This is a genomic window from Streptomyces sp. IBSBF 2435 (genome assembly GCF_036815005.1).
In the GTDB taxonomy this organism is placed as follows: domain Bacteria; phylum Actinomycetota; class Actinomycetes; order Streptomycetales; family Streptomycetaceae; genus Actinacidiphila.
Window position 1 is genome coordinate 1 of the sequence record NZ_JAJSYW010000100.1, and the last position, 49,416, is coordinate 49,416.

General features: G+C 72.7%; 45 protein-coding genes, 1 pseudogene and 1 riboswitch. Of the genes and pseudogenes, 25 read left to right on the plus strand and 21 right to left on the minus strand.

Annotated elements, in window-relative coordinates; all coding sequences use genetic code 11:
* Positions 1-327: 327 nt before the first annotated feature.
* Positions 328-1,530, minus strand: coding sequence for a bifunctional adenosylcobinamide kinase/adenosylcobinamide-phosphate guanylyltransferase (locus V7E46_RS19920; RefSeq protein ID WP_333769671.1), 1,203 nt, complete (start codon positions 1,528-1,530; stop codon positions 328-330).
* 160 nt (positions 1,531-1,690) lie between these two features.
* On the opposite strand from V7E46_RS19920, the gene V7E46_RS19925 reads away from it, so the two are divergent.
* Complete coding sequence (locus tag V7E46_RS19925) at positions 1,691-1,897, plus strand: hypothetical protein (RefSeq protein ID WP_329179647.1); 207 nt, start codon at positions 1,691-1,693, stop codon at positions 1,895-1,897.
* A gap of 40 nt (positions 1,898-1,937) precedes the next feature.
* Here the strand turns inward: V7E46_RS19925 and V7E46_RS19930 are convergent, their stop codons facing one another.
* The 3 genes from V7E46_RS19930 to V7E46_RS19940 all read right to left on the minus strand — a co-directional run bounded on the left by V7E46_RS19930 (position 1,938) and on the right by V7E46_RS19940 (position 4,681).
* The gene (locus V7E46_RS19930) at positions 1,938-3,008 is read right to left on the minus strand and encodes a S1C family serine protease (protein ID WP_333769672.1); all 1,071 of its coding nucleotides are present in this window, start codon (positions 3,006-3,008) and stop codon (positions 1,938-1,940) included.
* A 243-nt stretch (positions 3,009-3,251) separates the two neighbouring features.
* A complete protein-coding gene (locus V7E46_RS19935; protein WP_333769701.1) occupies positions 3,252-3,983 on the minus strand; it encodes a class I SAM-dependent methyltransferase in 732 nt (243 codons plus the stop codon).
* A 110-nt stretch (positions 3,984-4,093) separates the two neighbouring features.
* On the minus strand, positions 4,094-4,681 hold the full coding sequence (locus tag V7E46_RS19940) for a DUF3043 domain-containing protein (protein ID WP_333769673.1): 588 nt from the start codon (positions 4,679-4,681) through the stop codon (positions 4,094-4,096).
* Between the two features lie 196 nt (positions 4,682-4,877).
* Here V7E46_RS19940 and V7E46_RS19945 point away from each other — a divergent pair, with 196 nt between their 5' ends.
* The 3 genes from V7E46_RS19945 (at position 4,878) to V7E46_RS19955 (ending at position 7,245) form a co-directional block, all read left to right on the plus strand.
* Entirely contained in the window at positions 4,878-5,669 is a 792-nt protein-coding gene (locus tag V7E46_RS19945) for a PspA/IM30 family protein (RefSeq protein ID WP_329179652.1), read from the plus strand.
* 137 nt (positions 5,670-5,806) lie between these two features.
* Positions 5,807-6,085 carry a PspA-associated protein PspAA gene (gene pspAA, locus V7E46_RS19950; protein WP_333769674.1) on the plus strand — a complete coding sequence of 93 codons (279 nt, stop codon included), beginning with the start codon at positions 5,807-5,809 and terminating at the stop codon, positions 6,083-6,085.
* 65 nt (positions 6,086-6,150) lie between these two features.
* Positions 6,151-7,245, plus strand: a complete 1,095-nt coding sequence (locus V7E46_RS19955; RefSeq protein WP_333769675.1) for a sensor histidine kinase — start codon at positions 6,151-6,153, stop codon at positions 7,243-7,245.
* A gap of 100 nt (positions 7,246-7,345) precedes the next feature.
* Here the strand turns inward: V7E46_RS19955 and V7E46_RS19960 are convergent, their stop codons facing one another.
* Positions 7,346-8,215 (minus strand): GNAT family N-acetyltransferase, encoded by an 870-nt coding sequence (locus tag V7E46_RS19960; RefSeq protein ID WP_333769676.1) that lies wholly within the window; start codon positions 8,213-8,215, stop codon positions 7,346-7,348.
* 41 nt (positions 8,216-8,256) lie between these two features.
* Positions 8,257-9,432 carry a quinolinate synthase NadA gene (gene nadA / locus V7E46_RS19965; protein WP_333769677.1) on the minus strand — a complete coding sequence of 392 codons (1,176 nt, stop codon included), beginning with the start codon at positions 9,430-9,432 and terminating at the stop codon, positions 8,257-8,259.
* A 271-nt stretch (positions 9,433-9,703) separates the two neighbouring features.
* On the opposite strand from nadA, the gene V7E46_RS19970 reads away from it, so the two are divergent.
* The gene (locus V7E46_RS19970; RefSeq protein WP_033176230.1) at positions 9,704-10,057 is read left to right on the plus strand and encodes a HesB/IscA family protein; all 354 of its coding nucleotides are present in this window, start codon (positions 9,704-9,706) and stop codon (positions 10,055-10,057) included.
* A 247-nt stretch (positions 10,058-10,304) separates the two neighbouring features.
* On the opposite strand, the gene V7E46_RS19975 is transcribed toward V7E46_RS19970, so the two are convergent.
* Together V7E46_RS19975 and V7E46_RS19980 are read right to left on the minus strand one after the other, a co-directional pair.
* Positions 10,305-11,915 (minus strand): hypothetical protein, encoded by a 1,611-nt coding sequence (locus V7E46_RS19975; protein WP_333769678.1) that lies wholly within the window; start codon positions 11,913-11,915, stop codon positions 10,305-10,307.
* A gap of 88 nt (positions 11,916-12,003) precedes the next feature.
* A complete protein-coding gene (locus V7E46_RS19980) occupies positions 12,004-12,231 on the minus strand; it encodes a hypothetical protein (RefSeq protein WP_333769679.1) in 228 nt (75 codons plus the stop codon).
* Positions 12,232-12,432: 201 nt separating this feature from the next.
* Here V7E46_RS19980 and V7E46_RS19985 point away from each other — a divergent pair, with 201 nt between their 5' ends.
* Positions 12,433-13,410 (plus strand): carbohydrate kinase family protein, encoded by a 978-nt coding sequence (locus tag V7E46_RS19985; protein WP_329179665.1) that lies wholly within the window; start codon positions 12,433-12,435, stop codon positions 13,408-13,410.
* Between the two features lie 38 nt (positions 13,411-13,448).
* Here V7E46_RS19985 and V7E46_RS19990 read toward each other — a convergent pair whose 3' ends face one another.
* A complete protein-coding gene (locus V7E46_RS19990) occupies positions 13,449-14,837 on the minus strand; it encodes a cysteine desulfurase/sulfurtransferase TusA family protein (protein WP_333769680.1) in 1,389 nt (462 codons plus the stop codon).
* A 250-nt stretch (positions 14,838-15,087) separates the two neighbouring features.
* On the opposite strand from V7E46_RS19990, the gene ctaC reads away from it, so the two are divergent.
* From ctaC to V7E46_RS20010, 4 genes and pseudogenes are all read left to right on the plus strand, one after another.
* Positions 15,088-16,086, plus strand: a complete 999-nt coding sequence (gene ctaC, locus V7E46_RS19995; RefSeq protein ID WP_333769681.1) for an aa3-type cytochrome oxidase subunit II — start codon at positions 15,088-15,090, stop codon at positions 16,084-16,086.
* Positions 16,083-17,957 (plus strand): annotated as a pseudogene (locus V7E46_RS20000) (cytochrome c oxidase subunit I); the annotation flags it as partial. The gene ctaC and the pseudogene V7E46_RS20000, both read left to right, overlap by 4 nt.
* Positions 17,958-18,101: 144 nt before the next feature.
* The gene (locus tag V7E46_RS20005; RefSeq protein WP_329179672.1) at positions 18,102-18,500 is read left to right on the plus strand and encodes a cytochrome c oxidase subunit 4; all 399 of its coding nucleotides are present in this window, start codon (positions 18,102-18,104) and stop codon (positions 18,498-18,500) included.
* Positions 18,501-18,759: 259 nt separating this feature from the next.
* Positions 18,760-20,043, plus strand: coding sequence for a L,D-transpeptidase (locus V7E46_RS20010; protein ID WP_333769682.1), 1,284 nt, complete (start codon positions 18,760-18,762; stop codon positions 20,041-20,043).
* Positions 20,044-20,102: 59 nt separating this feature from the next.
* Here V7E46_RS20010 and V7E46_RS20015 read toward each other — a convergent pair whose 3' ends face one another.
* On the minus strand, positions 20,103-20,522 hold the full coding sequence (locus V7E46_RS20015) for a hypothetical protein (protein ID WP_333769683.1): 420 nt from the start codon (positions 20,520-20,522) through the stop codon (positions 20,103-20,105).
* A gap of 247 nt (positions 20,523-20,769) precedes the next feature.
* On the opposite strand from V7E46_RS20015, the gene ctaE reads away from it, so the two are divergent.
* From ctaE to V7E46_RS20045, 6 genes are all read left to right on the plus strand, one after another.
* Entirely contained in the window at positions 20,770-21,390 is a 621-nt protein-coding gene (ctaE, locus tag V7E46_RS20020; protein ID WP_073497404.1) for an aa3-type cytochrome oxidase subunit III, read from the plus strand.
* A gap of 80 nt (positions 21,391-21,470) precedes the next feature.
* The gene (gene qcrC / locus V7E46_RS20025; protein ID WP_329179678.1) at positions 21,471-22,280 is read left to right on the plus strand and encodes a cytochrome bc1 complex diheme cytochrome c subunit; all 810 of its coding nucleotides are present in this window, start codon (positions 21,471-21,473) and stop codon (positions 22,278-22,280) included.
* A 23-nt stretch (positions 22,281-22,303) separates the two neighbouring features.
* The gene (qcrA, locus tag V7E46_RS20030) at positions 22,304-23,347 is read left to right on the plus strand and encodes a cytochrome bc1 complex Rieske iron-sulfur subunit (protein ID WP_333769684.1); all 1,044 of its coding nucleotides are present in this window, start codon (positions 22,304-22,306) and stop codon (positions 23,345-23,347) included.
* A complete protein-coding gene (gene qcrB / locus V7E46_RS20035; protein WP_329179680.1) occupies positions 23,344-24,984 on the plus strand; it encodes a cytochrome bc1 complex cytochrome b subunit in 1,641 nt (546 codons plus the stop codon). Before qcrA ends, qcrB begins: the two co-directional genes overlap by 4 nt.
* A gap of 610 nt (positions 24,985-25,594) precedes the next feature.
* Positions 25,595-26,659, plus strand: coding sequence for an anthranilate phosphoribosyltransferase (gene trpD / locus V7E46_RS20040; protein ID WP_329179683.1), 1,065 nt, complete (start codon positions 25,595-25,597; stop codon positions 26,657-26,659).
* A gap of 84 nt (positions 26,660-26,743) precedes the next feature.
* Positions 26,744-26,860: riboswitch (SAM riboswitch) on the plus strand.
* Between the two features lie 168 nt (positions 26,861-27,028).
* Positions 27,029-28,435 carry an aminotransferase class V-fold PLP-dependent enzyme gene (locus tag V7E46_RS20045; RefSeq protein ID WP_333769685.1) on the plus strand — a complete coding sequence of 469 codons (1,407 nt, stop codon included), beginning with the start codon at positions 27,029-27,031 and terminating at the stop codon, positions 28,433-28,435.
* Between the two features lie 222 nt (positions 28,436-28,657).
* Here V7E46_RS20045 and V7E46_RS20050 read toward each other — a convergent pair whose 3' ends face one another.
* Together V7E46_RS20050 and V7E46_RS20055 are read right to left on the minus strand one after the other, a co-directional pair.
* The gene (locus tag V7E46_RS20050) at positions 28,658-28,939 is read right to left on the minus strand and encodes an Lrp/AsnC family transcriptional regulator (RefSeq protein ID WP_329179686.1); all 282 of its coding nucleotides are present in this window, start codon (positions 28,937-28,939) and stop codon (positions 28,658-28,660) included.
* Positions 28,936-29,718, minus strand: coding sequence for a rhomboid family intramembrane serine protease (locus tag V7E46_RS20055; RefSeq protein ID WP_333769686.1), 783 nt, complete (start codon positions 29,716-29,718; stop codon positions 28,936-28,938). Before V7E46_RS20055 ends, V7E46_RS20050 begins: the two co-directional genes overlap by 4 nt.
* 128 nt (positions 29,719-29,846) lie before the next feature.
* Between V7E46_RS20055 and V7E46_RS20060 the strand changes: the two genes are divergently transcribed.
* From V7E46_RS20060 to V7E46_RS20085, 6 genes are all read left to right on the plus strand, one after another.
* Complete coding sequence (locus V7E46_RS20060; protein WP_333769687.1) at positions 29,847-30,137, plus strand: hypothetical protein; 291 nt, start codon at positions 29,847-29,849, stop codon at positions 30,135-30,137.
* Between the two features lie 237 nt (positions 30,138-30,374).
* Entirely contained in the window at positions 30,375-31,685 is a 1,311-nt protein-coding gene (locus V7E46_RS20065) for an NYN domain-containing protein (RefSeq protein ID WP_333769702.1), read from the plus strand.
* A 352-nt stretch (positions 31,686-32,037) separates the two neighbouring features.
* Positions 32,038-33,078, plus strand: a complete 1,041-nt coding sequence (locus V7E46_RS20070) for a C40 family peptidase (RefSeq protein WP_333769688.1) — start codon at positions 32,038-32,040, stop codon at positions 33,076-33,078.
* Between the two features lie 157 nt (positions 33,079-33,235).
* Positions 33,236-34,288 carry a C40 family peptidase gene (locus V7E46_RS20075; RefSeq protein WP_333769689.1) on the plus strand — a complete coding sequence of 351 codons (1,053 nt, stop codon included), beginning with the start codon at positions 33,236-33,238 and terminating at the stop codon, positions 34,286-34,288.
* A gap of 106 nt (positions 34,289-34,394) precedes the next feature.
* Positions 34,395-35,660, plus strand: coding sequence for a hypothetical protein (locus V7E46_RS20080; protein WP_333769690.1), 1,266 nt, complete (start codon positions 34,395-34,397; stop codon positions 35,658-35,660).
* Positions 35,657-36,901, plus strand: a complete 1,245-nt coding sequence (locus V7E46_RS20085; RefSeq protein WP_333769691.1) for a M48 family metalloprotease — start codon at positions 35,657-35,659, stop codon at positions 36,899-36,901. The genes V7E46_RS20080 and V7E46_RS20085 overlap by 4 nt, the downstream gene beginning before the upstream one ends.
* A gap of 595 nt (positions 36,902-37,496) precedes the next feature.
* On the opposite strand, the gene V7E46_RS20090 is transcribed toward V7E46_RS20085, so the two are convergent.
* Positions 37,497-38,762, minus strand: a complete 1,266-nt coding sequence (locus V7E46_RS20090) for a glycosyltransferase 87 family protein (protein ID WP_443054259.1) — start codon at positions 38,760-38,762, stop codon at positions 37,497-37,499.
* Between the two features lie 75 nt (positions 38,763-38,837).
* On the opposite strand from V7E46_RS20090, the gene V7E46_RS20095 reads away from it, so the two are divergent.
* Positions 38,838-39,968, plus strand: a complete 1,131-nt coding sequence (locus tag V7E46_RS20095) for a glycosyltransferase family 4 protein (RefSeq protein ID WP_333769693.1) — start codon at positions 38,838-38,840, stop codon at positions 39,966-39,968.
* 76 nt (positions 39,969-40,044) lie between these two features.
* Here the strand turns inward: V7E46_RS20095 and V7E46_RS20100 are convergent, their stop codons facing one another.
* From V7E46_RS20100 to V7E46_RS20125, 6 genes are all read right to left on the minus strand, one after another.
* Positions 40,045-40,791, minus strand: coding sequence for an endonuclease/exonuclease/phosphatase family protein (locus V7E46_RS20100; RefSeq protein ID WP_333769694.1), 747 nt, complete (start codon positions 40,789-40,791; stop codon positions 40,045-40,047).
* Positions 40,792-40,794: 3 nt separating this feature from the next.
* On the minus strand, positions 40,795-41,736 hold the full coding sequence (locus tag V7E46_RS20105) for an ROK family glucokinase (protein ID WP_329179703.1): 942 nt from the start codon (positions 41,734-41,736) through the stop codon (positions 40,795-40,797).
* Positions 41,737-41,790: 54 nt separating this feature from the next.
* Positions 41,791-42,189: a DUF5304 family protein gene (locus V7E46_RS20110; protein WP_329179704.1), complete on the minus strand. Its 399-nt coding sequence runs from the start codon at positions 42,187-42,189 to the stop codon at positions 41,791-41,793.
* A 79-nt stretch (positions 42,190-42,268) separates the two neighbouring features.
* Positions 42,269-43,426, minus strand: a complete 1,158-nt coding sequence (locus V7E46_RS20115; protein WP_333769695.1) for an ArsA family ATPase — start codon at positions 43,424-43,426, stop codon at positions 42,269-42,271.
* On the minus strand, positions 43,426-43,908 hold the full coding sequence (locus tag V7E46_RS20120) for an SRPBCC family protein (protein ID WP_329179708.1): 483 nt from the start codon (positions 43,906-43,908) through the stop codon (positions 43,426-43,428). Before V7E46_RS20120 ends, V7E46_RS20115 begins: the two co-directional genes overlap by 1 nt.
* 111 nt (positions 43,909-44,019) lie before the next feature.
* Entirely contained in the window at positions 44,020-44,781 is a 762-nt protein-coding gene (locus V7E46_RS20125) for a metallophosphoesterase family protein (protein WP_333769696.1), read from the minus strand.
* 230 nt (positions 44,782-45,011) lie between these two features.
* On the opposite strand from V7E46_RS20125, the gene V7E46_RS20130 reads away from it, so the two are divergent.
* The gene (locus tag V7E46_RS20130) at positions 45,012-46,808 is read left to right on the plus strand and encodes an AMP-dependent synthetase/ligase (protein ID WP_333769697.1); all 1,797 of its coding nucleotides are present in this window, start codon (positions 45,012-45,014) and stop codon (positions 46,806-46,808) included.
* Between the two features lie 76 nt (positions 46,809-46,884).
* On the opposite strand, the gene V7E46_RS20135 is transcribed toward V7E46_RS20130, so the two are convergent.
* Together V7E46_RS20135 and V7E46_RS20140 are read right to left on the minus strand one after the other, a co-directional pair.
* Complete coding sequence (locus V7E46_RS20135) at positions 46,885-47,424, minus strand: hypothetical protein (RefSeq protein ID WP_333769698.1); 540 nt, start codon at positions 47,422-47,424, stop codon at positions 46,885-46,887.
* The gene (locus V7E46_RS20140; protein ID WP_333769699.1) at positions 47,417-48,211 is read right to left on the minus strand and encodes an alpha/beta hydrolase; all 795 of its coding nucleotides are present in this window, start codon (positions 48,209-48,211) and stop codon (positions 47,417-47,419) included. The genes V7E46_RS20135 and V7E46_RS20140 overlap by 8 nt, the downstream gene beginning before the upstream one ends.
* Before the next feature lie 170 nt (positions 48,212-48,381).
* Between V7E46_RS20140 and V7E46_RS20145 the strand changes: the two genes are divergently transcribed.
* A complete protein-coding gene (locus V7E46_RS20145) occupies positions 48,382-49,092 on the plus strand; it encodes a lysophospholipid acyltransferase family protein (protein ID WP_333769700.1) in 711 nt (236 codons plus the stop codon).
* The last annotated feature ends 324 nt before the right edge of the window (positions 49,093-49,416 follow it).

A 49,416-nucleotide genomic window follows, 5' to 3' on the forward strand; every position in this document is an offset into this window, starting at 1 on the left:
GTCTGGCAGTTCCCCTGCGGCGGGGGGTGCCTACCGGGGGCGCGGGGAGCTGCGCGCGCAACCGGGCCACCGGGCGGTGGTCCTGGGCGGACCGAAGAGAGCCTGTGGGTCGGTGACGACCCGCGCCGGTGGGGCTGGTCGCGCGGTTCCCCGCGCCCCTGGGATGGTGCGGTCCGTTCGTACGTGACGGTCGTGGTGGGTTCCTCGCGCCGTTCCTCGCGCCCCCTGCGGGGCACGTCCCGCCGGGCGGACAGCGCGCCGGCGTCGTGGCCGGGCGCGCGGTTCCTCGCGCCCCTGCGGGGACGCGGCCGCGCACGGGCGGACGGGCTAGCGCAGGGGGAGGGGGAGGCCGGCCGTGACGAGGAGGACGTGGTCGGACTCCGCCGCCATCGCAGCGTTGAGCCGCCCCAGCTCGTCGCGGAAGCGGCGCCCCGCCGGGGTGGCGGGGACGACTCCCGACCCGACCTCGTTCGAGACGGCCACGGCGGTGCGACGGGTCGCACGCCACGCCGCGGCGAGCTCAGCGGCGCGAGCCCGCACACGTCGCGCACCCCCATTGCGCCAGACATCGTCGTCCCAGGCGTTCGCCGCGTCGAGGACGCCGGTGAGCCACAGCGCGAGGCAGTCGATGAGCACGGGCGGCCCGGAGGCGTCGGCGAGGAGCGGGAGGAGGTCGCGGGTCTCCAGGGTGCGCCAGCCGACCGGGCGGCGCTCACGGTGCAGGGCGACCCGGTCGGCCCAGTCGGCGTCGCCCTCGCGGGTGCCGCCGGTGGCGACGTAGAGGACGTCGGGGAAAGCGGCGAGGCGGCGCTCGGCCTCGGCGGACTTGCCGGAGCGGGCGCCGCCCAGCACAAGGGTGCGCCGCGGTACATCGGGCACGGCGTGATAGTCGCCGACGACCAGCGTCGTCCCGTCGGGCACGGCCCTGGCGCCGTACGCGGCCAGCCGCCGGCCCAGCTCGGGCTGCGGCGGCGCGTCGTGGCCGACATGGACGGCGACGACGTCGGTCGTACGGGTCACCGCGCCCGCCGCCCGCAGCCGGGCGAGCGCGTCGGGCCGCCCGACCGCGTCGAGCAGCACCAGGTGGTAGGGCGGTTCGTCGCTGCCGTCGAGGCCGGCCGGTGAGCAGCCGGGCGGTACGTACAGCAGCCGCAGGCCGTCGGGCGACTCGACGGCGTAGCCCGTGCCGGGCGCGTCCATGGGGACTGCCCGCACCTTGTGGCCGGTGATCAGGGTGAGCCGCTGCCCGTCCGGCACCCGGGTGGGCGCCGGCAGGCCGGCCGGGATCTCGACCGCGGGGCCGTCGTGCGGGTGCGAGAGCAGCACGAGGCGCAGCCCGGCGAGGCCGCGCCCGGCGCGGGCCGCGGCCAGGGCCACGCCCGGCGTCAGGTCGAGCAGCACCACGCCGTCGACCAAAACGGCGCTCGGGGCGCGCCCGCCCGCTCCGACGGCGAGAGCGCAGGCCGCGCACGGGCAGTCCGGGATCGGCAGGCCCTCGGGCCCCGCGGTGCCGAGCAGAGTCGCTTCCACGGCACGATCGTCTCGCGTCGCGGCCCGCGGGGCGCGCGGGGTCCGCCATGTGGCGACGGCCACACCGCCGCCCTGTGCCGTTACGCTGCCTTGGCAGGCCCCCGCAGCACCCTGGACCCTGGACTTCCGGACTTACGGACTCTGTACCGAGGAGACATACATGGCGTGGACGTGGCGGTTCGAGAAGGCCGACGGCACCGAGGTGGAGCCCGCGGTGCAGCCCGAGGAGTTCACCACGCAGGGCGACGCCGAGTCCTGGCTCGGCGAGGTCTGGAAGGACCTGGTCGAAGGCGGCGCGGACCAGGTCGTCCTGTCCGACGGCGACACGAAGATCTACGGCCCGATGAGCCTGCACGCCGACGCCTGACCGGTGACGTCCCCCGCGCCTGCGGGGGACGTACCCCGCCTCACCCCAGCGAGCCCAGCGTCACCTGGGACGTCTTGGCCGCACCGTCCCTGTCGTAGGTCACCGGCACCTTCGTGCCCGGGGTGACGGCGGCCAGCACGGCCGTGAGGGACTGCACGCTGGTGATCTGCGTACTGCCGACCTTGGTGATCACGTCACCGGCCCGCAGCCCCGCCTTGGCGGCGGCGCCGCCCTTGGTGACCGAGACGATCGCGACGCCCGCGGGCTGCTGGTTCTGGTCGACGACACCGCGTACGGTCACGTCGAGCGCGGCCCGGCCGGAGTCGGTGACCCTGCCGTTCTTGATGATCTGGTCGGCGATCCGCTTCACCGTGGACGACGGGATCGCGAAGCCGATGCCGGGCGCGGCCCCGCTGCCGAGCTGCGGGTCGGTCGCGGCGAGCGTGGGGATGCCGATCACCTGGTTGTCGAGGTTGACCAGGGCGCCGCCGCTGTTGCCCGGGTTGATCGCGGCGGACGTCTGCACCATGTCGGGGATCGTCGCCCCGGTGCCGCCGCCCGACCCGCTCTCGCTGACGGTACGGCCGGTCGCCGACACGATGCCCTGCGTGACGCTGCTGGACAGGCCGAGCGGATTGCCCATCGCCAGCACGATCTCGCCGACCCCGACCGTGGCGGAGTCGCCGAAGTCGGCGGGCTTGAGGCCCTTCGGCGGGGACGTCAGCCGGATCACGGCGAGGTCGTTGGCGGGGAAGGACGAGACGAGCTTCGCGCTGAGCGGGCTGCCGCCGGTGGCCAGCGACACCTGGAAGGTCTTCGCATTGCCGATGACGTGGGCGTTCGTGACGATGTCGCCCTTGCTGTCGTAGACGACGCCGGAGCCGAGGTCCTGCTGGGTGGTGATCTGGACGACCGACGGCAGGACGTCCTTGACGGTGTTCTGGTACGCGGTCTGCAGGTCGGTGCCGCCGCTCGCCGCGAGGTCTCTGACGCTGGCCTCGGGGGAGGAGGCCTTTTCGGCTCCGCCGGAACTGCAGGCGGTCGCCGCCAGCGCCAGCAGGGCGCAGGCGGCCGCGCCGGGCAGTAGTGACGTGCTGCGCGATGCACTCATGCGCAAATTGTGGCTTTTCGCCCGCCCCGGCACTCGCCGTCGGCGTCCAATCGGGTCGTTCCCGGGGTGACAGCCGCCCACGGCGGTGCGCCGGAGGGGGCGCGGGCGACCGGCCACTACGGCGTCGCGGAAGTGCCGCGAGGGCGATCACCCAGCGACGGCGGGAACTGCGCGACCGACGCCGCCCCGGGGAAGGTCCGGGGACAGCCTGGCGCGGCCGGGAGGGGTGGAGGGAGCCGAAGCCTAGGCGCGCAGACCGCAGACGTGCAGCAGCGCGCCCACCCCCCGGTAGGGATCGGCGCGGCCCGCCGCCTCCTCGGCGTCGAGGAGCGCCGCCAGGGCGCCCGGGTCCGCGGGGACCACCGCGTGGTCCGGCGCGGTGTCGGTGAAGACCCGCACCCCGTACCACGTGTGCAGCGGCACCCCGATCCCGGCCAGCGTCGCCGTCAGCTGCGCCAGCCGGTCCGCCCGGGTGGCGAGCCCCAGCCGGTTGACGTAGCCGTCGGAGCCGAAGGCGCGCAGCGCGGAGGACCAGTCGCCGAGCAGGCCGGGGCGCATGGCCAGCGCGTCACCGTTGCGTACGACGAGGGACAGCAGGCCCCCCGGTGCCAGCACCCGGGCGAGCGCGGCGAGCATCGGCTCGGGATCGGGCACGTACATGAGCACCCCGTGGCACAGGACCACGTCGAAGCACGCCGGCCCGAAGTGCCGGCCGGTCTCGCGGCCGTCGCCCTGGAGCACGGCGAGCCGGCCGCGTACGTCGTCCGGCTCCGCCGCCACCGCCGCCCGCAGGGCACCCAGCATCGCCGGATCGGCCTCAAGGCCGGTCACGAGGTGCCCGGCGCGGGCGAGCCGCAGTGCCTGCGTGCCCTGGCCGGGGCCGATGTCCAGCACCCGGAGCCGCCGCACGGCGTGGGCGCCGGAGGCGGGCGGGAAGTGTGCGGCGAGCTGTTCGTCCAGCTGCCGCGCGACCAGCTCCTGCCGGACGGTGTTCCGCAGCCCGCCGAGGTCGGCCAGCCAGGTGTCCGCGCCGCCGTGGAATCCGCCCGCGCCCGGGGCGGGGGGTCCGCCGGGGACGTAGGCGTTCAGAGTTTGGCGCCGCGCTGGACCTGCGGCTTGGGCAGCCGCATCCGGCGCATCTGGAGCGTCCGCATCAGGCCGTAGGTGACGGCACGCCTGGTGTTCTGGTCGGGGAAGCGCTTGGCCAGCTGGCGGCGCAGCGCGAAGCCGGTGATCACCGAGTCCACCAGGATCAGCACGATCACCAGCACCCACAGGAACAGCGAGAGCGTCTGCACCGCCGGCATGAGGCTGCCGATCAGGATCAGCACCGCCATGGGCAGGAAGAACTCGGCGACCCGGTAGCGGGAGTCGACGTAGTTGCGGGTGAACCTGCGTACGGGGCCCTGGTGCGCGGCCGGCAGGTTGCGCTCGTCGCCGTTGGCCAGCGCTTCGCGGCGCTTGGCCAGGTCCACCCGGCGGGCCTCGCGCGCCGCCTTGGCGGCGGACTTGCGGTCGGTCGGGGTGCTGGCGGCCTTGCGGCGCTGCTGCTGGGACTCGTTGCGCTTGGGCGTGGGGCGACCCTTGGGAGCCTGCGGGTCGCGGGGCTGGTCCTTGTCGAGCACCGCAGTGGTGGTCGAGGACTGCTCATCTGGGGAACGGCGTCGGAACACGTCTCCCAGGTTACGTGCTTCCGCCGCCCGACCCCAGCCCCCTGCGTACTACCTGGGCATGGGGTCACCGAACCGTGATCGTCCTTGCGGATGAGCGCATCCGGGTCCGAACAGTGCGGTAATGGAACCAAGGCCCGTAGGCTGGGGTCTGTAGAGGTGCTGGAGCAGTTGCCGGAGAAGGGGGCGCGCGAGGCCCATGAGCGGTGTCATGAAGCGGATGGGACTGATCTTCCGCGCGAAGGCCAACAAGGCCCTGGACAGGGCCGAGGACCCGCGCGAGACGCTTGACTACTCGTACCAGAAGCAGCTGGAGCTGCTGCAGAAGGTACGGCGGGGTGTGGCCGATGTCGCCACCTCCCGCAAGCGGCTCGAACTGCAGCTGACCGAGCTGCAGAAGAAGTCGGCGACGTATGAGGACCAGGGCCGCAAGGCGCTCGCGCTCGGGCGCGAGGACCTGGCCCGGGAGGCGCTGTCCCGGCGGGCGGCCCTGCAGCAGCAGGTCACCGACCTGGAGACGCAGCACACCACGCTGCAGGGCGAGGAGGAGAAGCTCACACTCGCCTCCCAGCGCCTGCAGGCCAAGGTGGACGCCTTCCGTACGAAGAAGGAGACCATCAAGGCCACCTACACCGCCGCCCAGGCGCAGACCCAGATCGGCGAGGCCTTCTCCGGCATCTCCGAGGAGATGGGCGACGTCGGCATGGCGATCCAGCGTGCCGAGGACAAGACCGAGCAGCTGCGGGCCCGCGCGGGAGCGCTGGACGAGCTGATCGCCTCCGGCGCCCTGGACGACCCGACCGGTATGGCCAAGGACGACCTCCAGGCCGAGCTGGACCGGATCTCCGGCGGCAGCGACGTCGAGCTGGAGCTGCAGCGGATGAAGGCCGAGCTGGCCGGTGGCAGCCCCCAGCAGGCGATCGAGGGCGGCAAGGGCGGCCGTGACGCGCAGGGCCAGCCGCAGGACACCCCGCGGTTCGACAAGCAGTGAGCGAGCAGTAGGCAAGCAGCAGGGCAGGCCGAGGCGGCCGGCCGGCGGTCGCGCCGGCAGCAGCCACCCGGCACGCGGTCACCGGCAGTGATGCCCGGCCGTAATGCCGTAATGGAGCCGCAACGGAGGAGGCCGTCATGATCGTGCGGATCATGGGGGAGGGCCAGGTGAGGCTGGCGGACGCCGCCCTCACCGAGCTGAACGAGCTGGACAATGAGCTGCTCGCCGCGGTGGAGGCCGGTGACGAGGAGGGTTTCCGGCGGACGCTGGGCGCCCTGCTCGACTCCGTCCGCCGGCTGGGCGAGCCGCTTCCGGATGACGCGCTGGCACCGTCCGAGCTGATCCTCCCCACGGCGGACGCCACCTTGGACGAGGTCAGGGCCATGCTCAAGGACGACGGCCTGATCCCGGGCTAGAGACGCTGCGGACCGGTCTTCCGGTGCGATCGGTGCGGACCGTGCGCCGCAATACAGTGGCTGCCGTGCAGCATCCCAGGGGGGCGTCAGGGCGGCCCGCCCGGTGGTCGGCCGTGCCGCGCCGCAGGGTGCTGTGGGCGGTGCTGCTGCTCGCCGGCGCGCTCTCGACGCTGCTCGTGGTGCGGCACTGGGCCGACGGCTGGGTGATCCCCGTCTTCGCCTGGGCCGGGACCGCCGCGGCGGCGTGCGACGCCGTGCGGAGCCGCCGCGCCTATGCCGCCGCGATCGAGGAGCGGGCGCTGCGGGCCGAGCAGACCCGCGAGGAAGAGGCCAGGCGCCGGGTCGCGGAGGAGCGGTTGCGGATAGCCCGCGAACTGCACGATGTCGTCGCCCACCAGATCGCGCTGGCCAATGTGCAGGCCGGCGTCGCCGCCCACGTCATGGACCGCCGCCCCGACCAGGCCAAGCAGGCGCTGGCGCACGTACGCGAGGCGAGCCGGTCCGCACTGGACGAACTGCGGGCCACCGTAGGGCTGTTGCGGCAGCGGGGGGAGCCGGCGGCGCCGATGGAGCCGGCCCCGGGGCTCGATCTGCTCGACCAGCTGCTCGACGGCTTCCGGCGGGCCGGGCTGCGGGTCACCTTTGAGGAGCGCGCCAACGGCGATCCGGCGCCGCTCCCGCGGGGGCCGCTGCCGGCCAGCGTCGACCTCACCGCCTACCGGGTGATCCAGGAGTCGCTGACCAACGTCCAGAAGCACGCGGGGCCCGGCGCGGGCGCGATCGTGCGGATCAGGCGCGACCCGGGAGCCCTTGAGGTCATGGTGGACGACGACGGGGCGCCGGGGACCGCGGAGTCGCTGCTGCCCGAGCCGAGCCGGCCGCGGCCGGACGCGGCGGGCGACGGCAGCTCGCAGGTGCCCCCCGGCGTCCCCTGCCCCGGCCGCCCCACCGAGCGCGGCAGCGGCGGGCACGGCCTGCTCGGGATGTACGAGCGGGCCAGCGCGCTCGGCGGTGTCTGCCAGGCCGGGGTCCGTCCCGGCGGCGGCTTCCGGGTCTGGGTCCGGCTGCCGCTGTCCGTCCCGCCGCGCACCCACCGCCAGCACCAGGCGGCCCCGGCGGCGGCCCCCGCGTCCGCCCCCGCGGACGGCGCGTGCGGCTGACCGTGGCGCCCGCTCCCGGCGGAACCGCCCGGGGTCAGGAGCGCGGACCCACCGAGGAGCCCCGGGGTCAGGAGCGCGGACCCACCGAGGAGCCCCGGGGTCACAGGAAGAGCTGCGAGGGGATGTACGGATTGGGCGGGCGCATCCCGCGCAGGCACACATAGCCGGCGTTGGAGATCTCCAGGCCCGCCGCGATACCGACGTCCACCGCCCACTCCTGCTCCGCGGTCAGCCCTGCCACCCGCACCGGGCGGCCCTGCGGCATGCTCACCAGGGCCGCGGTCAGCAGCCGGGTGGCCAGCCGCCTGGAGGTCGCCGCCAGCAGTTCGACCCCGCGCTCGTCGGCGTAGCAGTAGCCGCTGCCGGCCAGGTCGTCGACCACGAACAGCCGGAAGTGCCGCGGCAGTTCCTCGTGGTCGGGGCCGTGGGCGCCGCCGCGGGTGCGGCGGTCGACGGAGTCCATCAGGTCGCGGTGCCTGACGGTGCCCTCGTGCACGGCGCCGTCCAGCGGCGCCAGGCCCGCCGGATCGACCACCCCGGTCAGCCGCATCGCCGGGTGCAGCGTGAAGCCGGCCCTGCGGTACGTACGGGCGGCGGCCGGGTGCCGCGAGCCGCAGATGACGCCGCGCAGACAGGCCCGCCCGTGCACCAGCGCCCGCGCCATCAGCGCCTTGCCGACCCCCTTGCCCTGTGCGCCGGGCGTCACCGCGAGCAGTGACAGTCCCCAGGTGCCCTCGCGCCGGGAGGAGAGCACCGCGCCCACCGGGCCCGCCGCCTCGTCCTGGGCGATCCAGCAGCCGCCCGGGTCGGTCCTGGCCAGATGGCGGGTCCTGCCGCGCTCGGCCGCCACGGAGCCGGGGGCGTCCGTCGGGTCGCCCTTGAGTGCGTGTGGGGCGCCGAAGGCGGCGGCGGTGACCTCCCGCACGACTTCGGCGTCCTCCTCGTCGTCACGAACCGGTCGAAGAATCACCGCTCCATCATTGCCCCGTACGGCATCGGCCGGGAGGGGGATTACGGCAGGGCGAGCATCTGTTCAAGGGCCAGCTTGGCGAAGTGCTCGGTCTCGGCGTCGACCTCGATCCGGTTGACCGGCTTGCCGTCGGCCAGCGACTCCAGCGCCCACACCAGGTGCGGCAGGTCGATGCGGTTCATGGTCGAGCAGAAGCAGACGGTCTTGTCGAGGAAGACGATCTGCTTGTCCGGGTGCGCCTTGGCGAGTCGGCGCACCAGGTTCAGCTCGGTGCCGATGGCCCAGGCCGAGCCGGCGGGGGCCGCGTCCAGCATCGCGATGATGTGCTCGGTCGAGCCGACGTGGTCGGCGGCCGTGACGACCTCGTGCTTGCACTCGGGGTGCACCAGCACCTGGACGCCGGGTATGCGGGCGCGGACGTCCTCGACCGACTCCAGCGAGAAGCGGCCGTGCACCGAGCAGTGGCCGCGCCACAGGATCATCTTCGCGTCCCGCAGCTGCTCGGGGGTCAGCCCGCCGCCCGGCTTGTGCGGGTTGTAGACGACGCAGTCCTCCAGCGCGATGCCCAGGTCCCGTACCGCGGTGTTGCGCCCCAGGTGCTGGTCGGGCAGGAAGAGCACCTTCTCGCCCTGGGAGAAGGCCCATTCCAGCGCGCGCCGCGCGTTGGAGGAGGTGCAGACCGTGCCGCCGTGCCGGCCGGTGAAGGCCTTGATGTCGGCCGAGGAGTTCATGTACGACACCGGGACGGTGATGTCGGCGATCCCTGCGTCGGCGAGCACGTCCCAGCACTCGGCGACCTGTTCCGCGCTGGCCATGTCGGCCATCGAGCAGCCGGCCGCCAGGTCGGGCAGGATCACCTGCTGGCGCTCCGAGGTGAGGATGTCGGCGGACTCCGCCATGAAGTGGACCCCGCAGAAGACGATGTACTCCGCCTCCGGCCTGGCCGCCGCGTCCCTGGCCAGCTTGAAGGAGTCACCGGTCACATCGGCGAACTCGATCACCTCGTCGCGCTGGTAGTGGTGTCCGAGGATGAAGACCTTCTCGCCGAGCCGGGCCTTGGCGGCCCTGGCGCGCTCCACCAGGTGCGGATCGGAGGGCGCCGGCAGGTCACCGGGGCAGTCCACGCCGCGCTCGCTGCGCGGGTCGGATTCGCGGCCGAGCAGCAGCAGCGCGAGCGGGGTGGGCTCTACGTCCAGAGGTTCTGTGGTGGTGGTCACGGGCCGGACGCCCTTTCTTTGCGGCTCTCTGCAGCGCAGACCTTTTCGTCTACTTGACGTTATCTATCATAGCCCGTTCGCGTCAGATTGACGATGCCCGGTCCTGTCGATGTGACGCATTCGTCCATCGCCGCCGCGCGCGGGCGGCCGTGTGCGAGCATGGTGGGGACGAAGACACCGCGGACTCGCTCGACCCGGCCGGAATGAATCCGGAAGGGCGCCCGTTAGCAGTCGGTAAGCCAGTAGTCCGTACAACCCGGGAGTGAAGCAGATGACGGTTCAGGACGAGACCACCACCACGGACGGCATCCTCCTGTCCGACGCCGCCGCCGGCAAGGTGAAGAGCCTGCTGGAGCAGGAGGGCCGCGAAGACCTCGCGCTGCGGGTCGCCGTCCAGCCCGGCGGCTGCTCGGGCCTGCGCTACCAGCTCTTCTTCGACGAGCGTTCGCTCGACGGCGACGTGGTCAAGGACTTCGGCGGCGTCAAGGTCGTCACCGACCGGATGAGCGCCCCGTACCTGGGCGGCGCCTCCATCGACTTCGTGGACACCATCGAGAAGCAGGGCTTCACCATCGACAACCCGAATGCCACGGGTTCCTGCGCCTGCGGCGACTCCTTCCACTGAGTCCGTACGGGCCAGGCCCCGGTCCCCAGCGGGCCGGAGCACGAAGCGGGGGGGGGGGGGGGGGGGGGGGGGGGGGGGGGGGGGGGGGGGGGGGGGGGGGGGNGACGCCCGCCGCGTCGACGGCCGTGGCGCGGATCAGGACGCAGCCCCCTGCCGCCCCCCCCGGGGGCCCCCCCCCGGGGGGGGCCCCCCCCGCTTCCTTGTCCCACCGCCGAGCCGACCCCCGTACGGTTCGGCGGCCGGACGCTCAGGACCCCCTGACCGCCGCGCCGCTCGCCGCGTCCACGACCGTACGGCCACCGAGTGGCCGGTCCAGCCGGACCGACACGGTCTGCGCCTTCAGGACCGCTGCACAGGGCGCGCCCGGCGTCTTGTCCCTGCCGGTCACCGAGACCCGCACCTGGCCGCCGGTCTCGGCCGCGGAGGCCGTGTACGTCTGGCAGATCCCGCCCCAGAAGGTCAGTGTCAGCGAGCTGCCCTGCAGCCGGTAGCCGGACACCGTCGCCCGGTGCGCCCCGTCCGCGGCCGGGGGAGTCGCGGGCGGGACCGGCGAGGGTCCGCCCGGCGCCTCGCTGCCGCCGCCGCTGCCCCCGAGGTCCGCCGGGTTCACCGCCTGCTGGGCGATCACCGACCCCTGGGCCGCCCCCTGCGGCACCGCCGTGAAGAGCCAGGCGGGCGTCAGGGCGTCGCCGCCGGGTGCGAACTGCGTGGCCAGGCCGAATTCCGCGCCCGTGATGTCGGTCGGCGGCGCTTGCGGTGCCACGCACGGCAGTGAGTGCGGCAGTGTCTTGTCCTGGCCCGGCACGGTGGGCGGGGCGGCCGAGGACGCGGCATTCCCGCCGGGCTGCCGCGCTGCGCCGCTGCCGGGCATCGGCACCTTGCAGGAGTCCGGACGCATGACCCGGGCCGAGGACAGTTCCTTGAACGCCTGGTCCGCGCTGATCACGGAGTAGCTCTCGCCCTTGGCCAGCGCCGACAGCCGGCCGTGCCCGCCGACGAGCCGCCCGTTCGGGTCGACGTCCAGGCCGGTGTCCCAGCCGTGCGTGGGCAGGCCGCCGACCACCGGGTCCGCGGTCACCGTACGGATCGAGGCCGCCGTCCTGGTCGCGTCGATCCGCGCGTCCGACAGGCCGAGTTCGGCGAGCACGGGCGCCGCCGCCGTTTCCGCCTGCTGCTCGGGAACCGGCGGGGTGCCCGTGCCGGGGGCGGAGCCGGTCGCCTTCTGCGAGGCCGGGCCGCCGTCCGCGGCGCCGCCTGCGGAGGGCGGCGGGACCTTCGGCAGCGCGGGCGGCACCATCGTGGCCGCGCCCGGCACGCCCTGCCCGTTGCGGGCGTACGACCAGGTGCCGGGCGCCGCCTGGCTCGCCAGCAGCGCGGGCCCGGTGCCGTCCGCCGCGCCCACCCGCCAGGAGCCGTGGTCGTCGACCACCGGCCCCGGCAGCCCCAGCAGCGCCGCCAGCCGGCCGACCGCGGCCCGGTCGGCGCCGCTGTCGGGCCGGTAGAGCGGCGCCGACTTCGGGCCGTTCTTCGGCAGGGTGCCGGTCAGCCGGTAGTCGCCGTCGGCCGGCCCCGCGGCGACCTGGCCGGGCGGTGCGGCGGCCGGGCCGGACGAGGAAGGACCTGGCCGGCTGCTCACGGTCTTCCCGCCGCCGTCCGCCGACACCGCCCAGTACGCGCCGCCGCCGGCCGCAGCCAGCACCGCGGCGGCCACCAGCGCCACCGTCAGCCGCCGCCCGCGCGGCGGCCGTTCGTCGTCGTGCCCGTCCGTGGACCCGTCGACGAGGATGCCGTCGTCCGCTCCGGCCGGGTGGTGGCCCGCACCGGTCTCATGGACCTCATGATCGTCGCGATCGCTCACCGCGCACACTCCTCGGTTCCGTCAACCGTCAGCTGCCGATGAGACGTGGCCGGCGGCCAACCGGTTCCCCCGGGGCCTGTCGCGCGGCTCAGTCGCCGAACTCCGCCATGCCGGCCACCACATGGGCCGACGCCGCAGGAACGGTGATGCCGCGCAGGCCGGCCGGGGTGACGGCCCGCTCACCGAGTGCCGGGACGCGCCAGTGCGCGGCCATCCGCCGGGAGTCGCCGATCAGCTGCTCCAGCGAATCCGGCTCCGCGAGCGGAAGCGGGGCGGAGGGGGACGCGGGAGCCGTGGTACGCGGGGTAGACCTCATACCCCCGACCCTAGGCACGGCCCGGCCGGGGAGAAAGCCCTACTATCGGGTAGTTCCGCCGCGTCCCCCGGGTTCACCAGCGGGAACGGCGGGTAATCCTTGGATGTCCCGGCCGGGCCGCGGTTTGCCGGTAGCGTGGACGACTGCCCAGACCGACGCAACCCCCGTGTACGATTCCCCCGCCCTCAGGAGCCTGCCGCCGTGCGTATCGCCGTCACCGGATCCATCGCCACCGACCACCTGATGACCTTCCCCGGCCGGTTCGCCGACCAACTGGTCGCCGATCAGCTGCACACGGTTTCGCTGTCGTTCCTGGTCGACGCCCTCGATGTGCGGCGCGGCGGGGTCGGCGCCAACATCTGCTACGGCATGGGCCTGCTCGGCACCTCGCCGATCCTGGTCGGCGCGGCGGGCAACGACTTCGGCGAATACCGCGCCTGGCTCCAGCGGCACGGCGTGGACACCGCCTCGGTCCGTATCTCCGAGGTGCTGCACACCGCCCGCTTCATCTGCACCACCGACGCCGACCACAACCAGATCGGCTCCTTCTACACCGGCGCGATGAGCGAGGCCCGGCTGATCGAGCTCCAGCACGTCGCCGACCGGGTCGGCGGCCTCGACCTGGTGCTGATCGGCGCGGACGACCCCGAGGCGATGATCCGGCACACCGAGGAGTGCATCACCCGCGGCATCCCCTTCGGCGCGGACTTCTCCCAGCAGATCGCCCGGATGGACGGCGACGACATCCGGACCCTCGTCAACGGCGCCGCGTACCTGTTCAACAACGAGTACGAAAAGGGCCTGATCGAGACCAAGACCGGCTGGAGCGGCGAGGAGATCCTGGACCGGGTCGGCACCCGGGTCACCACGCTCGGCGCGCACGGCGTGCGGATCGACCGCAAGGGCGAGCAGCCGATCGAGGTCGGCTGCGCCGAGGAGCAGGCGAAGATCGACCCGACCGGCGTCGGCGACGGCTTCCGGGCCGGCTTCCTGTCCGGACTGGCGTGGGGCGTCGGCCTGGAGCGTGCGGCGCAGGTCGGCTGCATGGTCGCCACGCTGGTCATCGAGACGCTGGGCACGCAGGAGTACGAGCTGCGGCGCACGCACTTCATGGAGCGCTTCACCAAGGCGTACGGCGAGGACGCCGCCGCCGAGGTCCGCCACCACCTCCCGGCCTGACCCTCGCCCTTGCCGGGCCGCGCCTCCCCGGGGGCGGGTCAGGTGCGGCGGCGGACGAGGTAGGCGGTGCCGCGGGGGGCGGGGCGCGAGCCCAGATAGTCGTGGGCCCGCATGGAGCACCAGGCCGGGATGTCCAGCCCGGCCGCCTCGTCGTCGGACAGCACCGTCACCACGCCCCCGACGGGCACCTCGCCGATCACCCTGGCCAGCTCGATCACCGGGACCGGGCACAGCTTGCCGAGCGAGTCGACCACCAGGCCGTCCGCACCGGTCGGCCCGGCGGTCGGCTCGGCAGCTCCAGCGGCCCCGGCGGTCGGCGCCCCGAGCCGCGCGCGCACCTCCGCGACCACCCCGGGGAGCACGTCGAGGAACCGCCCGACCTCCGCCTCGTCCGTGCCCGGCGGCAGAGACACCCGGACGTTGCCCTCGGACAGCACCCCCATCGCCTTGAGCACATGGCTGGGGGTCAGCGTGCCCGACGTGCAGGACGAGCCGGACGACACCGAGAAGCCGGCCCGGTCCAGCGCGGTCAGCAGCACCTCGCCGTCCACGTAGAGGCAGGAGAAGGTCACCAGGTGCGGCAGCCGCAGTGTGCCGTGCCCGACCACCTCGACGTCCGGCACCAGCTCGGGCACCCGCGCCCTGATCAGGTCCACCAGCGCCGACAGCCGGGCCGCCTCCCGTGCGGCCTCCGCGCGCACCGCGCGCAGCGACGCGGCGGCGGCCACGATCGCCGGCAGGTTCTCGAAGCCGGGGGAGCGGCCCGACTCCCGTTCGTCCGCCGGGTGCTGGGGCGCGAACCTGGTGCCTTTGCGCACCGCGAGCAGCCCGACCCCCGGCGGGCCGCCCCACTTGTGGGCGCTGCCGGCCAGCAGCGACCAGCCGCCGCCGACCGCGCCCCACGCCAGTGACTGCGCCGCGTCCACCAGCAGCGGCACCCCGGCCGCCCGGCACAGGCCGGCGACCTCGGCGACCGGCTGGACCGTGCCCACTTCGTGGTTCGCCGACTGGAGGCACACCAGCGCGGTGTCGGACCGCAGTGCCGCCGCCACGTCCCGCGGCGCGACCCGCCCGGTCCTGTCCACGCCGACCGCCGTGCTGTCGTAGGCGTCCGCGGCGTGCAGTACCGCCGAGTGCTCGACCGCCGGGACGACCACATGCCGGCCGGTCCTGCGCCGTCCGGCCATCGCCCCGGCGACACCGGAGTGCAGCGCGCGGGTGCCCGAAGGAGTGAAGACCAGTTCGTCGGGGCGGCACCCCACGGCCTCCGCCGCCGTCTGCCTGGCCGCGTCGAGCAGCAGCCTGGCCCGGCGCCCCTCGCGGTAGAGCCGGGCCGGGTCCGCCCACCCCTCGTCGAGCGCGGCCAGCAGCGCCTGCCGGGCCACCGGGTGCAGCGGGGCGGCCGAAGCCATATCGAAATAGGACACCTCAGCACGCTACAACCCGGCCGCGGCGAAGAGCCGGGCGCAGTGTCAGAACAGCTCTTGGACGCGGGATTCCACCCCTTCGGGGAGAGCCCCGGCGCGTTGGACCCCCTCCCCGCGCGACCCCAAATAGCGTCCAGTAGGGTTTGGTCCGCATAAACATCCACACCTCATTGCCTGCAGCTCGGGCCGACCGACCAGCACACGGCCGGAACACCCGGACGCGCGGGCGAGACTCTCGGGAAGGCGCTACGTGAGTCCCAACGGCTCCGACCTCCCCCACCGCCCAAAGGGCGTGGGCGGCACCCCCACGTGGCGGCGCGGGTTGCGGCGGAGGCTGCCGCAGGCGCTGGCTGCCGGCCTGGTCCTTGCTACGGCCACCGGCTGCTCGTACAAGGACTATCCCCGCCTCGGCATGCCCAGTCCCGCCACAGAGCAGGCACCACGGATCCTCGCCCTGTGGCAGGGTTCCTGGGCCGCGGCACTGGCCACCGGCGCGCTGGTGTGGGGCCTGATCCTGTGGAGCGTGATCTTCCACCGGCGAAGCCGGACCAAGGTCGAGGTCCCTCCGCAGACCCGTTACAACCTGCCCATCGAGGCGCTGTACACGATCGTCCCGATCGTGGTGATCGCGGTGCTGTTCTACTTCACAGCCCGGGACGAGTCGAAGCTGCTGGACACCTCGGCGAAGCCGCAGCACGTGATCAACGTGGTCGGCTTCCAGTGGAGCTGGGGCTTCAACTACGTCGAGAACGTCGACGGCGATCCGGCCACACCGAAGAACAACAAAGTACCGTCCCAGCTCTCCGAGATCCCGGCGAACAAGCTGCTCTACCCCGCGGGCGCCGAGGGCGTCTACGACGTGGGCACCCCCGCCAGCCGGAACCCGGACACCGGCAACCCCGGTCCCACGCTGTGGCTGCCCAAGGGTGAGACCGTCCGCTTCGTGCTCACCTCGCGCGACGTGATCCACTCGTTCTGGATCGTGCCGTTCCTGATGAAGCAGGACGTCATCCCGGGCCACACCAACGTCTTCGAGGTGACTCCCAGCAAGGAGGGCACCTTCCTGGGCAAGTGCGCCGAGCTGTGCGGTGTCGACCACTCCCGGATGCTGTTCAACGTGAAGGTCGTATCGCCCGAGGCATACCAGCAGCACCTCAAGGACCTCGCCAAGGCGGGTAACACGGGTTACATCCCGTCCGGTATCGCCACCACGGGCAACGCGAAGAACTCGGAGCCCAAGACCACATGAGCATTCTCAACGAACCGCAGGGCGCGGCGCCGGCCGATGACTCCTACGAGGACGAAATCCCGGCCCGCACCAAGAGCCCAGGCTCTGTGGTCATCAAGTGGCTGACCACTACCGACCACAAGACCATCGGCACCCTGTACCTGGTCACGTCGTTCGCGTTCTTCCTGATCGGCGGTGTGCTCGCGCTGCTGATGCGCGCCGAGCTGGCCAGGCCGGGCAACCAGTTCCTGTCGAACGAGCAGTTCAACCAGGCGTTCACGATGCACGGCACCGTGATGCTGCTGATGTTCGCGACACCGCTGTTCGCCGGCTTCACGAACTGGATCATGCCGCTGCAGATCGGCGCGCCGGATGTGGCGTTCCCGCGGCTGAACATGTTCGCCTACTGGCTTTACCTGTTCGGCTCGCTGATCGCGGTCGGCGGCTTCGTCACCCCGCAGGGCGCCGCCGACTTCGGNCCCGCGGCTGAACATGTTCGCCTACTGGCTTTACCTGTTCGGCTCGCTGATCGCGGTCGGCGGCTTCGTCACCCCGCAGGGCGCCGCCGACTTCGGCTGGTTCGCCTACTCGCCGCTGTCCAGCGCGGTCAACTCGCCCGGCGTCGGCGCCGACATGTGGATCATGGGTCTGGCGCTGTCGGGCTTCGGCACGATCCTCGGCGCGGTCAACTTCATCACCACGATCATCTGCATGCGCGCACCGGGCATGACGATGTTCCGCATGCCGATCTTCGTGTGGAACGTGCTGCTGACCGCCGTTCTGGTGCTGCTGGCCTTCCCGGTGCTCGCCGCCGCGCTGCTGGCACTCGAAGCCGACCGAAAATTCGGCGCACATGTCTTCGATTCCGCCAACGGCGGCGCCTTGCTGTGGCAGCACCTCTTCTGGTTCTTCGGCCATCCGGAGGTGTACATCATCGCGCNGTCTTCGATTCCGCCAACGGCGGCGCCTTGCTGTGGCAGCACCTCTTCTGGTTCTTCGGCCATCCGGAGGTGTACATCATCGCGCTGCCGTTCTTCGGCATCATTTCCGAGGTCATCCCGGTCTTCAGCCGCAAGCCCATGTTCGGTTACATCGGCCTGGTCGCGGCGACGATCTCCATCGCGGGCCTGTCGGTGACGGTGTGGGCGCACCACATGTACGTGACCGGCGGTGTGCTGCTGCCGTTCTTCTCGTTCATGACGTTCCTGATCGCGGTGCCGACGGGCGTGAAGTTCTTCAACTGGATCGGCACCATGTGGAAGGGGTCGCTGAGTTTCGAGACCCCGATGCTCTGGTCGGTGGGCTTCCTGATCACCTTCGCGTTCGGTGGTCTGACCGGTGTGATCCTGGCGGCGCCGCCGCTGGACTTCCACGTCTCCGACTCGTACTTCGTGGTGGCGCACTTCCACTACGTGGTCTTCGGCACCGTCGTCTTCGCGATGTTCGCCGGATTCCACTTCTGGTGGCCCAAGATGACCGGCAAGATGCTCGACGAACGGCTCGGGAAGATGACCTTCTGGACGCTTTTCCTCGGCTTCCACGGCACCTTCCTCGTCCAGCACTGGCTGGGCGCCGAGGGCATGCCGCGCCGTTACGCCGACTACCTGGCCGCGGACGGCTTCACCACGCTGAACACGGTGTCCACGATCAGCTCGTTCCTGCTCGGCCTGTCGATCCTGCCGTTCCTCTACAACGTGTGGAAGACGGCGAAGTACGGCAAGAAGGTCGAGGTGGACGACCCGTGGGGCTACGGCCGCTCGCTGGAGTGGGCGACGTCCTGCCCGCCGCCGCGGCACAACTTCACCTCGCTGCCGCGGATCCGCTCCGAATCCCCGGCCTTCGACCTGCACCACCCCGAGATCTCGGCGATCGACGCCCTCGCGGCCCACGGTGCGAGCANTCACCTCGCTGCCGCGGATCCGCTCCGAATCCCCGGCCTTCGACCTGCACCACCCCGAGATCTCGGCGATCGACGCCCTCGCGGCCCACGGTGCGAGCACGGCCATTTCCGGTGCTGAGAGCAAGGGGGCGGGCCAGTGAAGGTCCAAGGTTGGATGTTCGGCGGCTTCGCCGCCTTCATCCTGGCGACGGCCATTGTGTACGGCCTGTGGTCCAAGGAGCCGACCGGTACGACCGCGCTCTTCCTGGCGTTCGCACTGTGCACCATGATCGCGTTCTACCTGGGGTTCACCGCGAACCGGGCCGACGCCGGGGCGATGGACCGCGAGGACGCCGACATCTCCGACGAGGCCGGCGAAGTGGGCTTCTTCAGCCCGCACAGCTGGCAGCCGCTCGCGCTCGCCACCGGCGGCGCGATGGCCTTCCTCGGCGTCGTCTTCGGCTGGTGGCTGCTGTTCTTCTCGCTGCCGGTGGTCCTGATCGGGATCTTCGGCTGGGTGTTCGAGTACTACCGCGGTGAGAACCGCACCCAGTGACCACCCGCTGAACCCGCGCAGCCGCCCGGGGGGGGGGGGGGGGGGGGGGGGGGGGGGGGGGGGGGGGGGGGGGGGGGGGGGGGGGGGGGGGGGGGGGGGGGGGGGGGGGGGGGGGGGGGGGGGGGGGGGGGGNCCCCCCCCCCCCCCCCCCCCCCCCCCCCCCCCCCCCCCCCCCCCCCCCCCCCCCCCCCCCCCCCCCCCCGCCCCTTTTGCACCCCTCCGCCGTGCGGAATCACCGGCCGCTTCTTAGCGTGGGCCCATGAGTCACATTCCTCGACGCCGGATAGCGTTGCGCTGCGCCCTCCTCGTGGCGCCCCTCGCGGTGGGGCTCACCGCCTGCAACGGGGACGGCAACCCGCTCGCCGCCCCGCCCTACGAATCCGCCGCCAAGGTCGCCTACTCGGTCACCGACGGCGGCAAGGCCGACCCAGCCAAGCCGCTCAAGGTCACCGTCAAGGACGACGGCAGCCGGATCACCGATGTCACCGCCACGGACGCCGCAGGGCGCTTCGTACGCGGCAAGCTCAGCGCGGACGGCCTCAGCTGGCAGTCCACCACCGGGCTGGCCGCAGGGGCCCACTACACGGTCAGGGTGAGCACCGAGGACGGCGACGGCCACCCCGGCCGCAAGGTCCTCGGCTTCGACACCACCCCGGCCGACGCGGGCCTGCACGTCGCCTTCGGCCCCGACGCCGGCACCTACGGCGTCGGCCAGCCGATCACCGCCGAGCTGAGCACCCCGGTGAAGACCCCCGCGGCCCGCGCCGCGGTCGAGTCCAACCTGATGGTCAGCAGCACCCCGCAGGCCGCGCCCGGGTCCTGGTACTGGGTCGACGACCGCACCCTGCACTACCGCCCGGGCGACTACTGGCCCGCGCACGCCCAGATCACCGTCCGCAGCACGCTCAACGGCGTCAAGGTGCAGGACAAGCTCTACGGCGGCACCGACAAGCCGCTCACTCTCCACACCGGCGACCGCATCGAGGCGATCACCGACGCCGCGACCGACCAGATGACCTTCAAGGACGACGGCAAGGTGGTCAGGACCATGCCGGTCACCACCGGCAAGCCGGGCTTCGACACCCGCAACGGCATCAAGGTCGTGCTGGCCAAGGAGAGCTTCGTCCAGATGAAGAGCGCCACCGTCGGAATAGCCGCCGGCAGCTCCGACTCGTACGACCTGCCGGTCTACTGGGCCACCCGGGTGACATGGAGCGGTGAATATGTGCACGCCGCGCCCTGGTCCGAGGGCTCGCAGGGCTCCGCCAACGTCAGCCACGGCTGCACGGGCATGAGCACCGACAACGCGCACTGGTTCTTCGACCACGTGCGCCAGGGCGACGTCGTCCAGGTGGTCAACAGCCACGGCCCCACCATGACGCCGTTCGACAACGGCTTCGGCGACTGGAACCTGGACGCGGCCAAGTGGCGGCAGGGCAGCGCGCTGGGCGCCAAGGCCGCGGGCCTGGCCGAGCGGGGCTCTGCGGCGGTGGCGCCGAACCCGGTGTCCAACCCGGCGCGGCTGCGCCCGGAGACCGCCTGAGCCGCCCCCGAGGGGCGGCCGTCCGGCATGTCCCGGGCCGCGCCGCGCGGCCGTACGCGCTAGCGCGTCGCGACCGTCTTCGCCACCGGCTCGACCCTGCGCCGCAGCAGTACGGCGAGCGTGTCGCTGACCGCCACCGGGTCCACCGGGTGCGTCGCCGCCGCGTCCGCGCGGCTCCAGGTGGCCAGCCACGCGTCCTGCGGGCGGCCGATCAGCACCAGCACCGGCGGGCAGTGGAAGATCTCGTCCTTGATCTGCCGGCACACGCCCATACCGCCCGCCGGGGCCGACTCGCCGTCCAGGACGCAGACGTCGATGCCGCCGCGCTCCAGTTCGGTCAGCACCGCGGGCAGCGTCGCGCACTCCACGAACTCCACCGGCGGCAGGTCGGCGGCGGGCCTGCGGCCGACGGCGAGCCGGACCTGCTCCCGGGTGTTCGCGTCGTCGCTGTAGACCAGCACCGTGGTAGTCGCCTGCATCCTGGCTCCTCCTCGTGATCTTCGTGATCCCCGTGCAGCGTGTGCGGCTCGTGAACGGTTTCTCAAGTGTGGGGGATGCTACTCCCGCAGGCGCCGTCCGTGGAGGGTCCGCGGCTTCCCAAGATCTCGCGGACGGGCCGTCATCCCTCGTTCGGGGGACTCCGCCGGCCTCCGATACGGTGCCCGGCGGGAGCTTGACACACCGAAGGGGACCCCCGGAGTGAGCGCCGGATAAGCGACCGACATAATGTCGGACGTGGCGACAGCAACAGCAGTAGAAACCGGGCACGCGCACCCGTCGGTCAACCGGCCGAACCTCACGAGCGTCGGAACCATCATCTGGCTGAGTTCCGAGCTGATGTTCTTCGCGGCCCTCTTCGCGATGTACTTCACCCTTCGGTCGGTCACGGGTGCCGATTTCTGGAAGGAACACGCCCATGCGCTGAATGTTCCGTTCTCCGCGACGAACACCACGATCCTGGTGCTCTCCTCCTTCACGTGCCAGATGGGCGTCTTCGCCGCTGAGCGCGGCGACGTGAAGAAGCTGCGCTCGTGGTTCATCGTGACGTTCGTGATGGGCGCGATCTTCATCGGCGGGCAGATCTTCGAGTACACGAACCTGGTCAAGAAGGACGGGATCTCACTCAGCTCCGACCCTTACGGTTCGGTGTTCTACCTGACGACCGGCTTCCACGGGCTGCATGTGACAGGTGGTCTGATCGCGTTCCTGCTGGTGCTCGGCCGTACGTACGCGGCCAAGCGGTTCACCCACCAGCAGGCCACCGCTGCCATCGTCGTGTCCTACTACTGGCACTTCGTCGATGTCGTCTGGATCGGCCTCTTCGCCACGATCTACCTGATCAAGTAGTCGGTCGCGTACCGCAGCACGGTGCCGGACAGGCACAACCCGAAGCATCGACACAAGAGATCCTGACACCGGGGTAATCCGTGAAAAAGCTCTCCGCACGACGGCGCCACCCGCTGGCGGCGCTTGTCGTCCTACTCTTCGCGCTAGCGGCCACCGGGGGGCTGTACGCCGCGCTCGCGCCGGCACCCAAGGCGCAGGCCGACGACTCGTCCCAGTCCCTCGCGATCACCGAGGGCAAGAAGCTGTTCTCGGTCGGCTGTGCAAGTTGCCACGGCACGCACGGCCAGGGGAGCTCGGACGGTCCCAGCCTGGTCGGCGTCGGCTCGGCCGCGGTGGACTTCCAGGTCGGCACCGGCCGGATGCCCGCGCAGCAGCCCGGCCCGCAGATCCAGAAGAAGAAGGTCCAGTACACCCAGGGCGACATCGACCAGCTGGCCGCGTACATCGCCTCGCTCGGCCCCGGTCCCGCCGCTCCCGACCCGGACCAGTACGACCCGGCGGGCGCCGATGTGGCCAAGGGCGGTGAGCTGTTCCGCACCAACTGCTCGCAGTGCCACAACTTCGTCGGCAAGGGCGGTGCGCTGACCGACGGCAAGTACGCGCCCACCCTCAAGGGCGTGGACCCCAAGCACATCTACGAGGCCATGCAGACCGGCCCGCAGAACATGCCGTCCTTCCCGGACACCACGATGCCGTCGAAGAACAAGGCCGAGATCATCGCGTACCTGAACGCGGTCGACTCCGCGGACAGCCACAACCCGGGCGGCTTCACGCTGGGCAGCCTCGGACCCGTGCCCGAGGGCCTGTTCGCCTACATCTTCGGCCTCGGTGCGCTGATCGCCGTCGCCATTTGGGTCGCGGCCCGTACGTCCAAGGCCAAGAAGTCATGAGCGAAACCGGATCCCACAACGACATGGCAGAGCCAGAGGAACACCTCCCGACCGTCCGCGGTGCCCACGGCACCGACGCCGCGGTCCCCGGCGACCCGTTCGCCAACCCCGGCCACCCGGCGCACGAGTTCCGCCGTCAGGACATCGACGAGAAGGCGGCCGACCACTCCGAGCGGGTCGTCGCCGGGCTGTTCACGCTGTCGATGCTGGGCACCATCGCCTTCATCGCGAGCTTCGTGATCTTCCCGGTCGACAAGTACGTCTACATCTTCCCGGTCGGGCACGTCAGCGCGCTGAACTTCTCGCTCGGCATCTCGCTGGCCGTCGCCCTGCTCGGCATCGGCGCGGGCGCCGTGCACTGGGCCCGCACGCTGATGTCCGACGAGGAGATCCCCGACGACCGCCACCAGGCGGACGCCGACGACGAGCTGCGCGCCAACATCGAGACGCAGTGGAAGCAAGGTGTCAAGGAGAGCGCGTTCGGCCGGCGCAAGCTGGTCCGCAACACCATGCTCGGCGCGCTCACCCTCGTACCGCTGTCAGCGGTCGTGATCCTCCGGGACCTCGGCCCGCTGCCTGAGGACAAGCTCAGGCACACCGCCTGGGCCAAGGGCAAGGCGCTGATCAACCCCAACACCAACAAGCCGTTGCGTCCCGAGGACATCCCGGTCGGCTCGCTCACCTTCGCCCAGCCCGAGGGGCTGAACGAGGAGGACGAGGACTTCCAGCAGCAGATCGCCAAGGCTGCCCTGATGGTCGTCCGGCTCAAGCCGGAAGACATCAAGGACAAGAAGGAACTCGACTGGTCGCACCAGGGCATCGTGGCCTTTTCCAAGATCTGCACGCACGTGGGCTGCCCGGTCAGCCTGTACGAGCAGCAGACACACCACGTACTCTGCCCTTGCCACCAGTCGACGTTCGACCTGTCGGACGGAGCCAGAGTGATCTTCGGTCCCGCGGGTCACCGGCTGCCGCAGCTTCGGATCAGCGTCAATGGTGAGGGCAACCTCGTTGCGATGAGCGACTTCGAGGTTCCCGTCGGTCCGGCCTTCTGGGAGCGCGGATGAGTACTTCGACAGAGACCTCGACGAACACTCGGCGAGGCCCCAAACACCCCGGCCAGCGCGTCGCGGAGTGGACTGACAGCCGAGTCGGCCTGTACAAGCTCGGCAAGTCCAATCTGCGGAAGATCTTCCCCGACCACTGGTCGTTCATGCTCGGCGAGGTCTGCCTCTACAGCTTCACGATCCTCATCCTCACGGGTGTGTATCTGACGCTGTTCTTCCACCCCAGCATGAACGAGGTCGTCTACAACGGTCCGTACGCGCCGCTGCAGGGCGTACGGATGTCGGACGCCTACGCGTCCACGATGCACATCAGCTTCGAGGTGCGCGGTGGTCTGCTGATCCGGCAGATCCACCACTGGTCCGCGCTGATCTTCATCGCGGGCATGATCGTGCACATGATGCGGGTGTTCTTCACCGGAGCGTTCCGCAAGCCGCGCGAGCTGAACTGGCTGTTCGGCTGGACGCTGCTCTTCATCGGCATGTTCGAGGGCTTCACCGGCTACTCGCTGCCCGACGACCTGCTGTCCGGCACCGGCGTCCGCTTCACCGAGGGCGCGGTGCTGTCCACGCCGATCGTCGGCACGTATCTGTCGATGTTCCTGTTCGGCGGCGAGTTCCCCGGCCACAACTTCGTGCCGATCTTCTACTCGGCGCACATCCTGCTGCTGCCGGGCATCATGGCGGCACTGCTGGTCACCCACCTGATCCTGGTCTTCTACCACAAGCACACCCAGTTCCCGGGTGCGGGCAAGACCGAGAAGAACGTCGTCGGTATGCCGTTCTTCCCCGTCTACACCGCCAAGGCGGGCGGCTTCTTCTTCCTGGTCTTCGGTGTCATCTCGGCCATCGCGGCCCTGGTCACCATCAACCCGATCTGGACCATGGGTCCCTACCGGCCGGACCAGGTGTCGACCGGCGCGCAGCCTGACTGGTACATGGGCTTCTCCGAAGGCCTGATCCGGGTGATGCCGGGCTGGGAGATCAACGCCTGGGGCCACACCCTGGTCCTCGGCGTGTTCATCCCACTGATGATCTTCCCGCTGGTGCTGGTCGCCATCGCCGTCTGGCCCTTCCTCGAATCGTGGGTCACCGGCGACAGAGGCGAGCACCATCTGCTGGACCGGCCGCGCAACCGCCCGGTGCGCACGGCCTTCGGCGTCGCCTGGCTGACGCTGTACTTCACGCTGCTGATCGGCGGCGGCAACGACCTGTGGGCCACGCACTTCCACCTGTCGATCGAGACGATCACCTGGTCGGTGCGGGTCGGCTTCTTCGTGGCGCCGGTGGCCGCGTTCTTCATCACCAAGCGGATCTGCCTCGGCCTGCAGCGCCGGGACCGGGACAAGGTGCTGCACGGGCGCGAGACCGGCATCATCAAGCGGCTGCCGCACGGCGAGTTCATCGAGGTGCACGAGCCGCTGCCGCAGGAGCAGCTGCACATCCTCACCGCCCACCCGCAGCCCCAGCCGCTCGACGTCGGCCCCGAGGTCGACGAGAACGGCGTGGAGCGCAAGGTGAACCCGGTCACGAAGGTGCGGGCGCGCCTGTCCCGCAACTTCTACGGTGAGCACAGCCAGATTCCGAAGCCGACGGTTGAGGAGTACGACGAGATCACGAGCGGCCACGGCCACCACTGACTCGCCGTCCGGCGTTGCACGTTGGCCCCCCGGGGGGGGGGGGGGGGGGGGGGGGGGGGGGGGGGGGGGGGGGGGGGGGNCCCCCCCCCCCCCCCCCCCCCCCCCCCCCCCCCCCCCCCCCCCCCCCCCCCCCCCCCCCCCCCCCCCCCCCCCCCCGGGGGGCTTTTTCCTGCGGTCCACCGCGGGAAGGGGGTGCCCCTCCAGGGCGCGGGTCCTAACCGCCCGGAAGGGGCTGTTGCTGTCGTATCCGGACCGCCGGCCGGTGGTGGGCTGCTCGCGCAGTTCCGCTCCCAGGACCTCGCCCGGGGGTACCCCCGGCGCCTCCGTGCGGGGCACGTCCCGCCGTGCGGACAGCGCGCCACCGCCGTGGCCGGGCGCGCAGTTCCCCGCGCCCCCTCCGGTATCCCCTTGCCGGAGGGGCACTCCAAGAACGCCCGCGCCAGCGGGTGGGCACCCCCTTGCCGGAGGGGAGCCGCAGGACCCCCGCGCACGGGGGAGGGGCGCCCTCTGCGGGAGAGGAACCGTGAGAGCGCTCGCGGCCCTTCGGGGCGCTTCGCGCGGATAGGGTGGGCGGGCTGAGGACCGTACTGACCCACCAGGAGCGTGGACCATGAGCGTTGTGAACCCGGCAGGTGACGAGACCGGGGCGCTGCGGACGTGGCCCGACGTGCTGTCCCACCTGATCGCGGGGCGTGACCTGGGGGTCGACGACACGGCGTGGGCGATGGACGCCATCATGCGCGGCACCGCCACCGACGTGCAGATCGCCGGGTTCGCCGTGGCACTGCGGGCCAAGGGCGAGACCGTCGAGGAAGTCACCGGCATGGTGCGGGCGATGTACGCGCACGCCAACACCATCGACGTACCCGGCGCCACCGTGGACATCGTCGGCACCGGCGGCGACCGGGCCAGGACGGTGAACATCTCCACGATGGCGGCGATCGTGGTCGCCGGCACCGGCGCGAAGGTCGTCAAGCACGGCAACCGGGCCGCGTCGTCGGCCAGTGGCGCCAGCGACGTACTCGGGCACCTCGGGGTGAACCTGGACCTGTCCCCGCAGCGGGTCGCCGAGGTCGCGGAAGAGGCCGGCATCACCTTCTGCTTCGCGGTCAGGTTCCACCCGGCGCTGCGTCATGTGGCCACCGCACGCGGGGAACTGGGTGTCGCCACGACCTTCAACTTCCTCGGCCCGCTGACCAACCCGGCCCGGGTGCGCGCGCAGGCCACCGGCGTCGCCGATCTGCGGATGGCGCCGATCATGGCCGGCGTGCTGGCCGAGCGCGGCTCGTCGGCGCTGATCTTCCGCGGTGACGACGGCCTGGACGAGCTGACCACGACGGCCACCTCGCAGGTCTGGGTGGTCGCCGACGGCAAGGTCTCCCAAGTCGCCTTCGACCCGCGGGACATCGGCATCGACCTGGTACCGGTCGAGGCGCTGCGCGGCGGCGACCCGGCCTACAACGCGGACGTCGCACGGCGGCTGCTGGCCGGCGGGACCGGCCCGGTGCGGGACGCAGTCCTGCTCAACTCGGCCGCCGCGCTGGTGGCCCTCGACCCCGGCGCCGGCACCCTCGAAGAGCGGCTGGCCGCAGGGGTGGCCAGGGCGGCGGAGTCCCTGGACTCCGGGGCCGCCGCGGCCGCCCTGGAGCGCTGGGCGGCGGCCACGAACGCCTGATCCGTCCGCAAGGCACCGTCCGTACCGGTCCGTACCGCGGACGGTGTCTTGCGCTCACGGCGTCCTGTGGCAGAATCCCTTGCAGGTCACGAGTGACAGCGCAAAGGCCCCGGCTCGCTGTCCGGCAACCCTCCGTCCGAGGCGGGGTGCCCCGGGTGATGACCGGGCTGTGAGCAGCGAGGCTCGCAGCAAGCCGGACTGGGGAGTTCTTCATGCGCAAGCGAATGCGATAGGGCCTTCGGCCCCGGTTCCGCCGTACCGCGGTGCCGTAGTGCACCGGTCCATCTTCCGTCCGCTGCCGTCCGACATACCGTCGCGCCCCGCACAGGCGCACGGCGCTGTCGTCCGCCTTCGTGCCAGGAGCCTGCCATGACTGTTTCCGCCGCCGTTTCCGCCGCCTGTACGACCGCTCCCGCCGCCGACACCTGCGACATTCCCGCCCCGCCGCTGCCCGTGCTCGGCCGGGACGTCTCCGTCCCGCTGGTCACCGGCGGCGAAGTCACCTACGCCGCCCTCGACTACGCCGCCAGCGCGCCCGCGCTCCAGCGGGTGTGGGACGACGTGGCCGCGTACGCCCCCTACTACGGCAGCGTGCACCGCGGCGCCGGGTACCTGTCGCAGCTGTCCACCGAACTCTTCGAGCAGAGCCGGGCCACCGTCGCCGGGTTCCTCGGCTGCCGGCCCACCGACCAGGTGATCTTCACCCGTTCCACCACCGACTCGCTGAACCTGCTGGCCGCGGCGCTGCCCGAAGGCACCCAGATCTTCGTCTTCGAGACCGAGCACCACGCGGCGCTGCTGCCCTGGCAGCGGGCGAAGGGCGCGCGGGTCACCTGTCTCGACGCGCCCCGTACGCCGGAACAGGCGGTCGCCGCGCTCGACGTGGCGCTGCACGGTGCGCCCAAGGGGCCCAAGCTGGTGTGTGTCACCGGCGCGTCGAACGTGACCGGCGAGGTGTGGCCGGTACGCCGACTGGCCGCCGCCGCGCACCGGCACGGCGCCCGTATCGTGCTGGACGCCGCGCAGTTGGTGCCGCACCGGGCCGTGAACGTCGCCGAACTCGACGTCGACTGGGTCGCCTTCTCCGGTCACAAGCTCTACGCGCCCTTCGGCGCCGGGGTGCTCGCCGGGCGGCCGGACTGGCTGCGCGACGCCGAGCCCTACCTCGCGGGCGGTGGCGCCACCCGTACGGTGGTCCGGCGGGCCGACGGGCAGGTCGACGCCGAGTGGCACAGCGCGCCTGCCGCGCGGCACGAGGCGGGGTCGCCCAACGTCATCGGCGCGTACGCCGTCGCGGCGGCCTGCAAGGCGCTCGCCGAAACCGGTTTCGACCGGCTGGTCGACCACGAGCGCCGGCTGCTCGGCCTGCTGCGGGAGGGCCTTGCCGGGATCCCCGAGGTGCGGGTGCTGTCGCTCTTCGGCGAGGAGTCCGACCGGGTCGGGGTGCTGACCTTCGTCGTCCAGGGCTGGAACAGCTCGCACCTGGCCGCGGCGCTCTCCGCGGAATACGGCATCGGGGTGCGGGACGGGCTCTTCTGCGCGCATCCGCTGGTGCGGCACCTGCTCGGGGGCGAGGCGGAGGACCCGGGCGCCTGTGGCTCCCCCGACTCCGCGCCCGGCCACCCCTCCTTCAACGCGGTCCGCGTCAGCTTCGGCGTGGGCACGCCGGCCGAGCACATCCGCCGCTTCACCCGCGCGGTCGCCACCCTCGTCCGCGACGGCGCCGCCTGGACATACCACACCGAAGCCGGCCGCTGCGTCCCCACCCCGTCCTAGCCCCGAGGCCCCGGACCGCCGGTGCCGACCCGCGCGCGGGTGGGCCCGCCCCTGCCGCAGAGGGAGCGCCCACCAGGAGCGCGGGGAACGCCGCGAGCAACCTGCCACCGGCCGGTGGTCCGGATCGGACCGAAGAGACCCCCTGGGTCGGTGCCGACCCGCGCGCGGGTGGGCCCGCCCCTGCCGCAGGCAGCCCCTGGGGAAAAACCCGCCCCGGAGGGGCTAGGCGTCGAGGCCGATCGCAAACGCCGCCTCAAGGTCGTGCTGCGAATACGTACGGAAGGCCACGTGCGTATCCGTCACCTGGACCCCGGGAATCTTGCTGATCCGGCCCGGAATGATGTCCGCCAGGTCGTCATGCCGGGCCACCCGCACCAGCGCGACCAAGTCGTACGTACCGGTCACCGAGTAGACCTCGCTGACATTGTCGAGCGCGGCGATCGCCTCGGCGATCTCCGGGATCCGGTCCACGGTGGTCTTGATGAGCACGATCGCGGTGATCACGAGTGAACGTCTCCTTGGGTGGTCGTCCCGGCAACGACGCCCAGCTTAGACCGGGGCCGGTAGCAGGCCCACGCCCAGCAGAAGCCGAAGGCGAAGCCCACCACGTGGGCCAGGTAGGCCACCCCGGGGCCGCCCGCCGCGGTCTGCGCGGCGAACCACTGCAGCACGAACCAGAAGCCGAGCACCATCCACGCGGGGAAGCGCAGCGGGATGAAGAAGAGGAAGGGGAAGACGCTGGTCACCCGGGCCCTGGGATAGAGGTAGAGGTACGCCCCGAGCGCCCCGGAGATCGCCCCCGACGCCCCGACCAGCGCCTGCGTGCCATCGGCGTGCGCGAGGGCGAAGCCGTAGGTGGCCAGGCAGCCCGCGGCCAGGTAGAAGAGCGCGAAGCGCACCCGGCCCATGCGGTTCTCGACGTTGTCGCCGAAGACGTACAGGAAGAGCATGTTGCCGATCAGGTGCAGCCAGCTGCCGTGCAGGAACATCGAGGTGACGACGGACACGACCGGCACCTTGGCGTAAGACCCCCGCGGGCCGCACCCGGCGGGCAGGCCGAGGTCGCCCGGTGGCAGCCGGCCGTGGAAGAGCTCGGCGGGGATCACTCCCCAGCGGTCGAAGTACAGCGCCTGCTCGCAGGCCAGCCGGTGCCCGCTGCCGTAGACGGGGGTGAAGCCGGACAGCGGGCCGAGCAGGAAGGCGGCGGCGCACACGGCGATCAGCCCGTACGTGACGACCGGCGTACGGCGGACCGGGTTCTTGTCGTACACCGGGATGAGCATGGACCGATCATGACGCAGCGGGCTTAACGGGCATAGGCCGCCTCGCCGCAGCGCGCCGCACCTCCGAGGCCTTAGGGTGACCGGGACGCACGCTCCCCGAGCAATCACCAGCGGAAGAGGTACCCGCGATGCCGGTTCCCCTGCCGACCGCGACGACGCGGTGGCGCTGCACCCTGTGCGGAAATCTGACCCGTTTCGACGTGACGCGCTCCTCGCGGGTCGTGGAGTACGTGCACCTGGACCTCGGTGGTGAGCCGTCGGTCGAGGAGACCGAGGTGCTGGCCGAGACCGTCGAGTCGGTGCGCTGCCGCTGGTGCAACGCGGTGGACCGGATCGAACTGGTGGACCGCCCGACCGCGGGTGCCGATGGGAACAGCAGTACGGAAAGCGCCGCCGGGAGCGGTTCCGCGTCGGGCTGAGCGCCGGGCGGGGACAATGGAAGCAGCAGGGCGGCGGGCCGGAGGGATCGAAGGGGGCCGGGAGGACGCCGAGGAACCGGACGGGAGTGACTGGTGGACGGTATCGGCGGTTTTCCGCATGCCGGGGCAAGCGGTGCCGCGGCGGAGGAGTCCGCCGGCCCCCCTGCCGCGGCCGGGTCCGCCGACTCCGGCGACCCGGGTGACGAGGCTCCGGAAGGCGCGGGCGTCGAGCCCGCCCTGGACCGGCCGCTGCCCGAGGGCGTACGCCACCGGGTCGTCGCCATCGCCGCGGAGGCCTTCGGCGGGTTCACGTACCAGGAACTGCCGGTCTCGCTGCGCCCGTACGCCCGTTTCACCCCCACCCGGCGGGTGAAGTACGCCGGGACCGCGCTGGCCTCGGCCCTGGAGCACGACCCCGCCTTCCGGCAGCGGGTCGCGGGCAGGCTGCGCGAGTCCCAGGCGGAGCTGGCGGGCGCGCTGGAGGGCGGCACCCCGCCGCCCGCCGCCGATCCGCTGGACGTGGCCGCCGCCGCGTACCTGCTGCGCCCGGCGGGCTGGGCCAAGCTGGTCGCGACGGCGGGCGAGGAGGCCCAACGGGCCGACGCCGAGCGGGCCGAGGAGGAGACGCTGCGCGAACTGGCCGCGCTGCGCGCGGAGGTGGACGCGCTGCGCGAGCACGGCAGGGCCGACGCGATCCGGGCCAGGGCCGAGCTGGAGTCGGTGCGCAGGGAGGGCGACGCGCTGCACCGCAAGCTGCGCAGCGCCCTCAGCGACGTCAAGCGGGCCGAGGCCGCGCAGCGCAGACTCCACGCGGAGGTGGAGGAGTTGCGGGCCGCCGCCGCCCACGACAAGGCCGCAGCCGACGCCGAGGCGCGCCGGCTGCGTACCCGGCTCGCGGAGGCCGAGGCCGTCATCGAGACCGGGCGCAAGGCCGCCCGCGAGGGGCGCAGCATCGAGGACGTACGGCTGCGCCTGCTGCTCGACACGGTGCTCGACGCGGCGTCCGGGCTGCGCCGCGAACTCGCCCTGCCGCCGCGGGACACCATGGCGGTACGCCCCGCGGACACCGTGGACGCGGTGGCGCCCGGTACGTTCAGCGCCCGCGACATCGCCACCCGCGCGCTGTCCGAGACCGATCCGGCGCTGCTCGACCAGCTGCTCGCGCTGCCGCAGGCGCATCTGGTGGTCGACGGCTACAACGTGACCAAGACCGGTTATCCGGCCATGCCGTTGGAGAAGCAGCGGCTGCGGCTGCTGGGCGGCCTCGCGGCGCTCGCCGCGCAGAGCGGCGCCGAGGTGACGTGCGTCTTCGACGGCGCCGACCTGGACATGCCGGTGCTGCTCGCGCCGCCGCGCGGGGTGCGGGTGCTGTTCAGCAAGGCCGGTGAGACCGCCGACGAACTGATCAGGCGGCTGGTGCGGGCCGAACCGCCCGGCCGGCAGATCGTGGTGGTCTCCGCCGACCGCGAGGTGGCCGACGGGGTCGCCAAGGCCGGTGCCCGCCCGGTCGCCTCGACGCTGCTGCTGCGCCGGCTCGCGCGGGTCTGACGCCGGGCCGGATCGCGGGGCCGACGCGCGGGCCGGGTGGCCCGGCTCACCCGCAGGACCGAACCCGCCTGCCCCGGCAACTGCTTTTCCGGCCGTTCGAAGGCTCCAGGCTCTCACTAGTGCACCAGTGCGCACTCTGCGTCGAATGCTCATCACTGCGCGTATGAAGCATGTAAAGAAAACGCTAACCGGTCGAGATTTTGCCTTCAAGGATTTGAACCGATCACAGAAAGGTCACTAGGGTCAGGCCTCGAACCTCCGCGCAGTCGATCATCCAATCCGGGTGGCGCGTCGGGGGCCGCCCGCCAGTCGTCAACCGGTAGGCGGCTGAAGGAAGAAGGAGCTCGCCTTCGTGGCGTCCCACCGTCGTCCCAAGCCGGCAAGCCGCACGCGCGTGACCGTGCTCACCGCGACCGCCGCAGCAGCGGTCGCCCTCTCCGCCCAGGCGGCCAGCGCCGCCCCCGCGAAGCCCAGCAAGCCCACCTCGGTCAAGGACGCCAAGGCCCAGGTGGACACGCTGTACTCGCAGGCCGAGCAGGCCACAGAGAAGTACAACGGGGCCAACGAGAAGCTCAAGTCCCTGCAGACCGAGACCAGCACCTTGCAGGACCAGGTGGCGCGGCAGCAGGAGCACCTCAACACGCTGCGCGACAGCCTCGGCACGATCGCGGCCTCGCAGTACCGCGGCGGCGGAATCGACCCGTCGCTCCAGCTCTTCCTGTCCTCCAACCCGGACAGCTACCTGGACCAGGCCACCGCGCTCGACCAGATCAGCTCGCTCCAGAGCAGCGCCCTGCAGCAACTCCAGGACGCCAAGCGGACCCTGGACCAGGAGCGCGCCGAGGCCACCGCCAAGCTCGCCGAACTCCAGGCCACCAGGACCGAGCTGGGCCAGCGCAAGAACGAGGCCAAGACCAAGCTGGCCCAGGCGCAGGCGATCCTCAACTCGCTCACCGCGGCGCAGCGCCAGCAGCTGGCCAACGACGACGCCCGCGCGAACCGCTCCACCGACCGCGTGGACCTCGGCGACGCCAAGCCTGCCACCGCCCGCGCCGCTTCGGCCTTCGCCTACGCCCAGGGCAAGCTCGGCAAGTCGTACGTCTACGGCGCCTCGGGCCCCAACACCTTCGACTGCTCGGGCCTGACCTCCTGGGCCTACCGCCAAGCCGGGGTCACCATACCCAGGACCGCGGAGGAGCAGGCGAGCGCCGGTACCCGGATCTACTCCGAGTCCAAGCTCTCGGTCGGCGACCTGGTCATCTTCTACGGCGACTACCACCACGTCGGCTTCTACGCCGGCAACGGCATGGTGCTGCACGCCCCCAAGCCCGGCGCGGTCGTCCGCTACGAGTCGATCGGCAACATGCCCTTCCAGTTCGGCGTCCGCATCTGACGTCCCGTCGCGGGAGAGTACGGCGTTCGGGTGGTGCCTGATCCCGTCCGGCGCCCGGTGTCGGCCCGGTGACCTGCGGCTGAGCCCCCGACCGGTCAGACGTACGGGTGACGGCGTCTTTGTACGGTGAGTGCCCGGCTGGCTACTGTCGGCTGCTGTGGCATCCCATCGACGCGCACCGCAGCTTGGCCTGGCCGTCCGTACCACCCGGGTCACCGTGCTGTCCGCGGCGGCCGCGGCCACCACGGCACTGTCCGGCGGCACCGCCCAGATCGCGGCGGCGGACCCCTCGGCCGCCGCGGGCCAGGACACCGGGACCCGGCTCGACCGGCTCTACCAGCAGGCCGAGCAGGCCACCGAGAAATACGACGCCGCCCAGGAGCGCGCCAAGCAGTTGCGCGCCGACCTCGCCACACTCCAGGACCGGGCGGCGCGGGGCCAGCAGCGGGTCAACGAACTGCGCGGTGAACTCGGTGTGCTGGCCGCCGAGCAATACCGCGGCGGCGCCCTCGACCCGTCACTCGCGCTGCTGCTCTCCGACAACCCCCAGGACTCCCTGGACCGCGCCGCCGCCCTGGACCGGCTGGGCTCCCGGCAGGCCGGGCAGCTGCGCGAACTCCAGGACGCGGAAAGGACGCTGAGCGGGCAGCGCACCCAGGCGGCGGGCAAGCTCGCCGAGCTGGGCCAGACCAGCGCGGAGCTGCGGCAGCGCAAGGCCGCGGTGCAGCACGCGCTCGCCACCGCCCAGCACCTGCTGCACACCCTGCCCGCCGGCTGGCAGGCCGGCTTCGTGCCCGGCATGGGCGACCGCGCCTCCCGCGACCGCGCCCTGCTGCCCGGCCTCGCCGACCTGCCCGCCGCCTCGGCCCGCGCCGCCCTCGCGGTCGCCGCCGCCCGCCAGGCCCTCGGCTCGCCCTACGTCTGGGGGGCGTCGGGCCCGCACTCCTTCGACTGCTCGGGCCTGATGCAGTACGCCTACGGCCGCGCGGGCGTGGCACTGCCGCGGACGTCCCAGCAGCAGATGAACGCCGGCCGCCGCGTCCCCCTCGGCCAGGCCCGCCCCGGCGACCTGATCATCTACCGCGGCGACGCCAGCCACGTCGCCATGTACGTCGGCGGCGGCCGGGTCATCCACGCCCCCTACCCGGGGGCCCGGGTCCGCTACGACCCGGTGGGCATGATGCCGATCACGGCGGTGACCCGGCCGTAGGCGCCGGCGGCGGCGTACGCGGTCCTGGCGCCGCTCCTGGCGCCCTCCCCGCCGTGGGCGGGCGTGCGGTGACCGGGGGGCGGGGTCGGGCCGTACGATCGGCCCCATGACCGCGGTGCACCCACGACGCTCGACGGCCGGCGCCGTGTCCGCCCTTCTCGTCCTGCTCGGGCTGCTCGCCGGGCCGACCGGCTGCGGGGGAGCCGCGCACAAGCCCGCGCGGCCCGCTGCCGACCCCGCCGTGCAGCAGCTGCTCGACCGGCGCGCGGCAGCGGTGCGGCAACACGACCAGCAGGCCTTCCTCGCCGGGGTCGACCCGCACGCCACCCGCTTCCAGGCCGCCCAGCGGCGGGTGTTCGGCAACCTCGCGCAGGTGCCGCTCGCCGACTGGTCCTACCGCCTGGTCCGCACCGACGCCTTCCCGCTCCCGCCGATGGCCGGCACCGGCGGCACCCGCAGGACCGCCGCCGAGGTCCAGCTGCGCTACCGGCTCAGCGGCTACGACGCCGAGCCGGTGGTCTCCACCTCCTACCTGACCCTCACCCAGCGCGCCGGGCACTGGTACGTCGCCGCCGACGACGACGGGGCGTCCGCCGGCCACCGCAGCGCCGTACAGCTGTGGGACCAGGGCAAGGTGACCGCGGTGCACGGCACGCACAGCCTGGTGCTGGGCCTGGGCGACACCAAGACGCTGCGCGGCTACGCGGCCGACGCCGACCGGGCGGTGCCGCAGGTGCAGCATGCCTGGGGCACCGCCGGCTGGCCCGGCACCGTCGTCATCGAGGCGCCGCGCACCCTCGACCAGCTCGGCGCGCTGCTGGCCGCGGACCCCGACGACTACAAGGGCATCGCCGCGGTCACCACCGGAGAGCTGGGCGGCAGCGCGCAGGCCCCCGCCGACCGGGTGATCGTCAACCCGGCCGCCTTCGGCGAGCTGTCCGCCTTCGGGCGGCAGGCGGTGCTCACCCACGAGACCACCCATGTCGCCACCCGGCTGGCCACCACCGCGCACACCCCGCTGTGGCTCTCCGAGGGCTTCGCCGACTGGGTCGCCTACCGCGAGTCCGGCCGCACCGCCCCGGAGATCGCCCCGGAGCTGGCCCAGGACGTCACGGCGGGCCACATCCCCGCGGCCCTGCCCACCGCCGCGGACTTCCGCCCCACCTCCACCGACCTGGCCCAGGCCTACGAGGGCGGCTGGCTCGCCGACCGCCTGGTCGCCGACGAGTGGTCCCCCGACCAGCTGACGGCCCTCTACCGCGCGGCCGGCACCGGCGCGACCCTGGACTCGGTGCTGCGCACCCACCTGCACCTGTCCCTGACCGACTTCACCGCGCGATGGCGCACCTACGTACAGCAGGAGCTGGGATGACAGGGCGGCCCGAGGACGCGCCGGAGGACGGCGGGGCGGCGCCTGGCGGCGACCTCACGCCCGAGCGGACCGGCGGGGCGCGGTCGGCCGGGCGGCCCGAGGGCACACGGGGCGGTGACGCGGCGGCGCCTGGCGGCGGCGACTTCACGCCCGAGCACATTGCGCGGGCGCGGGAATTGCGGCGGGGGGTCTGGCCCGTCGCGCTGGCCGGGCGGGCGGCAGGGCTCGCGCTGCTGCTCGCGCTCGGCCTGACGTCCGCGGGCGCCGGGCTGGTCACGGCCTTCGGCGGTGCGTGGGCCGCACGGGTTGCCGCAGCGGCCGTCGGCCTCGTCCTGCTGCCCCAGCTCCTGTCGCTGCCCTTCGCGGCCCGCAGCCGGGTCGTACGGGCCCGCTTCGGCCTGGTGACCCAGGGCTGGGGCGGCTGGGCGGTTGACGTGCTGCGCGGCCTGCTCATCTCGCTGCCGCTGGTCGCGGGCGCCCTCTTCGCCGTCTACGCCCTGGCCGGCGTCACCCGCTGGTGGTGGGCCTGGGCCGCGCTCGGGGCCGCCGCTCTCACCGTCGTCCTGTCCTGGGTGGCGCCCGTGCTCTTCGAGCCGCTCTTCAACCGCTTCGCGCCGATGGCCGCAGGGCCGCTGCGCGACGCCCTGCTCGCGCTGGCCGCCCGCGACGGCGTCACCGTACGGGACGTCCTGGTCGCCGACGCGTCGCGGCGCACCACAGCCCTCAACGCGTACGTCTCCGGCTTCGGCAGGACCCGGCGCATCGTCGTCTACGACACGCTGCTGAGCACGGCGGAACCGCGGGAGGTGGAACTCGTGGTCGCGCACGAACTCGGGCACGTCGTGCATCGCGACGTCGCCCGCGGGACCGCGCTCGGGGCGGTGGGCGCGGCCGCGGGGGTGTGCGTGCTGGCGGCGGTCGTCAGCTGGGGGCCGCTGCTCGACCTGGCCGGCGCCGACCGTTTCGCCGACCCGCGGTCGGCGTGGCTGCTGGCCGCGGTCGCCGCGGTCGGCGGGGCGCTCGGCGGGCCGCTGGGCTGCGCGATCAGCCGGCGGGTGGAGCGCCGGGCCGACCGCCACGCGCTTGCCCTTACGGGGGACCCGGCCGAGTTCATCGCCATGCAGCGGCGGCTCACTGTCGCCAACGTCGGTGAGCCGGCGCCGCCGCGGGTCCTCCACGTGCTCTTCGGCACCCATCCGACTCCCGCCGAGCGCATAGCCCTGGCCCGAGCCACTCGCTGACCCCGCGGGGGTTCCGTGCGGCGTGCCCGCGCGATTGCCCGCGGTCTTGCGGTGGCCCGCGGCCCTGGGGTGGGGTGCCACTTGCGGTGGCCTGTCGCGCGTGCGGTGCGTCGTGGCTTGTCGCGCAGTTCCTCGCGCCCCTGGGGTGGTTGCCACTTGCGATGGCCTGTTGCCTTTCCCCGCGTCGTGGTTGCGCGTGCAGTTCCCCGCCCCCCTGGGGGGTTGCCACTTGCGGTGGCGTTGCACCTTGCGGTGCGTCGTGGTTGCGCGCGCAGTTCCCCGCGCCCCCAGGTGGGTGCCTCTTGCGGTGGCCTGTCGCGCGTGCGGTGCGTCGTGGCTTGTCGCGCAGTTCCCCGCGCCCCTGGGGTGGTGGTCGTCCGCCCTCGTACGACGGTGCGTTGTGGCTTGTCGCGCGGTTCCCCGCGTCCCTGAAAAGCTTGCTTGCCCTTGGCGGCAGGGGGCGAGCCCGGAAGGGGCGCGGGGAACCACGTGGCAAGCCACGGCGGACGGGCACTGTGAACGCCAGCGCGAGGGGCAACCCCTTACCGGACACGGCGGCGCAGGCGGTGAGTACGCACCCTGAGGGGGAACCCCCTCAGGCGTGCGGGGAATTGTGCGGGTCGCCACGGGGACGGGAAAGGCCGCGGGCCACCGCACGGCCAGGGTCGAGGGGGGCCGCGGCGGCGAGCCGGATGCGGTGGAAGGCCAGAACGGCGGCGGCAGCCAGGAGGGCGTTGCGGGTGAGGACAAGGGCGACGCCCAGCAGGTCACTGCGGACGACGTCCGGGAAGAACACCGGGAATTCCAGCGTCGTGAGCACCGCCGCCGGCAGCAGCAGGAGCACCGCCCCCCGCACCGCACTCTCCCGCACGGTCAGGCAGACCGCACCGACTCCGATCAGCCACACCAGATACTGCGGGCTGATCACCCGGCTCGTGGCGGTGAAGACGAGGACCGCCGCGAACCCGGCGTCGTAAGGCGTCGCCGCCGTGAAGACCCGCGCCCGCAGCCGCCAGAGCAGCAGCCGGCACAGGGCCAGCACGCTCAGCGCGAGCGCCGCCGCGCTGACCAGCCGCACGTACGGGCCGAGGAATTCCACCGAGCCGTAGTGGAGCGCGGTACGGCCCCGCCAGCCGGCGTGCCTGGCCAGGTGGAGGACCACCCCGCCGAGCGACTCGACCTCGGTGCCGCGGTCGCGCTGGAAGGTGAGGAAGGAGAAGGCCCCCGGCATGGTGGCGCAGAAGAGCAGCGACCCGCCGCCCACGGCCGCGCCGGCCGACAGCCAGGCGCGGCGGGTGCCGCGTCCTGGCCGCGTGCCGATCAGCAGCAGCAGCGGCCACACCTTGATGAGCGCGCCGGCCCCGGCCAGCAGCCCGCCGAGGGCCGGGCGGCGGCGCAGCGCCAGCAGCGCGGCGACGCCGACCGCGGTGGCCATGATGTCGTAGCGGGCGTAGACGATCGGCCCGAGCAGCGGGATGCCGGCCACCCACACCCATACGCCGTCGAGCCGCCAGGAGTCGCGCGCGGCGTCGCGCAGCAGCGCGGTGAGGACGGCAGCGTCGGCGAGGAAGGCCAGCCAGAAGAAGGCCGCGGGATAGCGGAGGAAGGGCACCGCGCCCGGCGCGACCAGGACGGCCGCCGCGCCGGGCGGATATTGCCAGGTCACGTCGTGCGCGGGGAAGGAGCCGTGGCGCAGCGTCGGATACCAGCGCCGGTAGACCCCGGACACGTCGTGGACGACGCCCTGGCCGGGGAAGTGGACGAGTTCGAAGACGAAGACCAGCAGGGCCGCCCGGCTGAGGGCCCACCCGGCGACCACCAGGACCCGGCCGCTCACATGCGGATATGTCACGTCTTGCATCTTGCGGCCCGCGGCGCCCCGCTGGCGGGAGGGACGCGCGCAGCGGGCGGCGGCGCCGGAGTAATCTCGGCGGCGATGGATAAGACCTTGATCGTCACCAATGACTTCCCGCCGCGCCAGGGCGGCATCCAGTCCTTCGTGCACAGCATGGCCCTGCGCCTGGACCCGGACCGGGTCGTCGTCTACGCCTCGACGTGGAAGGACGGCACGGAAGTGGCGCGGTTCGACGCCGCGCAGCCCTTCCCGGTGGTCAGGGACCGTACGAAGATGCTGCTGCCGACGCCGAGGGTGACGCGGACCGCGGCCCGGCTGCTGCGGCAGCACGGCTGCTCGTCGGTGTGGTTCGGGGCGGCGGCCCCGCTGGGCCTGATGGCGCCCGAGCTGCGCAAGGCGGGCGCGCTGCGGCTGGTCGGCACCACGCACGGCCACGAGGCGGCCTGGGCGCAGCTGCCCGCGAGCCGCCAGTTGCTGCGCAGGATCGGCGAGGTCACCGACACCCTGACGTATCTGGGTGACTACACCCGTTCCCGTATCGCCCCGGCGCTGACCGGGCCGGCCGCGGCCCGTATGGTCCAACTGCCGCCCGGCGTCGACGAGAAGACCTTCCACCCCGGTTCCGGCGGCGCCGTCGTCAGGGCCAGGCTCGGCCTCGCGGACCGCCCGGTCGTGGTGTGCGTGTCGCGGCTGGTGCCGCGCAAGGGCCAGGACACGCTGATCCTGGCGATGCCGCGGATCCTGCGGGAGAAGCCCGACACGGCGCTGCTGATCGTCGGCGGCGGCCCGTACCGCAGGGAGCTGGAGGCGCTCGCCGAGCGCACCGGAGTCGCGGGGGCGGTGCGCTTCACCGGGCCGGTGCCCGCGGCCGAACTGCCCGCGCACTTCGGCGCGGGCGACGTCTTCGCGATGCCGTGCAGGACCCGCCGCGGCGGCCTGGACGTCGAGGGCCTCGGCATCGTCTACCTGGAGGCGTCGGCCACCGGTCTGCCGGTCGTCGCGGGCGACTCCGGCGGCGCCCCCGACGCGGTGCTGGACGGCGAGACCGGCTGGGTCGTACGCGGCGGCTCGCCCGAGCAGTCCGCGGACCGCATCCTGACCCTGCTCCGCGACCCCGACCTGCGCCGCCGGATGGGCGAGCGCGGCCGGACCTGGGTCGAGGAGTCCTGGCGCTGGGACCTGCTGGCCGGGCGGCTGCGCGGCCTGCTCTGACGCCCGCCCCCGCCGGCCGGTTCCGGGCCGCCGGGTCACGGGCGCCGGCCGGCTCGTGGGATACGGCCGGCGGCGGTCAGGCCGTCGGGATACGGAGCGCGGCCAGCACCGGCAGGTGGTCGGTGGCCGCGTGCAGGTCGGCGTGGGTGACGCCGGGGACCGAGTGCGGCACCCCGCAGCCCAGCACCTCGACCGGCTTGGTCGTGAAGACCGCGTCGATCCGCTGGAAGGGCGCCCGCACATTGGTGACCTCGCCGCCCCAGGGGGCGACGGCGAAGCCGTCCTGGAGGTGGTCGGCGATACGGGCGAAGCCGGGGCGGTCGGGCGGCTCGTTGAAGTCGCCGCCGACCACCACGTTCGCCACGCCCATCGCGGCCACCCGGTCCAGCAGCAGCCCGGCCTGGTCGTAGCGCTCGGCCGGGCTGAGGCTGAGATGGGTGCTGATCACGCCGAGCCGGGCGCCACCGATCCGCAGGACGGCGGTGGCGAACCCGCGCTGGTGCAACGGTGGATGGTGCGGCAGCAGCACGTCCTCGGTGCGTTCGACATGCGCACGCAGCGAGGACAGGACCATTGGCCCTGCCGCGGTGGCGCCACCGGTCACATGGACCAGGCCGGTGGCGTGGGCGAGGCGGGCCGCGGCCTTACGCCATCGGAAGAACCGCGGCGCCTCTTGGACCAGGACGAGGTCGGGGGCGCAGGCACGGATCACCCGGGCCAGCGCCGCCGTATCGTCCCGCATGGAGCGGATGTTGTAACTGAGCACGCGGACGACCGCCGAGCCCGGCTCGGTGGTGGAACCCGGCAGATCCTCCACGGTCATCTCTCAGCCCTGTCGTGCCAGGTCGGCAGCGCCGACCAGCCCCGCCTTGCCGCCGAGCCTGGCGGCGAGCACCTGGGCGTGCGGCCGCCACTCCCCGCCGATCAGCCAGCGCCGGAAGGACTTGCGGATCGGGTCGAGGACGAGTTCGCCCTCGTCCGACACGCCGCCGCCGACGATGAAGGCGGACGGGTCGAAGAGGGACGCCAGATCGGCGAGCCCCGCACCGGCCCAGCGGGCCAGTTCGCGGAAGGAGTCCACGGCGACCGGGTCGCCCTGCCGGGCGGCGGCGCTGATGTGCCGCCCCTCGATGCCTTCCACGGTCCCGTCGCCCAGCGCGAGCAGCGTCTCCGCGTTCTCCGGGGTGGCGTTGGCCCGCTGCTTGGCGTAGCGGACCAGGGCGCGCCCGGAGGCGTACTGCTCCCAGCAGCCCTGGCTGCCGCAGCCGCACAGCAGCCCGTCGGGCACCACGCGGATGTGGCCGAATTCGGCGGCGACGCCGAACCTGCCGCGGCGCAGCTTGTTGCCGATGATGATGCCGCCCCCGAGCCCGGTGCCGAGCGTGATGCAGATCACATCCGAGTGACCCTGCCCGGCACCGAAGCGGTACTCTCCCCAGGCCGCCGCGTTCGCGTCGTTCTCCACGACGACAGGCAGCCCGACGCGCTGCTCGACCTTGTCCTTGAGTGCCTCGTGCCGCCAGTTGATATTGGGCGCGAACAGCACGGTGGCACGCTTGTCGTCGACGTAGCCGGCGGCGCCGATGCCGACGGCCTCGATCGTGTGACCGGTGCTGACCTGGCGCACCGCTTCCACGATCGCGTCCACAACGCCTTCGGGAGTCGGCGGCGTCGGCACCTTGACGGTCTCAAGAATCGAGCCTTCCTCGTCGACCACTCCGGCCGCGATTTTGGTGCCGCCGATGTCGACGCCGATGGTGAGTCCCATGTGTCCCTCAGTTTTCGGTCGATCCCCGCTAAGAGAACCGTACCGGAGAGGGGGTCAGTCGAGGTCGATGTGTTCAGCGGTTGAACGCGAGGAGCCGTCGCCCGAGGTCCAGCGGGATTCCGCTCCTGCCACTGCGGACCGGTATGCCGCCAGCAATTCGGCCCCGGCGGCGGTCAGGTGGTCGAAGACGTCGGGATTCCGCTCCTTGATGGGTTCGACAACGGAACGCACCTGGGAGAGGACGCCCTGCGCGGCCAGTTGCACCGCGGGGTTGCGCAGCGCGCCCAGCCGGTCACCCACAGCGTCGCCGACCGCCTCGGCGAAGCGCCGCAACTCCTCGGCGGCGCTGCCCTGGCCCGACTGCTCGCGCCGCCTGGCGTGCTCTGCTGCGATGTCCTCGGCGCTGGCCTTCGCCCAGGCGTCGGCGTCGGGACGGTCGGTGGCTTCGCTCATGATCGGCTCCAAACGGGGCGCTGCTGTCGGGTACGCCGGCTCCTTCGACGGTACCTGAACGGTCGGCGCCGAGGGCCGGTCAGCGCGGCCAGAGTCCGGGATCGGGGGTGAAGCGCACCCGCAGCGCGCCCTCGCGCAGCGCGGCCCCGTCCACCGCGCAGCGCCGCAGCGCCGAGGGCAGCGGCAGGATCCGCCGGAAACCCCCCGCGTCCACGACGAGTTCATCGCCGCGCCGCACCAGGTCGAGCCCGTCCTTGGTGGCCCCGGGCAGCGGCAGCGACCACAGGAAGTACCCCTGGTCCCCGAGCCGGTCCTCCACCGTCCAGGGGTCACCGCCGGCCGCCGCGGCGGCCTCGTGCGGCACCGCGAGCGCCTCCTCGGGCAGCCGTGGCTCCCGCCCCAGGTGCGGCAGTTCGTACAGGGCCGTGCCGTCCGCCGCGCAGACCTCGGCCAGCGCCTTGAGGTGGTCCTGCTGGATCCCGGACAGGCCGCCGAGGAAGGGGTCGGCCGTGCCGGTCGGCAGCAGCCGGTTGGCGACGACCGCCGCCGGTCCCAGGCCGTGCAGCGCGAGCCCGGTCCGCGCGGTGCGCAGCACGCCGGCCCCGTGGGTGCCGGGTTCCACCACGACCGCCACCGAGGTGCCCGGGTCCTCCACCACCGCCTGGACGGCGGCCAGTTCGCGGTCGGCGCGGGCCGCCGCCTCGTACGCCCACTCGGTGGGCATCGGCACCCCGGCCAGCTGGGCGAGCACCGGCCGCAGCGCGCGGGCCGCCTGCCGGTCGGCGGGCAGCAACCGCGCCAGATAGCGCCGCAGTTGGCCCGGCAGGGCGAGCAGCGCCACCGCCTCGCGCACCGGCGGCAGATCGACGACGGCCAGCTCCCACGTACCGTCGTGGGCCGCGCGCATCGCCCGCAGCAGCGCCAGCGCCTCCGCGCCGGGCAGCGGCGTCAGCTCCTCCGGGTCCAGCGGCGCGGCGCCCAGCAGCGTCAGCAGGGTGCCGCCGCGGCTCTGCAGGTCGAGCAGCGCGTCCTCGAAGGCGGCGCCCGGGTCGACGGAGGCGACGCCGAGCCCGGGGACGGCGCCGGCCAGTGCGGCGGCGGCGTCCCGGTCGAAGGTCAGCAGCAGCGTACGGGTGCCGGCCCGGGCCGCCGCGGCGGCCGTGGCGGCGGCGACCGCCGTACGGCCGGCGCCGCCGGAGCCGGTGAACAGCAGGGTGCGCGCGCGGGCCGCCGGCATCAGCCCGCGGTCTCGGCGTCGGCCTCGCCCGCGACGCCGCCCGGCGCCGCCTCGACCCGCTTCTTCAGCCCGGCGAGCGCCCGGTCGATGATGACCTTCTCGGCCTTTCGCTTGATCATGCCGAGCATCGGGATCTTGACGTCCACGGTGAGCTGGTAGGTGACCTCGGTGCGCCGGCCGCCGTCCAGCGCGGCGAGCGCGTAGGAGCCGTCGAGCGTGCGCAGCATCTGGGACTTCACCAGCGACCAGCGCACCTCGTCGGCGCTGATCCAGGTGTACGCCAGGGTGTGGTCGTCCTTGATCGCGCCGGCGTCGAGCAGCAGCCGCACCTGCTGGGCGCGGCCCTCGGCGTCGCGGGAGAGCACTTCGGCCTCCTTGACCTCGCCGGTCCACTCCGGGTAGCGGTCGAAGTCGGCGATGACGCCCATGACGGCGTCTGGGGCCGCCTCGACCGTGATGCTCGACCGTGTGTGTTCCGCCATCGCCGTGGGCCTCCGGACTACTGGTGCAGGATGCTGCTGGGAGTGTGCTGAGAGGCTATCGCGCCCAGGTCGCAGGCCCGTCATCATGCCGGGTCCGGTCTGCCGCCCGCCTCACCACTCCAGCACCCACGGGGTGCGGGTGTGGTTGAAGTGGCCGACGTTGACGCACTCGGTACGGCCGATCCTGGTACGGGCGACCAGCGGCTGGTGGACATGGCCGAAGAGGGCGTACTTCGGCTGCGCGCCGCGGATCGCGTCGAGCAGCGCCTCGCTGCCGCGCTCGAAGCGGCGGGCGGTGGTGTCGTAGCACAGCTCGGGAATGGCCGGCGGGATGTGCGAGCACAGCACGTCCACCGGTCCGAGGGCCGCGACCTTGGCCGCGTAGTCCTCGTCGCTGATCTCGTAGGGCGTCCGCATCGCGGTGCGCAGGCCGCCGCCGACGAAGCCGAAGGTCCGGCCGCCGATCTCCGCGGTGGCGCCGTCCAGCACGGTGGTGCCGGGCCCCGCGTACTCCGGCCACAGCGCGGGGACGTCGACGTTGCCGTAGGTCGCGTAGGTCGGGGTGGGGAAGACGGCGAAGAGTTCGGCGTACTGCCTGCGTACCGCGCTCTCGATCGCGCGCCGCCGGTCGAGCCCCGACCACAGCTCCGCGTCGAGCCTGCGGGCGTCGTCGAAGCGGCGGGCGGTGCGCAGCTCGACCATCCGGTCGGCGTTCTCGACGCCGAAGAGGTCGGGGAAGATGCCCCGCGAGTGGTCGGCGTAGTCCAGGAAGAGCACCAGGTCGCCCAGACAGACCAGTGCGTCGGCACCCTGTCCTGCCCGGGCCAGCGCCTCGGTCGCACCATGGACGTCGCTCACCACATGCACCCGCATGCCGTCACTTTATAGCGCCGTACGCGGGGTGTTCCGCTGGCGGGGCACCTGTGGATCCGGCACCGTCTGGTCTACTCTTCCGGGCATCGGTGCCCCCGCTGCGCCCGATGTGTGATGCTTAAAACATCTGTGGTGCCCCTCTACCGCCGGAGCATTACCGATGGGTAACGTCCAGCCCGTCCATCACCTTCCCTCCGGGTGCGCCGTGGCACCGATGAGGAGCAGCCGCCTTGCGTGAGTTCAGCCTTCCGGCCCTGTACGAGGTCCCCGCCGACGGCAATCTGACGGATCTGATCCGACGCAACGCCGCCCAGCACCCGGACACCGCGGTCATCGGCCGCAAGGACGCCGCCGGGCACTGGGAGGACATCACCGCGACCCGCTTCCTCGCCGAGGTCCGGGCCGCGGCCCGCGGGCTGATCGCCGAGGGCGTGCAGCCCGGCGACCGCGTCGCGCTGATGTCCAGGACCCGCTACGAGTGGACGCTGCTGGACTTCGCGGTCTGGAGCGCGGGCGCGGTCACCGTGCCGGTCTACGAGACGTCCTCGGCCTCCCAGCTCGAATGGATCCTCGCCGACTCCGGCGCGGTCGCGGTGGTGGTGGAGTCCGACCCGCACGAGCGGTCCGTGGAATCCGTGCGCGAGCGGCTGCCGCAGCTCAAGCACGTCTGGCGGATCGACACCGGCGCGGTCGACGCACTCGTCGCGGCCGGCGGCGACATCTCCGACGCGGTGCTGGACGAGCGCGGGGCCGCCGCGAACGCCGACTCGCCCGCGACCATCGTCTACACCTCGGGCACCACCGGCCGCCCCAAGGGCTGCGTGCTCAGCCACCGCGGCTTCTTCGCCGAGTGCGGCAATGTGCTGGAACGCCTCGCCCCGCTCTTCCGCACCGGCGAGTCCTCGGTGCTGCTCTTCCTGCCGCTGGCACACGTCCTCGGGCGGCTGATCGAGGTCGGCTGTGTGATGGCGCCGGTCCGGCTCGGCCATGTCGCCGACATCAAGCGCCTCACCGACGACCTCCAGGAGTTCCGGCCCACCCTGATCCTCGGGGTGCCGCGGGTCTTCGAGAAGGTCTACAACACCGCCAGGGCCACCGCGCAGGCCGGCGGCAAGGGGAGGATCTTCGACCGGGCCGCCGCCACCGCCGTCGACTACAGCCGCGCCCTCGACACCCCGGCCGGCCCCCCGATGCGGCTGCGGCTGGCCCACAAGGTCTTCGACCGGCTCGTCTACGCCAGGCTGCGGGCGGTGCTCGGCGGCCGGGCCACCCACGCCATCTCCGGCGGCGCCCCGCTCGGCGAACGCCTCGGCCACTTCTACCGCGGTATCGGCTTCACCGTCCTGGAGGGCTACGGCCTCACCGAGTCCTGCGGGGCCACCGCCTTCAACCCCTGGGACCGGCCCAAGATCGGCACGGTGGGCCAGCCGCTGCCCGGCTCCACGATCCGGATCGCCGACGACGGCGAGGTCCTGCTCTACGGCGAGCACCTCTTCACCGGCTACTGGAACAACGAGACGGCCACCGCCGAGGCCATGGCCGACGGCTGGTTCCACACCGGCGACGTCGGCGCGCTGGACGAAGAGGGCTATCTGTCCATCACCGGCCGCAAGAAGGAGATCATCGTCACCGCCGGCGGCAAGAACGTCGCCCCCGCGGTGATCGAGGACCGGATCAGGGCCGACGCGCTGATCGCCGAGTGCATGGTCGTCGGCGACGCCCGCCCCTTCGTGGCCGCGCTGATCACCCTGGACGAGGAATTCCTGCCCCAATGGGCCGCCCAGCACGGCAAGTCCGGCCGTACGGTGGCGGACCTGGCCGCCGACCCCGACCTGCTGGCCGCCGTCCAGCACGCGGTGGACGAGGGCAACGCGGCGGTCTCGCAGGCCGAGTCGGTGCGCAAGTTCCGTATCCTGCCTGCGCAGTTCACCGAGGAGTCCGGCCTGCTGACGCCGTCGCTCAAGCTCAAGCGCGGCGTCGTCCTCACCCGGTTCGCGGCCGACGTCGAGGCGCTGTACACCCGCTGAGCCGGGGCGCCGGACACCCGCCGAGCCCAGGCGCGGAATCCGCCGAGCGGCGCCCCTCGCCGGCGCGGCCCAGCCGTCAGACGACCGCGCCGCCGCCCGGCAGATCGTCGTCGTCCTCGCCGGTCCGCATCCGCGCCACCAGCGTGGCGAAGCCGCCGAGGAAGCCGCCGACGCCCAGCGTGGTGGCCCACCAGGTCAGTTCGATCTGGAGCAGGACGAAGGCGAGTAGCAGCAGCGGCCCGCCGAGCACCGCGACCCAGGCGAACTTGGTGGTCACGTCCGCGTCCGGCAGCGGCGGCGGCTCGGGCGGCACGTAATGCCCGTCCTCGTCGTCCTCGGCCGGTTCGTAGTCCCGCGGCCCGCGGATCACGGGGTGGATCACGATCGTGCGGTCGGCGGGCGGCGGCGCCGTGTTCACCGCGGCCGGGCCGGGCGGCTCCGGGTCGTCCCTGGGCGGCGGGACGTTCTCCGCCTCGGGCCACGCGGCGGCCGCCCCCGGTTCCGGGTCGACGTCGTAGCCGGCGATCAGTGCGGCCCACACCGCGTCCTCGTCCAGGGGCGGGCGGGGCGGCTCCTCCTCGTGCGGGGCGGTGCCCTCGTCCTCGCGGTCAGCCACCGGCCGTGCCCCCCTCAACCGCGGTGCCCGACGTGCCCGCACCGGCCGACAGCCGCTCGATGAAGGCGTACGACTCCGTGAAGATCCGCTCCGCGTCATGGTCGAGCGTGGCCACGTGGAAGCTGCGCTCCAGCACCTTCTCCGTCACGTCCGTGGACGAGATCGAGCCCAGCACCACCGCGGAATTCGACGGGTGCACCACATGGTCGACCCGGCTGTGCAGCAGCAGCACCGGCTGGGTGACCTGCGGCAGCGACGCCCGCACCACCGGCCAGAACCTGGCCAGCGAATGCACCGCGTGCAGCGGCGTACGGTCGTAGCCGACCTCGGCGCCGCCCTCCAGCGCGACGTCGCTGGCGATGCCCGCCACCGACGGCACCAGGTGGCGCACCACCGACACCGCCTTGAGCTTGGCGCTGTCGGCCTTCACCGACGGATTGACCAGGACGAGGCCGCTGATCCGCGCGCCGTGCCTGGCGGCCAGCCGCAGCGCGAGGGTGCCGCCCATCGACAGGCCGCCCACGAAGACCTGCGAGCAGCGGCCGGCCAGCTCGCCCAGCGCCCGGTCCACTTCGGCGTACCAGTCCTGCCAGCCGGTCACCTGCATGTCCTGCCAGCGGGTGCCGTGCCCCGGCAGCAGGGGCAGGGACACGGTCAGCCCGCGCTCCGCCAGATACTCGCCCCATGGGCGCAGGGACTGCGGTGAACCGGTGAAACCGTGGCAGAGCAGCACGCCGATCTCGCCGCCGTCATGGCGGTACGGTTCGGCTCCGGGCATGAGCGGCACCGTGGGTCTCCTGTTCGAGGGCGTGAAACCGCGTACGCGGGTACACGAGGTACACGGAGGTCGGACGTTCAGCGTACGCGGCTGCGATACCAAGCGGTAAGCCCTGTCGGGACCAGCCGGAGCCGCCCGGTGGCGTTAAGGTCGGTGCTTCGGCTACAGGAGGTCCGAGGTTGTTCTACGGCGCGATGAAGATCGCCATCGGCTCGCCCCTCAAGGCGGCCTTCCGACCCTGGGTCGAAGGCCTTGAGCACATCCCGCACGACGGGCCCGCGATCCTCGCGAGCAACCATCTGTCCTTCTCGGACTCCTTCTTCCTGCCCGCGGTGCTCGACCGCAAGGTCACCTTCATCGCGAAGGAGGAATACTTCACGTCGCCGGGCGTCAAGGGGAAGCTGACCGCCGCCTTCTTCAAGGGCGTCGGGCAGCTTCCGGTCGACCGGTCCGGTGCCCGCGGCGCGGGCGAGGCCGCGGTCAAGAGCGGGGTCGCCGTGCTGGCGCGCGGCGAGCTGTTCGGGATCTACCCCGAGGGCACGCGTTCGCCCGACGGCCGCCTCTACCGGGGCAAGCCGGGCGGCCTCGCGCGGGTCGCCCTCGCCAGCGGTGCGCCGGTGATCCCGGTCGCGATGATCGACACGGAGAAGGTGCAGCCGGTCGGCAAGGTGATGCCGAAGCTTTCGGTACGGCCGGGGATCAGGATCGGCAAGCCGCTCGACTTCTCCCGCTACGACGGGATGGAGGGCGACCGCTTCATCCTGCGGTCGATTACGGATGAGGTCATGTACGAGATCATGAAGCTCTCCGGGCAGGAGTACGTGGACATCTACGCGACCGCCGCGAAGCGGCTGCTCGCCGCGGAGTCCAAGCCACCGGTGGCGCCGTAGCCTTCCCGGCTTCCCCGCCGTGAGGGGGTCCCCTTCGGCGGGGGGCGCCCTTCCGCTGGGCGCGGGGCCGTGCGGTGTCCCTTCGGCGGGGGCGGTGCCGCTGCGTAAGGCGGCGCCTCACAGGGGCGCGGGGAACTGCGCGGCCGGCGCACCACCCACGCGCGGGTCGTCACCGGGCCGGAGGGGCAGATCGGTTCTCTCCGGACCACCGGCCCCCGGGTGGTTGCTCGCGCAGTTCCTCGCGCCCCTTCGGGGCACGTTCCCGCCGTGCGGGCGGCTCGGGCCCCTGCGGGGTGACCTGTTGGGGAGGGGGCCGGGCTAGGG

Coding starts and splice junctions, on each gene's coding strand:
- V7E46_RS20045 (WP_333769685.1), top strand. CDS start 27,029: ATGACTGTTTCCGCCGCCGTTTCCGCCGCCTGTACGACCGCTCCCGCC.
- V7E46_RS19970 (WP_033176230.1), top strand. CDS start 9,704: ATGACGGTTCAGGACGAGACCACCACCACGGACGGCATCCTCCTGTCC.
- ctaE (WP_073497404.1), top strand. CDS start 20,770: ATGTCGGACGTGGCGACAGCAACAGCAGTAGAAACCGGGCACGCGCAC.
- pspAA (WP_333769674.1), top strand. CDS start 5,807: ATGATCGTGCGGATCATGGGGGAGGGCCAGGTGAGGCTGGCGGACGCC.
- qcrA (WP_333769684.1), top strand. CDS start 22,304: ATGGCAGAGCCAGAGGAACACCTCCCGACCGTCCGCGGTGCCCACGGC.
- V7E46_RS19930 (WP_333769672.1), bottom strand. CDS start 3,008: ATGAGTGCATCGCGCAGCACGTCACTACTGCCCGGCGCGGCCGCCTGC.
- V7E46_RS20010 (WP_333769682.1), top strand. CDS start 18,760: ATGAGTCACATTCCTCGACGCCGGATAGCGTTGCGCTGCGCCCTCCTC.
- V7E46_RS19945 (WP_329179652.1), top strand. CDS start 4,878: ATGAGCGGTGTCATGAAGCGGATGGGACTGATCTTCCGCGCGAAGGCC.
- V7E46_RS19925 (WP_329179647.1), top strand. CDS start 1,691: ATGGCGTGGACGTGGCGGTTCGAGAAGGCCGACGGCACCGAGGTGGAG.
- V7E46_RS20080 (WP_333769690.1), top strand. CDS start 34,395: ATGACCGCGGTGCACCCACGACGCTCGACGGCCGGCGCCGTGTCCGCC.
- V7E46_RS20060 (WP_333769687.1), top strand. CDS start 29,847: ATGCCGGTTCCCCTGCCGACCGCGACGACGCGGTGGCGCTGCACCCTG.
- V7E46_RS20105 (WP_329179703.1), bottom strand. CDS start 41,736: ATGGGACTCACCATCGGCGTCGACATCGGCGGCACCAAAATCGCGGCC.
- trpD (WP_329179683.1), top strand. CDS start 25,595: ATGAGCGTTGTGAACCCGGCAGGTGACGAGACCGGGGCGCTGCGGACG.
- V7E46_RS20015 (WP_333769683.1), bottom strand. CDS start 20,522: ATGCAGGCGACTACCACGGTGCTGGTCTACAGCGACGACGCGAACACC.
- V7E46_RS20125 (WP_333769696.1), bottom strand. CDS start 44,781: ATGCGGGTGCATGTGGTGAGCGACGTCCATGGTGCGACCGAGGCGCTG.
- V7E46_RS20100 (WP_333769694.1), bottom strand. CDS start 40,791: ATGACCGTGGAGGATCTGCCGGGTTCCACCACCGAGCCGGGCTCGGCG.
- V7E46_RS20110 (WP_329179704.1), bottom strand. CDS start 42,189: ATGAGCGAAGCCACCGACCGTCCCGACGCCGACGCCTGGGCGAAGGCC.
- V7E46_RS20095 (WP_333769693.1), top strand. CDS start 38,838: ATGGATAAGACCTTGATCGTCACCAATGACTTCCCGCCGCGCCAGGGC.
- V7E46_RS19980 (WP_333769679.1), bottom strand. CDS start 12,231: ATGAGGTCTACCCCGCGTACCACGGCTCCCGCGTCCCCCTCCGCCCCG.
- V7E46_RS20120 (WP_329179708.1), bottom strand. CDS start 43,908: ATGGCGGAACACACACGGTCGAGCATCACGGTCGAGGCGGCCCCAGAC.
- V7E46_RS20115 (WP_333769695.1), bottom strand. CDS start 43,426: ATGCCGGCGGCCCGCGCGCGCACCCTGCTGTTCACCGGCTCCGGCGGC.
- V7E46_RS20090 (WP_443054259.1), bottom strand. CDS start 38,762: ATGCAAGACGTGACATATCCGCATGTGAGCGGCCGGGTCCTGGTGGTC.
- V7E46_RS20055 (WP_333769686.1), bottom strand. CDS start 29,718: ATGCTCATCCCGGTGTACGACAAGAACCCGGTCCGCCGTACGCCGGTC.
- qcrB (WP_329179680.1), top strand. CDS start 23,344: ATGAGTACTTCGACAGAGACCTCGACGAACACTCGGCGAGGCCCCAAA.
- V7E46_RS20085 (WP_333769691.1), top strand. CDS start 35,657: ATGACAGGGCGGCCCGAGGACGCGCCGGAGGACGGCGGGGCGGCGCCT.